We start from the raw sequence: 56,387 nt of genomic DNA, 5'->3' as shown, positions 1-56,387 counted from the left end.
GCGCAGGCCACGCGCGTGCGCCCCAGCGTGAGCAATGCGGCGCCCGCGGTGGCGCCGCCGCTGTGGCCGACGATGACCAGGCGCTGCAGCCGGTGGCGCTGCATGAGCGCGTCGAGCGCGGCGTCCAGCGCATGGAACTCCACCAGCTGCCGGCGCTTGCGGTGGTCGCCCGACGAGCCGTAGGTGCCCGGGCGCGCCACGAACACCCAGGGCACGCCGGCGCGGTCGCGGCTGCGTTGCGCGTCCAGCGTGCGCAGCGCCTCGGTGTTGCCGGGAATGCGCTCGGGCGCCTGGTCCATCACGCCGTCACGGTCGCCCGAGAACTGCACGATGGCCAGGCGCGCGCCGTCGAGGTCGGCGCTCGCGAAGTAGCGGATGCAGGCCGGCCCTTCCACCGGCTGCACCCACAGGAAGCCGGGGCGGTCGGGGCAGCTCGCGCGGTCGGCGGGCTGGTTCCAGTGCAGCACCTGCTCGTTGCCGGCGGCGAGCGCGCGCGGCACGTCGGGGCCGGTGCGCTGCGCGCAGGCGGCCTGCGCCAGCGCCAGCAGCACGAGCGCGCCGCGCGCATGCCGCCGCATCAATGCCACCGCGCTCACAGGCGGGCCCTCATAGCCGCTGCAGCAGGCCGGGAATGTGGCCGAAGTCGGAGCGGTCGCGGTCGCCCTTCACCAGCACCAGGTCGCCGCTGCGCAGGAAGCCGCCGAGGTAGTGCGCAAGCTGCGCAGCGTCGTCGAAGTGCGGGCCCAGCAGCGCGCTGGGCACCTCTTCGCGCAGCCAGCGCATCTCGGGGCCGTGCGTGACCAGGTGCGCGATGCCCGAGGCCAGCAGCGGCGCGGCCAGGCTGCGGTGCATGGCCTCGGCGTCGTCGTCGAGGTTGACGATGCGCCCCAGCACGCCGATCTTGCGCACCACGGGACCGTGCTGCGCGCGCTCGCAGGTGCGCACGAACTCCATGGCGTTGCGCATGGACATGACCTCGGCGTTCCAGCTGTCGTCGATCAGCGTGGCCTCCACGCCGGCCTGCGTGCGCAGCGCGTGCACCTGCATCACCGACGCCGGCAGGCGCACCCGCGGCATGCGCGCGCAGGCGGCCTCGGCGTCGAAGCCCATGGCCACCAGCGCGGCGAAGGCCAGCGTCGAGTTGCGCACCAGACCCGCGCTGTCGACCGGAAACAGGTACGTGTGCGTGTGCCCCGCCACCGCGATGCGCACGCGGCAGCCGCCGCCGGGCTCGCTGGCGGTGTCGACCACGCGCACGTCCGCGCCCGGCCCGGAGCCCACCACCCAGATGGCGCCGGCCGTGCGGGCGGCGGCGCGCAGCACCTGCGGCAGGCAGGCGATGTGCTCGGGCACGATGGCCACGCCGCCGGGCTCCAGCCCCAGGAAGATGCGCGACTTGTACTCGGCCGTGAGTTCCAGCGTGGAGGCCTGCCGGGTCTGCGACAGCCCGATCTCGGTGATGAGCGCCACGTGCGGGCGCGCCACCAGCGAGATGGGCCCGCGGTCCATCCACAGACCGCTTTGCGCCATCTCGAGGATGCACACGTCGGCGTCGGGCGCGAGGTTGGCCAGCATGGCCGGCACGCCCACGCGCGAGTTGTAGTTGTCGATGGTGGTGTGCACGCGCGCACGCTCGGGCAGCAGGTCGCGCAGCATGGCGATGGTGGACGACTTGCCCACCGTGCCCGTCACGCCCACCACGAAGCCCCGGTAGCGCTCGCGCGCGGCGGCGCCCAGCGCCAGCATCGCGGCGATGGGGTCGGCCACCTGCAGCAGCGGAAAGCCCGCGTCCAGCCCCTCGACCGGGTGCGCGACCACCGCGCCGGCCAGCGCGCCCTGCAGCGCGGGCAGTTCCCGGTGGCGGTCCCAGTTGTCGGGGCGCGGCTTGCTGTAGTTCTCGTGCGCGGCCAGCGTGCGGAAGTCCGAGGCGATGAACAGCGCCGGCTTCGGCAGCAGGCCCATGTGCGTCGGCCCACGCACCACGGCGTTGGCGAACCAGCCCGGCGGCGGCGCCACCAGCCATTTGCCACCGGTGACCTGCTGCAGCTGCGCCGCGGTCCACACCGGTTCGGGCGCCGCGCCCGCACCGGGCCGGTCGACGGCCAGCACGGGCGCGCCGCGCTGCGGCAAGGGCGTAGGCAGCGCCGGCACGCGCAGGCCGCACCACAGCGCGAGGCGGCGCGCGGGTGGCTCGGCCGTGTCCGGCGCACCACCGCGCACGCGCACTTCGAGCTGCAGCACGTCGCTGGTCATCAGGCCGGCGCGCGGCGGACGCAGGCCGTAGCGGTCGCGGTAGATGCGGCCCGGCGCCCAGCGCGTGGTGGGCCACATCCAGTCGCAGGGGTCGTGGTCCATGCTCGCGCCCCAGGCCGGCATGCGGGTGCTGCGCATCGGCAGCGCGCGGAACTGCACGCGCAGGTCGTGCGCGACGGGTTCGTCGGCGGTCCAGAACGACTCGACCCACAGCAGCTGGCGCCCGACGATCTGCTGGGGCGCGCAGCGCAGGCCCACCAGCCGCAGCGAGCCCAGTTGCAGCGGCGCGATGCGCGCGTCTTCGGGCACCGCATCGACCATCCACTCCGGCCGGGGCGCCAGCACCGGGCCGATGGCGGCAGCAGCGCGCGCGGCCGGCGCAGCTCGCATGGCACGCGCACCTTGCACGCGAGGCGCGACACGCCCCGTCGGAAGGCCCTGCGGCAGCTCGGGCGGTGAGAGCTTCAGCACGCAGCGCCCGTCCTGCAGCGGCGTCATCTCGGTGCCTAGCGCGCGGCATTGCGCGGCAAAGCGCCCGCTGAGCGCCGTCGCGTCGTCACCTTCGCGCTGCCGAGAAAAGCCGAAGCCCACGCCGATGGGCGTGAACAGCACCTCTTGCACGCCGCGCGCACCCAGCGTGAGCGTGAACACGCCCGAGTCGCCGAGGTCGTCGCGCACCGCGTCGAACAGCAGGTCGCCCGCGTCGTGCAGGATGGGCCGGTCGCGGTAGACCTCGATGCCCTGCAGCACGTGCGCCGAGGTGCCGAGCACCGCATCGGCGCCCGCATCGACGATGGCGTGGCCGACCGCGATTTTGGCCGGCGAGGGTTCCGTTTCCAGGTTGTCGCCCCAGTGCACCGCCACCAGCACCACGTCGGCCTCGCGGCGCGCGGCCTCGATGCGCGGCGCCAGCGTGGCGCGCCATGCGGCCGGGTCGTCCAGCGGCAGCCAGGCCGTGCCCGCGCGCTCGGCGGTGGCCGCGAAGCGCGGCTGCGTGGCGTCGAGCGAGAACAGCGCCACGCGCACGCCGCCTGCGCGAGCGAAGGCCGGGCGCAGCGCGGCCTCCCGCGTGGCGCCGCTGCCAGCGTGCGCGATGCCCGCCGCGTCGAGCAGGCCCTGCTGCTCCATGAGCGCGCCGGGGCCGTAGTCGCCGCTGTGGTTGTTGGCGGTGGCCACCATGCCGATGCCGGCCGCGGTGAGCACGGCCAGCATCTCGGGCCGCGCGCGGTAGTAGTACGGCGCGGTCTCGTCCTTGTCCACGCCCTGCTCGCCGGTGGTGGCGACCACGCATTCGAGGTTGGCGATGCGCAGGTCGGCCTCGCGCAGCGCGGGAATGTCGCAGAGCATCCTGTCGGCGCCGCCCAGCTCGTGCAGCCGGTAGTGCTGGCGGCGCGAGAGGTTGACGTCGCCGCCCCAGGCGACCAGGCCGGTGGTGCGGGCGGGGTCGCTCGCGTGCGCGCTATCGACTCCCTGGGCTTCCCGGGCCGCCTGGGCCTCCCGGCTTTCCTCTTGCTCCTTCAGCATGCGGTGGTACGCCACGTAGCCCGACAGGTAGTGCTCCACGTCGTCGATGCGCACGCGAAACCCGTGGTGCTTGATGAAGAACGAGCCCACGATGCGCGCCGGGTTGCGAAAGAACATCGCCAGCTCGGGCCAGAAGTGGCCGTTGGCGAGGTAGCGCGCACGGAACTCCAGCGCGCGGTCGAACTTGTCGCGGTCCAGCCCGGCCAGCAGCGGCAGCAGCGCCGGGTCGGCCTCCATGCGCAGCACCATCTCGCGCGCGGCCATCATCAGCTCCAGCAGCGTGGGAAAGGTGGTGACGCGCTCGAGCACGAAGTCGAGGTAGCCCGCCACGTTCTGCAGGCCGAACGCGTAGTAGCGCGTTTCGGGCCGGTAGCGCGTGAGCTCGTTCACGCAGTAGCTCAGCCAGTGGTCGTGCGCGCGCCAGTGCTCGGCGGCGATGAAGTGCTCGAAGGCCTTTTCCACCATCGCGAGCCAGCGCGGGTCGCGCGTGAGGCCGTACAGCCGCATCAGCCCGAACGCGGCCTCGCCGTCGTAGTAGATGACGCGAAACGCGTCCTTCACGTCGAGCGCGGGCGCGTTCAGCACGTGCACGAAGCTGCCGGTCTGCGCGTCCTGCATGTGGCGCATGCCCAGCGCCAGCTGCTCCATGAGCGGCAGGTGCTGCCGGTCGCCCGTGAGCTCGGTGTACTTCACCAGCGCCAGCAGGCACACGGCGTTGCCGCCGAGCTTGATCTCGCTGCCCACGTCCAGCAGGTACGCGGCGCGGGTGCCGTCGGGCAGGTTGGCGGGGCGGATGAGGCTGCGCGTGAGCAGCGCCAGCGAGCGGTCGATGGCGGCCTTGAGCGTGTCGCCAGCCTCATCGCCACCACCCTGCGCCGCGTTGCCCCGCATGAGCTCCCACGCTTCCAGCATCGCGTAGGTCGAGCTCGCGTGCCGCAGCGTGTTGTAGGTCGGAATGGCGCGGTCGAAGCAGGGAAACCAGCCGTAGTGGAACTCGCCGTTGGCCTGCACCTGCGCGGCCAGGTAGGCGCTGGCGTGGTCCACCAGCGCATGGATCTGCGGCGCGTGCCAGTCGCGCAGTTCGTGCAGTTCGCGGTATCCCGCGGCCTGCCCTTCGGCGGTGATCGGCCAGGCGCGCCTGGCGTCGACCCCCTCTACATACACGGCGCGCGTGGTGAAGGTCCACACCGGCGTCGCGTCGCTCGTCGGAAAGTCGATCTCGCGGCCGAAGCGGCGCTTGCTGTGCAGGCGCAGGTTGCCGGTGTTGGGCTCGGCGTGGTCGATGTCGCCGTTGTACAGAATCGCGCCGCCATGCATTTCCTGCGCGAGCAGCGCCACCTCGAACGTCGCGTCCAGCGCGATGCCGAGGTTGAAGTAGTTGCGCCGGCAGTCGGCCAGCTGCGCCTTCAGCGCGCCCCATGTCAGCGGCACGACCTGGTCGACCAGCTCCGCGCGCAGCCGCTGCGGGCGCAGCAACGCGCGCTTGACCAGCGCCGCGGCGGCCTCGGCGGCGTTGCGCCAGGCGATGTTGATGTCGGCCCCGCGCCCCGACACCACGCGCGCGCGGCTGCCGTCTTCGCCCAGCGCCAGCAACACCACGCAGCCGGCCGCCTCGGTGGCGCGCGGCATCGCGGGCAGCGCCCCGCCCGGTTCGGCCAGGGCTTGCCTGGCGCGGTTCAACAGGTCGTCGAGAGAGGAAGGGCGAGGGTCGAGGTTCATGCAGCCGCGAATGATGACAGCGCACACAGGGCCCTGTCACCCCGGAAACCCAGGGTTCGCGGGGCTCGGGGCTCGATGTCCGTGATCTGCAACGGGTGTCTTGCGGCGTCTGGACAAGTCAGGACCGGGTCAGTTTTTTGGTTCTTTGCTGAGGCTGCTGTTCGGGGCGTGTGAACAGGCCGCCCTACGCCCAAGCCTCCATCACCGCACTGCGCACAGCCTCCACCGCCACAGGCCGGGCCCTGCCTTCAGCAGGCGCGACCCAGCACAGCCACGTGTGCGAGCGCCAACCCTTCCAGATGGCCAGCTCCCCATTGCGCTCGCCCTGCTCCGCATAGTCGCTGCGCAGCAGGCCCGCGCCCATGCCGCTGGCGACCATGCTGCGGATGGCGCTCTCGCCGTCGGCCGTGCGGCCGGGGCGGTACTCGCGGCCCGCGCCGGCGAACAGCTTTTCCAGGTGCACGCGCAGGATGCACGAAGGCGGCGTGCCGACCCACGGCATGTCGGTGATCTGCGCCAGCGACAGCTCGGGTTGCGCATCGGCCACCGCCTGCGGCACGGTCACCACCAGGTCGACCGCGCCCAGGCGTACCACCTCCAGCCCCTCGATCTGCGGGCTGTCGCTGAGCACGTAGGCGCAATCGAGCTCGCCGCGCTGCACGCCCGCGAGCGTCTCGTACGACAGCCCCTGCTTCAGCTGCAGCGTCACCTGCGGATGGCGTTCGGCCAGCTTCACCAGCACCTCGCCCAGGCGCAGCGCCACCGGGTCGACCACCGTGCCGAAACGCACCACGCCCTGCGCCGCGCCACGCAGCTGCTCGGCCGCCGAGCGCATGCGCATCGCCGAGGCCAGCGTGCGCTCGGCCTCCTCCAGCAGGCTCACGCCGGCCTCGGTGGGCGACATGCCGCGCGGGGTGCGCTCGAACAGCTTCACGCCCAGCTCGTCTTCCAGCGCCTTGAGCTGCGCGCTGACCGCGGGCGCGCTGGTGAACACGCGCTCCGCCGCGCGCGTGAGGCTGCCTTCGCGGGCGATGGCGACGAAGGTCTTGAGTTGGTAGAGCTCCATGGGGCGGATTGTGAGCGCCCTGGCCCGTTCGGTCTGTTCGCTTTTTTGGAGGCCCCCGTCCAAAGATGCGAATGGCATTCGGGGCCTTGCGCGCCGATTCTTGGGGCATCGAATCACCGCAAGAGGTTTTCCCCATGTCAGCCATTTCAGCTGTATCCCATCGCCAACGCCTGCTCGGCATCGCCGCGCTGCTGCTCGCCACCTCCGGGTGGGGTGGCATGTTCCTGGTCAGCAAGGGCGTGCTGCACCACGTCGAGCCGGCGTGGTTCACGCTCATTCGCTACAGCATGTCCGCCGTGCTGTTCGCGCTGCTCATCGTTCCGCGCGGCGCCGCGCCCTGGCGCAAGCTGCGCCAGCATGCCGGGCCGCTGGCGCTGCGCGGGTTCGCGGGCTTCGGCATCTTCAGCATCATGCTGCTGGCCGGGCTGGCGCACTCGGTGCCCTCGCACGGTGCGGTCATCATGGCCACCACGCCCATGACCACGCAGCTGTTGCGCTGGGCGCTCGACGGCGTGCGGCCGACGCGCGCCACGCTGCTGGTCACGGCCCTGTCGCTGCTGGGCGTGGCCATCGTGTCGGGGCTGCTGTTCGGCACGGCGCAGGCCGGCGAGTCGACGCTGGTGGGAGACGCGGTGGCCTTCGTCGGCACGCTGGGCTGGGTCTGGTACACGCGCGGCACCACGAAGTTTCCCGAGCTCGACGTGATCGAATACACCGCGCTCACGGTGCTGGCCTCGTGGCCGCTGCTGCTGGCCGTGGCGGTGGCCGGCACGCTGCTGGGCTGGACGCACGCGCCCAGCCTGGAGGGCCTGCGCCTGTCGTGGCAGGCGCTGCTGTACGTGGGGCTGGTGTCTTCGGCCATCGCGGTGCTGGCTTTCAACTTCGGGGTGCGCACGCTGGGCGCCGTCACGGGCACGGCCTTCATCAACTTCGTGCCGGTGTCGGCGCTGCTGATGAGCGCGGCCATGGGCCGGCTGCCCACGGTGAACGAGGCGGTGGGCATGGCGATGGTGGTGGGCGCGCTGCTCGTTCATACCGCCCTGAGCCGCAAGGCTTCCGCGCCGGCGCCGGCACGGATCGCGCCCAGCCCGCAGAATTCGCGCAACTACAGCACCTGCACAGCCGCATCGTCATGAGCCACAACGACACCACCCCCCAGCCCGGTTCCAGCCCCCTGCTTTTCGAGCCGCTGGTGCTCGGCAACCTGCAGGCCGACAACCGCATCGTCATCGCGCCGATGTGCCAGTACTCCGCCACCGACGGCACGCCGGGCGACTGGCACATGATCCACCTCGGTTCGCTGGCGCTCTCGGGCGCGGGGCTGCTGATCATCGAGGCGACGGCGGTGGAGGCCGAAGGGCGCATCTCGCCCGGCGACCTGGGCCTGTATTCCGACGAGAACGAGCAGGGCCTGGCGCGCGTGCTGCACGCCATGCGCGCGCATTCGCCCATCAAGATCGCCATGCAGCTGGGCCACGCGGGGCGCAAGGCCTCCAGCCGCGCGCCGTGGGACGGCGGCAAGCAGATTCCGCTGACCGAGGCGGGCAGCTGGCAGTCGTTCGCGCCCTCCGCCGTGCCGCACGCGCCCGGCGAAGACCCGCCCACCGCGCTCGACGCGGCCGGCCTCGCCCGCGTGCGCGACGCCTTCGTGGCGGCCGCCAGGCGCGCACAGCGCCTGGGCCTGGACGGCCTGGAGATCCATGCGGCGCACGGCTACCTGCTGCACCAGTTCCTCTCGCCCATCGCCAACAAGCGCACCGACGACTACGGCGGCAGCCTGGAAAACCGCATGCGCTTTCCGCTGGAGGTGTTCGACGCGGTGCGCGCGGTGTTCCCGGCCGACAAGCCGGTGTGGGTGCGCGTGTCGGCCAGCGACTGGGTGCCGGGCGGCTGGGACCTCGACGGCACGGTGGCGTTCGGGCTGGCGCTCAAGGCGCGCGGCTGCGCGGCCATTCATGTGTCCAGCGGCGGCGTGTCGCCGCAGCAGGCCATTCCGCTGGGCGCGGGCTACCAGGTGCCGTTCGCCGAACGCGTGAAGGCCGAGGTGGGGCTGCCGACCATCGCGGTCGGGCTCATCACCGAGGCCGCGCATGCCGAAGCCATTCTTGCCAACGGCCAGGCCGACGCGGTGTCGCTGGCCCGCGCGATGCTGTACGACCCGCGCTGGCCGTGGCACGCCGCGGCCGAACTGGGCGCGCACGTGACGGCCCCGCCGCAGTACTGGCGCTCGCAGCCGCGCGAGTTCAAGGACCTGTTCGCGCACGCGAGCTTCGGGGCGCGCTGACCCTGGCGCATGGCTCGGCCGCCCGGTGGCCCCACGGCCTGGCAGTTCGACGGTTCGACGGTTCAGCCGGCCACGGCCAGCTCGCGATAGAAGTAGGTGGTGGCGCAGGGCGCGCCTTCGGGCAGCAGCGCGAAGCCCGGCACCGTGCCCACGCGCGTCCACCCGCTGCGCTCGTAGAGCCGCTCGGCCTCCGCGCTGGAGGTGTCGAGCACCAGCAGCGTCTTGCCATGGTCACGCGCGGCCGCCTCGGCCGCCTGCATCAGCAGCGCGCCGATGCCCCGGCGCCGCGCGCGGCGGTGCACCAGCATCTTGGACAGGTCGGCGCGGTGCGGCTGGTTCTCGGGTTGCGAGAGCACCAGCTGCACGGTGCCGACGATGCCTTCGTCGTCTTCCGCCACCAGCAGCGCGCGCTCGCCGCGCGCCACGCCCTCGGCCACCTGGCGCCAGAACGCGAGCGCGCGCTCCGGCGCCAGCGGCAGCATGAAGCTCACCGAGGCGCCGCCTTCGACGCAGTCCTTAAGCACATCGGCCAGGCCTTGCAGCTGGGCGTCGGTGACGTCGTGGAGCACACGAATGGAGGGGATGGTGGGGATGGAGGGAATGGCAGAAGTCCGGGCGGATGTCGTCATGGTCATCTCGCTGAAGAAGAAAGCCCGGTCGCGATCACGACGGCGTAGCGCGTGGTCTTGCGGGTGGGGTTGTGGTAGCTCATGGGGCGGTCGAGCACCATCGCGAGGCAGTCGCCGGTCTCCAGGTGGTGGTGCTCGTCGCCCAAGGTGATGTCGATGACGCCGTCGAGCACCCACACCTGCTGGTGCACCACGGGCTCGCGCGCGGCGCTCTCGTAGGCCACGCGGGCCTTGGGCGGAAACAGCACCTCGACCACCTGGATCGGCGACGGAAAACCGCCCGGCGACACGTTGCGCCGCACGTAGCCCGAATGCGGGTCGCGCCATTGCGGCTGGTCGGCCGCGCGGGCGACCGGCTCGGCCACGGGCGCCGGCGCATCGAACAGCGAGGCCAGCGACACGCCCAGGCCGGTGGCGAGCTTTTCGAGCAGCACGGCGGTGGGGCTGCTTTCGCCGCGCTCGATCAGCGAGATCATCGAGCGGCTCACGCCGCAGTGCGTGGCCAGCGCGTCGAGCGACAGGCCGCGCGTGGCGCGCAGCTCGCGCACGCGCTGGGCGATGCGGTCGTTCAGGGAAGGGGCTGCTTCTGTTTCCGTCATATTGGATTAAATATCCAATAAAACAGAAACAAGGTCAACCCCTTCGACCGTCCATCAATTCATCCACCAATCCATCCATCAGCGCCCGAGCAGTGCCGCGCGCGCCGCCTCCGACGGAAACACGCACGCCACGTCGTGCGCGCAGCCCGGCACCACCATGACCTCGCGCCGCTTGTCGGGCGCGAGCAGGGTGCGGTCGTACTGCGCGTAGGCCAGGCCGCGCTGCATGCGGTACGGTCCCTGCGCCATGGCCGCGCACGACTTGTCGAGGATGCCGTAGTACGTGCCCTTGGCATCGCTGCTGTCGAGCGCGCCCTCCAGGTAGCTGATGTCGGCGGCGGCGTAGCGCTGGCGCGCTTGCGCGGCGCTGCGCCCCAGGCTGGCCGGCAGGCCGTCGGTGCCGTACTTCCAGCGGTTCACGCCCGGGCACGCGGCTTCTACCGCGGGCTGCGGGCGCCAGGCGTCGAAGTAGAGCCAGGTGCCGGGGTCGGCCACCACGTAGCGCACCGCGACGGAGGCCGCACCGGCATGCTCGGAGTCCGCGAAGCCGATGTAGTGCTGCACCATCTGCGCCCCCGCGGAGAAGCCCGCGATGGTCACCGTGCGCAGGCTGGGCCAGCGCCGCGCGAGCTCGGCCACCAGCGCGTCCATGGCCGCGAACGAGGTGATGCGCGCGCCGTTCTCCGCGCGGCCGCCTTCGAGCCACGAGCCGCAGGTCCACAGCAGGTCGCCGGCTTGCGCCTGGGGCACGCCGGGCGCGCTGCACCTGGCGGCCTTGTCCGCGGCGACCTGGAACACGGGCGCGACGACCAGCGTGTCGGCAAGCGCGTCGGCATTGCGCACGGCCAGCAGCGCGGCGTTGAAGGTCTTGTCGGCATCGCGCGGATGGCCGTGCATGGCGATGAGCGCTTTCGTCGGCGCCGATGCGGCGGCTGATGTACCTGCCGATGCATCCCCCGGGGCCATCGACGCGTAGTAGTTCAGCGTGCCCTCGGCGCCGGGCGGCTGGAAGGCGCGGTAGCAGCCGGGGCCTGCGGCCGCCGTGCAACCGGCAGGCTGGGCGGCGGCGTTCGCCGTCCACAGCACCGTCATCGCCGCCAGCGCCACGGACGCAGCCGCCAGGCATTGCCATCTTTTCATCAAGTGACTCCGTTGCAGTCCCGCTAGCGCGGTGGAAGCTGGATTCTCCCGCGCCTTGCGCACTGGTTTTTTATTCTGTGATGAGCCGATTCTTCGAACACATATTCATCGACAGGCGCCGGATCATTCAGCATCTCACCAGCATTGAGCCCGTTCATGAACAAATCCAGCGCCGCCCCCCTGCCCTCTTACTCCACCGGGTTCACGGCTTTCGCCGACGGCCTGGCCGAGCCATCGGCATTGCGCGCGGCAGTCACCGCCGCGTACCGGCGCCCCGAGCCCGAGGCGCTGCCTCCGCTGCTCGAAGAGGCCCGCCTGCCCGCCGACCAGGTCAGCCAGGCGCACGCCCTCGCCCACCGCATCGCGCAGCAGCTGCGCCACCGCAAGAACGCGAGCGGCCGCGCCGGCCTCGTGCAGGGGCTGCTGCAGGAGTACGCGCTGTCGTCGCAAGAGGGGGTGGCGCTCATGTGCCTGGCCGAGGCGCTGCTGCGCATTCCCGATGCCGACACGCGCAACGCGCTCATCCGCGACAAGATCGCGCACGGCCAGTGGCAGCAGCACGCGGGGCGCAGCCCTTCGGTGTTCGTCAACGCCGCCACCTGGGGCCTGCTGCTGACCGGCAAGCTGGTGGCCACGCACAGCGAAACGGGGCTGTCGAGCGTGCTCACGCGGCTCATCGGCAAGGGCGGCGAGCCGCTGATCCGCAAGGGTGTGGACATGGCGATGCGCATGATGGGCGAGCAGTTCGTCACCGGGGAAACCATCGCGCAGGCGCTGGTGCATGCGCGCGAACTCGAGGCGCAGGGCTTTCGCTATTCGTACGACATGCTGGGCGAAGCGGCGCTCTCGGCCGACGACGCGCAGCGCTACCGCGCGGCGTACGAAGACGCCATCCACGCCATCGGCAAGGCATCGGCCGGGCGCGGCGTGTACGAGGGGCCGGGCATTTCCATCAAGCTCTCGGCGCTGCACCCGCGCTACAGCCGCGCGCAGCACGCGCGCGTGATGTCCGAGCTGTACCCGGTGCTGCGCGCGCTCACGCTGCTGGCGCGGCAGTACGACATCGGCCTGAACATCGACGCGGAAGAAGCCGACCGGCTCGAGCTCTCGCTCGACCTGCTGGAGCGCCTGTGCTTCGAACCCGCGCTGGCGGGCTGGAACGGCATCGGCTTCGTCATCCAGGCGTACCAGAAGCGCTGCGCGCAGGTGATCGACTTCGTGGTCGACCTGGCGCGGCGCAGCGAACACCGGCTGATGGTGCGGCTGGTGAAGGGCGCCTACTGGGACAGCGAGATCAAGCGCGCGCAAATCGACGGGCTCGACGGCTACCCCGTGTACACGCGCAAGGCCTACACCGACGTGTCGTACCTGGCGTGCGCGCGCCGGCTGCTCGCCGCGCCGGCGCAGGTGTACCCGCAGTTCGCCACGCACAACGCGCACACGCTGGCCGCCATCCACACCCTGGCCGACCCGTCGCGCTACACGCCCGGGCAGTACGAGTTCCAGTGCCTGCACGGCATGGGCGAGCCGCTGTACGAGCAGGTGGTGGGGCCGCTGGGCAGGCCTTGCCGCATCTACGCGCCCGTGGGCACGCACGAGACGCTGCTGGCCTACCTGGTGCGCCGGCTGCTCGAGAACGGCGCCAACACCTCGTTCGTGAACCGCATCGCCGACCCGGGCATTTCGCTCGACGTGCTGGTGGAAGACCCGGTCGCCACCGTGGAGCGCATGGGCGCGCAGGAAGGCACCGTGGGCCTGCCGCACCCGGCCATCGCGTTGCCCGCCGCGCTGTACGGCGCGCAGCGTGCCAACTCGCGCGGGCTCGACCTGGCCAACGACGACAGCCTGCGCGCGCTGGGCCACGCGTTGCAGGACAGCGCGCATGCCGAGTGGCATGCATCGCCCCTGCTCGCCGAGGCGGACACGGGCCCGCACGGCGCACTCGACAGCGTTGACGTGCTGAACCCCGCCGACCATCGCGACGTGGTGGGCCGCGTGCGCGAGGCGACGCTGGCCGAAGTCGAACAGGCCGTCGCGCAGGCGCAAGCCATCGCCGCCCCCTGGGCCGCCACACCGCCGGCAGAGCGCGCCGCCCTGCTCGAACGCGCGGCCGAACTTCTGGAGGAACGCATGCCGCGCCTGCTCGGCCTGCTGGCGCGCGAAGCCGGAAAAACCTGCGCCAACGCCATCGCCGAAGTGCGCGAGGCGGTGGACTTCCTGCGCTTCTACGCGGCGCAGGCGCGCGACGATTTCTCCAACGACACGCACCGCGCGCTCGGGCCGATGGTGTGCATCAGCCCGTGGAACTTTCCGCTCGCGATCTTCATGGGCCAGGTGGCCGCCGCGCTGGCCGCCGGCAACCCGGTGCTGGCCAAGCCCGCCGAGCAGACGCCGCTGGTGGCCGCCGAGGCGGTGCGCGTGCTGTGGCAGGCCGGCGTGCCGCGTGCCGCCGTGCAGCTGCTGCCCGGCCAGGGCGAGACCGTGGGTGCCGCGCTGGTGGCCGACGCGCGCGTGCAGGGCGTGATGTTCACCGGCTCGACCGAGGTGGCGCGGCTGCTGCAGCACACGCTCGCGCAGCGCCTGGGCGCGCACGGCGCGCCGGTGCCGCTCATCGCGGAAACCGGCGGGCAGAACGCGATGATCGTGGACTCTTCCGCGCTGGTGGAGCAGGTGGTGGCCGACGTGATGGCCTCCGCCTTCGACAGCGCGGGCCAGCGCTGCTCGGCGCTGCGCGTGCTGTGCGTGCAGGAAGAAGCGGCCGACCGGCTGGTCCGGATGCTGCAGGGCGCCATGGCCGAGGCCTGCATCGGCAACCCCGCGCGGTTGGCGGTGGACGTGGGGCCGGTCATCGACGCGCAGGCGCGCGACGGCATCGAGCGCCACATCGCCGCGCTGCGCGCCAAGGGCCGCAAGGTCTTTCGCCAGGGCCGCGAGCATGCGAGCGACATGCGCCACGGCACCTTCGTGATGCCCACGCTGATCGAGCTCGACGGCATTGCCGAACTGCAGCGCGAGGTGTTCGGCCCCGTGCTGCACCTGGTGCGCTACCGCCGCCGCGACCTCGGCGCGCTGGTGGCGCAGATCAACGCCACGGGCTACGGGCTCACGCTGGGCGTGCACACGCGCATCGACGAGACCATCGCGCAGGTGGTGGCGCAGGCGAAGGCGGGCAACGTCTACGTGAACCGCAACATCGTCGGCGCGGTGGTGGGCGTCCAGCCCTTCGGCGGCGAAGGGTTGTCGGGCACGGGGCCGAAGGCGGGCGGGCCGCTGTACATGCTGCGCATGCTGTCGAAGCGGCCGGACGATGCGATGGCGCGTGCCATGGCAGGCGCGGTGGCGAACGAAGTGCCTGCACAGCAAGCCGGCCTCGCGGCGCTGTCGCGCTGGGCCCAGGCCAACGGCCGCACCGCGCTGGCCGCGCAATGCGCGCGCTTCGCCGGCGAATCGCGCGCGGGCGTTTCACGCACGCTGGCCGGCCCGACCGGCGAGCGCAACGTCTACACGCTGGTGCCGCGCGAGGCCGTGCTGTGCCTGGCCCCGGACGACGTGGACAACGTGGACGACGCAGACCGTCTGGTGCAGCTGGCGGCCGTGCTGTCGGTGGGCAGCAGCGCCATCTGGCCCGCCGACGCGCGCACGCAGGCGCTGCTGGCCGCGCTGCCGGCCGAGGTGCGCCAGCACGTGGCCATCGCCAACGACTGGACGGCCGCCACGGTGGTGTTCGACGCCGCGCTGCACCACGGCGACGCGCAAGGCCTGTCGGAGGTGATGCGGCGCCTGGCCGCGCGGCCGGGGCCCATCGTCGGGGTGCGCGCCTTCGCACCCGGTGACACCGGCATCCCGCTCGAAAGCCTGGTGGTCGAACGCGCGTTGAGCGTCAACACGGCGGCCGCGGGCGGCAACGCGAGCCTGATGACGATCGGCTGAACACGCTCGACCACCAGGCAACGCCGCCGTGGCGCGCTACTTGTCGAACGCCGGGTCGATGGGCACGCGGTAGCCGTTCACCAGCCGGTTGGTTTCGTTGGCCATGCCGACCACGCCCATCAGCTCGGCGAACATGGCCGGCGTCATGCCGGCCTTCTCGGCGCCTGCGTGGTGGCTGGCGATGCAGTAGCCACAGCTGTTGGTGACGCTCACCGCGAGGTAGACCATTTCCTTCACCACCGGGTCGAGCGCGCCGGGCGCCATCACTTCCTTCAGGCTGGCCCAGGTGCGCTTGAGCGTGGCCGGGTCGTTGGCCAGGTACTTCCAGAAGTTGTTGACGTCGGGCACGTTGCGCGAGGTCTTGATGTCGTCGAAGACGGCCTTGACCTCGTCGGAGGCGTCGGCGTAGTCGATGGGTTGGGGTTTCATTGAAGGTCTCCTGAAAGGGGCTGCGTGTTGCCGTGAAAGTTCGATGCATCGCCGAAGCGCGGGCGGCAGCCATCGTCGCAGGTTTGGGCTGAACGGGCCCCGTGCGCGTGCTGTCCGCGGGTGGGGTCGACACCCTGTTTCCGGCACGATAGAAATTGAATCGCCGATAGTTTCCGAGGGCCCGCGCCCCCCTCCCCATTGGCGGCGACGCCGGCTTCATTTCTATCGTTGCAACGCACTTTCGCGCGGCCTATGGTGGGCCACCGTCGGCCACGCGGTTCCCAGGCAGCGCCAACGGTTTGATCGGCCCCCCATGCGCCATCGGCTGCATCCAGGCAGGTTCGCGCCGCGGCAAGACCCGCAGTGCACGAGCTTGCGAACGTCGGGCCAGCGTGCCGTCGCCACGCTCGCCCTCACCACCTGCGCACTCCTGTCCCCCGCGCTCGCGGGCGCCGCATTGAACGACGTGGGCCAGGCGGCGCCCAGCGTCCATCGAATCAAGCTCTTCGTCGACCCGGCGGTGGTCGGCGACATGGGCACCGCCGAAGCCGGCCGGCGCCTGGCGCAGTACATCGCCGACGTGAACACGGTGTTCCGCCGCGAGACGGTCCGGCGCTTCGTGTTCGATCCGGCCACCGACCTGCAACTGGTCAACCCGGCCGCGGCGCCGCGCTGCGGCTACGACGACCCGGTCGACGGCGAGGTGGTGGTCTGCATCTCGCGCTCGCTCGTCGGCTACAGCCACGGCGGGCTCGCCATGGGCTGGCCGCACCCGCAGAAAGGCGTGGCCTGGAACCTCGACTGGACCGCCATCCACGATCCGCTGCGCCTGTCGCGCACGGTGGCCGCCGGCGCAAAGGAGTCGACCGAAAAAGACTACCTGGGGCGCCAGCTCCATGCGCTGGTGCGCGAGCTGGAGTGCGTGTTCGGCGCCGGCGCGGGCTTCGGCGACTACAGCGACACCGCCCCCGTGCTCGACACCTCCGGCGTGCCGCCCCTGACCGACCTGTCGCTGCAGAACGAGGCCGACCGCTACTGGTGGACGCGCCAGCGCTGGCGGCTCGACCCGCTGTTCAGCTCGGTCTACACCGAGCGCCGCACGCCGTCCGCCAACCGCGTGCTGACGCTGGGGCTCATCCGCTTCACCGCCGGCACGCGCGCCGCCATCAACACCGACTGGAGCGACTGGCCGCGCCTTCGCACCTCGAACTACATGGCGGCCACCTCGGCCACGCAGGTGCGCGTGACCGACCGCGACACCGGCGCGCCGCTGCCCGCGGCGCGCGTCGTGGTGTGGCGCAACCCCGGCGTGCCGCGCAAGCCGCTGGTGCTGCTCGCGCAGGGCGCCGCGGACGGCGCGGGCCGCTTCAGCTTCGACTGGAAATGCGAGCTCTCCTGCTTCAGCAGCGCCCGCTCGACGCTGCTGGTCAAGGCGTCGGCGGCGGGGCGGCCCACGGGCGCCACGTGGTTCACGGTCTACGACGCCTTCGAGCAGAAGGCGGTGCAGCACCTGCCGGCCTTCACCATCGACCTGGCGCTGGCCGCCGGCCCGCCCGACAGCCAGCCGCCGAGCGTGTCGCTCACCGCGCCGGCCGCCGCCGTCGAAGGCCGCCCCACGGCGCTGGCCGCTTCGGTGGCGGACAACATCGGCGTCTGGAGCGCGAAGCTGGTGGAGAAGAACGGCGTGCCGATCTGCACCTTCACCGCGGCGAAGGAAAGCTGCAACTGGACACCGACGGCACCGGGCCTGCAGAAGCTGCAGCTGATCGGCATCGACGCCGCGGGCAACGCATCGACCGCCAGCGCCGAGGTCGTCGTGCGCCCGCCCGACGACACCACGGCGCCCACCGTCGCCGTGCTGGCGCCGGCCCGTGCCAACATCGGCATGCTGGTGACGCTGAGCGGCACCGCGTCGGACAACGTGGGCGTGGTCGAGCTGAGGTTTCTCATCGACGGCCGCACGCTGTGCATCGTGAGCGCGATGCCCTACACCTGCGCCTGGCGGCCCATGGCGGCCGCGTACGCCAACATCGAGATGCGCGCCATGGACGCGGCGGGCAACGTGGGCGCCGCGTCGGCCCAGACCCGCGTGCAACCCGCCAGTTCGGCGAAGGGCACGACCGACGAACCGCCGCGTGCCTCCAGGCGCCAGAAATCAAACGTGTAGCGGCAGGCCGATGAGGAAGGTGGTGCCGGCCTGCGGGGCGCTCCACCCGGTGATCCAGCCTTCGTGCGCGTCCACCGCGCGCCGCACGCCCGGAAAGCCCAGGCCGTGGCGGTGGGCGTCGGGAGCGACGCCGAGCGCGGCGCGCTCGTCCTCATCTTGCTCTTGCTCTTGCTCGTGCTCCTGCTCGTGCTCGTGCTCGGTTTCGGCATGCCATGCAGCGATGGGCGCCGCGTCGAGCAGGCCGGCGAACTGCACCGGCGTCATGCCGTGGCCTTCGTCGCGAATCATCACCACCACCTCGCTGCCCGCGTCGACCGACACGCACAGGTGCACGGTGGACACCGGGTCGGAGTGGCGCGCGGCGTTTTCCAGCAGGTTCACCATGGCGCGCACCAGCATGAGCCGGTCGGTCCAGATCAGCGCGTGGCGCTCCTCGGTGTAGCGCAGCGACAGCACCACGCGGCGCGTGGCCGCGTAGGCGAAGGTCTGCTCGACGGCCTCCGCCAGGATGGTGGAAATGCTCGCCACGCCGAACTCCGACTCGCGCACCCGGCCCTCCGCCGCGTCGATGAAGCCTTCGCTGAGCTGCAGCGTTCTTTGCGCTTCGCGGTTCACGCCCGCCAGCACCTCGCCGATCGACAGCCGGTTCATGCCGTACAGGTCGACCATGCACAGCAGGTTGATCTGCGGACTTCGCAGGTCGTGCGACAAAAAACGAAGCCACGCCGAGCGGTCGCGCTCGGCCTTGCGCTCCTGCGTCAGCTCGTTGAGCACCACGATCCACACCTCGGTGACCAGCGAATCGCCGTCTTCGAGCAAGGTGGCGTCCACCTTGAACAGGCGCCCCTCCGGCGTCAGGTATTCCTGGTCGAGCGCCTGCGCCCAGTGCCGGCCCTTCCGGTGCCGGGCTTCGGGCCTGGGGTGGGCGTCGTCGGGCTGAGGCGACAGCCTTGCAACGATGCGCTGCAGGCGCGCGCCCGTGAGCGCCTGCGCATCGGGCATCGACGGCTGCAGCAGCGAGGCGGCGTGCGAGTTCGCCCGCACGATCACGCCGTCGGCGCGGCACATCAGCACCGCGATGGGCATCTGCTGCAGGCTTTCGCCCAGCAGCGTCTGCAGCCGGGCCATGCGGGAGATGGCCTGATCGAGCGCGCCCACATGCCAGTCGACCGAATGGCGACGTGAAGGCAGGGTCGGCATGTCGACCTCGAACTCGCCCGTGGGCAGGCGGCTCAGCGACACGATGCGCACGCGCAGGAACTCGACCACCGCCTGCAGCCGCAGCCAGCTCCACAGCACGTACGCCCCGAAGATGCCGAGCACCGACAGCGACGGCGGCACCCAGATGCGGAACGCGAGCAGCAGCACCGCGCTGCCGGCCAGCGCGAGCACCGCGCCGCCCAGCCCCACCAGCAGCGCCCATCGCGCAGACATCGAGAAGGCGATGAACGCCACCGACATCACCGCCACCATGCACACATAGGCCGTCAGCGGACCGGCGACGGCGATCACGCGGCCGCTGGCCAGCGAGTCGATGGCGTCGGCGTGCACGTCCGCCTCCGTGACGCGGGCGACGCCGTCGGCCACCGGCACCCAGACTTCTTCGTCGAGCCCCGTGACGGACGACGAACCGACGACGACGATGCGCCCCCTGATCGACTCGGCGGGCACGCCGCCCTGCAGCACGCTCAGGTACGACACGCTCGAATGCACCAGCTCGTCGCCCGCGTTGCGCGCGCCGATCTTCAGGCTCTGCCTGCGCCCGAGCGCGAGAGAGATGTCGCCCGAAGGCGCAATCAACGCACCCACGTACGGCAGCGGCCCCGCGTGCTCGCTGTACAGGCTGATGAAGCGCGCCAGCCCGTCGGTGCTGGGCTCCAGGTCCGCATGGCCCACGCCTTTTGCCGCGTCCACGAACAGGCGCGCGGGCAAGCGGTACGACACGGCGGCGCCCGGCTGCGCGGCGGCGCCGTAGGAGCGCACCGCCAGGAAGGTCGGCACGAGCCGGAGCGCGGCCACCAGCTGCGCGTCGTCGATGCCGTTGGTCGGGGTCTCGAGGTTCACGCCCAGCACCACCGCCTGCGGGGAGGCGGCGGCGAGCTGCCGCAGCAGCCGCGCATGCACGTCCCTGGACCAGGGCCACGGCCCCAGCGTTCGCAGGCTCTGCTCATCGATCGACACGATGAGCGTGCGGTCTTGCGCGGCGGCGGGCCGGTACGCCAGCAGCCTGTCGTAGAGCTTCATGTCCCACAGCAGCGGCGGCAAGGGGCCCAGCCACCACAGCAGCAGCAGCGGCAGCAGGACGGCAAGCGCCGCCTGCAGGCCGATGCGTTGCCGCTTGCGGGAGCGCTCCGCGGCAAGCGCTTCGGGGCCGATGTAGCCGGGAAACTTCGAGTCGTCGCGCGCGTTCATCGCTGCGTGATCGGCGTGATCGGCGTGATCGGCGTGACAGGCGCGACCGACGTGAGCATGGGCGCTTCGCAGGCGAGGCGGTAGCCCTGCCCGTACACCGACTGCAGCACCAGCCCGTTGGCCGCCAGCGCCAGCTTGACCCGGAGCTTGAAGATCTGGTTGTCGAGGATGCGCACGCTGGTCGTTCGCGGATCCTGGTGGGCGGCCTCCAGCAGGTGCGTGCGGGACACCACGCGCCCGAGGTTGCGAAACAGCGCGATGGCCAGGCCGAACTCGCGCTCGCTCAGGGCGAAGTGCTGCGCCGACACACCCTCGCCGAACTCGACCACCGCGCTGTCGTGAAAGAAGGTCCAGCCGTCGATGGCCTCGACCCATCCGTTGCTGGACGCCTGCGGCTGCGCGAAGCGCTTGATTCGCACCGTGAGCTCGGCCGGGCGGAACGGCTTCACGATGTAGTCGTTGGCCCCGGCGCGAAACGCCGCCACCACGTCCGCCTCGGAGCCGCGGGCGCTCAGCATGACCACCGGGACCGTCGAGCGCTTGAAGTTGCGAAGCCACTTCAGCAGGTCGATCCCGTCGAAGCCGGGCACGTTCCAGTCGAGGATCAGCAGGTCGAAGGAGTCGGTGCGCAGCTCGGCGCGAAGGTGCTCACCGTCGGCGAAGCGGGTGCAGCTCACTATGTCGGAGCCCATCATCAGATGCGCCTCGATGGTGGCGACGAGCAGCTCCATCTGAACGGCTTCGTCTTCGAGAAGGGCGATGCGCATGATCGGTTGTTGCCGCCTGGCTCATGCTCTGTCGGTCCCCTGCAATCTTGTGCGGCGTCGGGTCCCGGCAATATTCAAACAGGTGCGAAAGCACTTGCAGATACCCCGTAGCCGTTCAGCGCTGAAGGCATCGTACGCAGGCAGGCGGGCTTGCACAACCGTGTCTTCACCGAAGTCATCTCAAGGCCGCGAGCTGCCGGTCGAGCGAATGGCCGACACGGGTCAGGCGGCTTCCCAAGCCAAGGCCCACGCCGGCACTCGCACTCACACGCCCGCTCCCGCCGCCGTTCATGCGCACGCCACGGGACGGGCCGACCTCCGACAGGCAGCGCGAACACTCGATGCGCTCGCGCAGTTCGGCCTCGGTGGCGGGCATCAACAGGATGTCGCCGCGCTCGTTGCCGAGCACCTCCACGCTCAGCTCGATCTGCGCCATGGTGGCAATCACCAGCATCGAAGCCCTCGGATCGAGATGCCGGCACAGGTCGGCAAGGTCGCGGCGCGCCGTTCTCAGCTCGGAGGCGAACGACACGATCACCATCGAGAAGGTCTCGCCCTCGTTCAGCGCCTGGACCAGGGCCTCGGTGGATTCGAAAAAGATCGATGGAACCTCCAGCCCCGACAGCACATGCCGGATGAGGGTGCGCGAATGCGGCGTCGGGTCGGAGACGGCGACATATTCATTCAGGTTCACGGCGGACTCCATCGGGGGGATGTTCGCCATGATCCTTGGGGTGGCGGCGGGGTGCGGGCGAAAGAAGAGACTTCGAGAGAATTCCGCGCTTTCCGCTTTTCGATTTCCGCTTTCGCTTTCCGCCACGCGTCCCGATCTAGGCCCCGAGCAAATCCTCGAGCAGCACCGGCAAGCGATGCAACCGTTTGCCCGTCGCATGAAACACCGCATTCACGATGGCGGGCGCCACGCCCACCATCGCGACCTCGCCGAGGCCCTTCACGCCCAGCGCATTGAAGCGGGTGTCGGGCTTGCCGACGAAATCGACCTCGATACGCCCGATGTCGGCCGCGACGGGCACCACGTATTCGGCGAGGTCGGCATTGAGGAAGCCGCCATAGCGCGCGTCGACCTCGCTCACTTCGCGCAGGGCCGCGCCAATGCCCCAGACCACGCCGCCTTCCACCTGGCTGCGGGCGGTGCGCGGGCTCGCCACGGCGCCGCAATCGGCCACGCTGACCACGCGCGGCACGCGAATGCGCCGCGTCGTCGGCTCGATGCGCACTTCCACGAAGTGCGCGATGGTGCTGAAGCTGACGAAGTCCGGGTATTCCGGCCCGGCCGCCGCGGGCAGCCCGCCGGTGAGCCGGCCGAAGACCTGCTCGGGCTGGCCGGGCGCGCGCTTGCGGCTTTCAGCCTGCGCGAACGGGCGGCCCGAGGCGCGCAGCATCGACAGCGCCGTCGAGGTATCTCCGTTCTCGGTCGCGGTCGCGCCCGTTGTCGCCGCCGCGTTGCGCTGCAGGTCGTCCATCAGCCGTTGCGCGGCTTCCAGCACCGGCGGCAGCACGGTCGCCGTGCCCCACGATCCCGCGGTGACGTGCTGGGGCGCGGCGTCGGTGTCGCCCACCAGCACCTCGATCGCCGCCACCGGGGCGCCCAGCGCGCGTGCCGCCGTCACCGCGATGGCCGTGCGCATGCCCTGGCCCATTTCATGGCCGCCCACCGCCACGCGCACGGTGCCGTCCGCGTTCAATCGCACCGTGGCAATGGCGGGCGCCATCGCCGCCTTGTAGATGCCCAGCGCCACGCCCCAGCCGACCAGGCTGCCGTCGGAGGCCTTCATGGAGCGCGGCGCGGCCGACCGCCGCGCCCAGCCGAACAGCTCGCTGCCCCTGACCAGGCACTCTGCCACATGGCGCGAAGAGAAAGGCTTGCCGGTCAGCGGGTCGGCCATGGTGTCGTTCGCGAGCCGGAAGGCCACCGGATCGCGGCCCAGTTCATGCGCCATCTGGTCGATGGCGCTCTCGAAGGCGAAGGCCGCCGGGTGCTCGAAGGGCGCGCGCATGTAGCCGGGCGTCTGCACGTCGGTTCGCACCAGCCGTTCGCGCCCGAGAAAGTGGCCCATGCCGTACAGGCGCGACGTCACTTCAGTGCCCAGCGACGGAAACAGGTCATGGCGCGAGGTCTGCTGGTCGATCTCGTGGACGGCGGCAAGCAACTTGCCGTCGCGCCCGGCGCCCAGGCGCACGCGATGGCGGCTGGCCGGGCGAAAGCTGGCGTTGTGAAAGAGCTGCGCGCGCGACATCACGAGCTTCACCGGCTGCCCGAGCGACCGCGACGCCAGCGCCACCAGTGCGGTGTGCGACTGCAACGAGTTCTTCTGGCCGAAGCCGCCGCCCAGCGTGGGCGACAGCACGCGCACCTTGGCGGGCGCGATGCCGAGCTGCTTTGCCAGCCCATGGCGCACGCCCTCCGCGTTTTGCGTGGGCTCGCGCACGGTGAGCATGTCGCCTTGCCATTCGGCCACGGTCGCGATGATCTCCATCGGGTTCTGGTGCTGCGCCGGCAGCTCGAAGCGCATGTCCACCGTGACTTCGGCGGTCTTTAGCGCGGTCTCGGGATCGCCCACGCGGCGGTCCGCGAACATGGGTTGCGGCAGCGCCGCGGACTGCAGCAACGGCTCGGCATCGGGCGCATCCAGCGTAGCCACGAAGGGAATGGCGTTGTACGTCACGGCCACCAGGGAGGCGGCCTCGCGCGCGGCTTCGAGCGTGTCGGCCACCACCATCGCCACGCTCTGGCCGCGGTAGGCGATCTGCGCGGAACGCAGCGGATAGAAGCTCTGGAACCCGAAGCCTCCACCCATCAGGAAGCCACCGGTATCGAAAGCGCCGATGTTCTCGTGCGTGAGCACGGCGCGCACGCCGCGCAGCCGCAGCGCCGCGGTGCTGTCGATGCGCGTGATGGAACCGCGCGCGATGCGCGACGGCACCAGCGCGGCATGCAGCATGCGCGGGCGTGCGTCGTCCGCGGCATAGCGGGTGGCACCGCGCACCTTCTCGCGCGCGTCGACGCGCTCGGCGCCGGCGCGCGGGGTGCTTCGGGTTGTGGTTCGGGTTGTGGTTCGGGTTGCCATGGTGTTCAGCTCCTTTCCTTGGCCAGCATGAGTGCGTCTGTCACGGTCTCGATGCCCAGCGCCACCTTGAAGCCGTTGTGTTCGAGCGGCACGGCGCCCTCGAACGCCAGCTCGGCCGCTTGCCGCGCCGCCGCCCGCGTCAGCGGCTTGCCCAGCAGGCTGCGTTCGGCCTGCAGGGCGCGCCACGGGCGCGTGGCGACGCCGCCGAGCGCGATGCGTGCGTCGGTCACCCGGTGGCCCTGGCCCTGCAGGTGCACCGCGACGGCGGCCGACGTGAGCGCGAAGGCATACGACTCGCGGTCCCGGACCTTGTGGTACGACGACGCGCGCCCCACGCCGCTGCGCGGTACGCGGATGCGCACGATGAGTTCGTCCGACGCCAGCACCGTCTCCAGGTGCGGCGTGGCGCCGGGGGCGCGGTGCAGTTCGCGCACCGGCAGGCTGCGTGCTCCGCGCGGGCTCACCGTGTCGACCATGGCGTCGAACGCCGCCAGCGCGACGGCCATGTCCCCCGGATAGACCGCCACGCAGGCATCGCTGCCGCCCAGCACGGCATGGCCGCGGTTTTGCCCGCCCAGCGCCGCGCAACCGCTGCCGGGCACGCGCTTGTTGCACGCGAACTCGGGGCTGCCGCGAAAGTAGGCGCAGCGCGTGCGCTGCAGCAGGTTGCCGCCCACCGTCGCCATGTTGCGCAGCTGCTGCGAGGCGGCCTTCCACAGCGATTCCGACAGGGCCGGAAACTCGCGCAGCACCACCGGGTCTTCGGCGACGTCGCTCATGAGCGCGAGCGCGCCGATGCGAAGCTCGCCACGCGCGCTGGCGTCGATGTCGCGCAAGCCCTCGATGCGCGTGATGTCGATCACCGTCGACGGCGCCTCCACGCCGAGCTTCATCAGGTCGAACAGCGTGGTGCCGCCAGCGATGTAGCGCGCGCCGGGCTGGTGCTTCGACATCAGTTGCACGGCCTCGTCGATGCCGAAGGGACGCAGGTAGGCGAAGTCACGCATGGCGGCCTCCTCGCGAACGTGGTTCCGCCGCCATCTTCGGTGCGGCGTCGCGAATGGCTTCGAGGATGCCCGCGTAGGCGCCGCAGCGGCAGAGGTTGCCGCTCATGTACTCGCGGATCTGCGCGTCGCTGGTGGCGTGGCCCTCGCGCACGCAGGCAATGGCCGCCATCACCTGGCCCGGCGTGCAGTAGCCGCATTGCAGCGCGTCGTGGTCGATGAAGGACTGCTGCATCGGGTGCAGCGTGCCGTCGGGTGCCTCGACGCCCTCGATGGTCGTGACCGCGCAGCCGTCGGTCTTCACGGCCAGCGTGAGGCACGACGCCACCCGGCGCCCGTCGACGTGCACCGTGCAGGCGCCGCACTGGCCGTGGTCGCAGCCCTTCTTTGCGCCGGTGAGGCCCAGCTGTTCGCGCAGCACGTCGAGCAGGGAGGCACGCGGCTCCAGCTTCAGCGCGTGAAGCGTGCCGTTGACGGTCACGCGCGTGTCGCTGGTGCCTTCGTAGGGGTTGGCGACGGCAGAGGCCGCCGCGGTTGCGTCGGTTGCGGCAGCGGCCGCGGGGGCGGCTGCGACCGTGGCGGTGGCGGCAGTGGCGGCGGTGGCGGCGGCCGTGCTCATCATGAAGGTGCGCCGGTTGAGCGCGGCCCCGGCGTTCGCCGCCGGCCGTGTGGGTGTGTTGTTCATCGTGGAGTCTTTCTGGCGGAAGGTGCGCTTCAGACCTCGCGGCCGCGCCAGGCGTCCAGCGAGCCCCGCCCGCTGCCGTGTGCGCCGAGGAAGAAGGCGACGAAGGCGAGCATCAGCGGGTACTCGAAGCCGCGGTCGATCCAGGGAAACGTCGGCCCCAGGATCCAGCTGATGACCAGCATCTGCACGGTCACCATCGCCGCCACGATGCGCGTGAACAAGCCCAGCGCAATCAGCAGTCCGCCCACGCCTTCGAGCAGTGCGATGAACACGCCGATCAACGGCGCGGCCGGCAGGTGCAGCACGTTGGCGATGAGGTTGACCGAGCCCGCCATCGGATCGGCCATGCTGCCGTGGCTGCGGCCCAGCAGTTTCGGCAGGCCGTGGGTCATGAGCATCAGCCCGAAAGCGACTCGAAGCAGCAGGTAGCCGATGGGTTCGAGGCGGTCGTACAAGCCTCGCAGGCCGGGAAAGATGAGTGACATGGTTGCGTCCTTGGAGTGCAAGGGCGAGTTTGTCTATTCCCCCGCGTTGAATAAAGACGGCAGAACTGCCAACATAATTCAACCGACCTCAACAATCACCGACGGAACGACCCCCATGGACCGCTTCGACGCGATGCGGCTGTTCACCCGCATCGTCGAGCTGGGCAGCTTCACGCAGGCTGCCGCCGCGCTCGACATGCCGCGTGCCACGGCCACCCACGCCATCAAGGAGCTCGAGGCGCGGTTGCACGTGCGCCTGCTGGTCCGCACCACGCGCCAGGTGCGCACCACCGTCGACGGACAGGCTTACTACGAACGTTGCCGCCACCTGCTGCGCGAGCTGGAGGACGCCGAATCGTCGCTGGCCGAGCTGTCCATCAACCCGCGCGGACGGCTGCGCATCGACATCCACGGCGCGCCGGCCAACGAGCTGGTGCTGCCGCGCATCGGTGAGTTCCATGCGCGCTACCCGCACATCGAGCTGGCCGTCGGCAGCGGCGACCGGCTGGTCGACCTCGTGCGCGAGGGAGTGGACTGCGTGGTGCGCGCGGGCGAGCCCAAAGACTCTTCACTGGTCACGCGGCGGCTGGCGCTCATTCCCCAGGTGACGGTGGCGAGCCCCGCGTACCTCGCCGCGAACGGCACCCCGTTGCAGCCGGCGGACCTGGCGCGGCACTGGGCGGTCAATTTCTTCTCGGCATCGCGCACGGACTTCTTTCCGTTCGACTTCGAAGTCGACGGCCGTGCGGAGACGCACATGCTGCGCAGCTGGATCAGCGTGAACAGCGCCGACAGCTACAAGACCTGCGCGGAGCAGGGGTGCGGAATCATCCAGGTGCCGCGCTTCCATGTCGAGCGGCAGCTGCGCGCGGGAACGCTGGTGGAGATCCTCGCCCACACGCCCTGCCCGCCGATGGTGTATTCGGTGCTCTATCCGCACCACCGGCAACTGTCTCCGCGGGTGCGTGTGTTCATCGACTGGGTGACCCAGCTCTACGACGAGTGTTTCGGCCCGCGTTGAGCGAGCCGCCACCCTCACTCCACCGTCACGCTCTTCGCCAAATTGCGCGGCTTGTCCACATCGGTTCCGCGCGCGCACGCCGTGTGATACGCCAGCAGCTGCAGCGGCACCACGTGCAGGATGGGCGACAGCGCACCGTAGTGCTCGGGCATGCGGATCACGTGCAGGCCTTCGCCGCTCTTGATCTGGGTGTCGCCGTCGGCCAGCACGTAGAGCACGCCGCCGCGCGCGCGCACTTCCTGCAGGTTGCTCTTGAGCTTTTCGAGCAGCGTGTCGTTGGGGGCCACGGCCACCACCGGCATTTCGCTGGTCACCAGCGCGAGCGGACCGTGCTTGAGCTCGCCGGCGGCGTAGGCCTCGGCGTGGATGTAGGTCACTTCCTTGAGCTTGAGCGCGCCTTCCAGCGCGATCGGGTAGTGCAGCCCGCGGCCCAGGAAAAGCGCGTTGTCCTTGCGCGCGAAGTCTTCGGCCCAGCCGATGATCTGCGGCTCCAGCGCCAGCACCGACTGCAGCGCGACGGGCAGGTGGCGCATCTCCTTCAGGTAGCGCGCCTCGTCCTCGTCGCTCAGGCGGCCCTTGGCCTGCGCGAGCGCCAGCGTGAGCAGGAACAGGCCCGCCAGCTGCGTGGTGAAGGCCTTGGTCGACGCCACGCCGATCTCCACGCCCGCGCGCGTGATGTACGCCAGCTTGCACTCGCGCACCATCGCGCTGGTGGCCACGTTGCAGATGGTCAGCGTCTGCTCCATGCCGAGCGAGCGCGCGTGCTTCAGGGCGGCCAGCGTGTCGGCCGTTTCGCCCGACTGGCTGATGGTGACGACCAGCGTACGCGGGTCGGGCACGGAGTCGCGGTAGCGGTACTCGCTGGCGATCTCGACCTGCGTGGAAATCTTCGCGATGCCTTCTAGCCAGTACTTGGCCGCGCAGCCGCTGTAGTAGCTGGTGCCGCAGGCGAGGATGAGGACCTTGTCGATCTCCTGGAACACGCGGTGCGCGCTGGCCCCGGTGCCGCCGTTTTGCCCGATGCCGTCGAACAGCTCGGGCACGATGCCTTCCACGCCCTCGAGCGTGTCGCCGATGGCGCGCGGCTGCTCGAAGATTTCCTTCTGCATGTAGTGGCGGTACGGGCCCAGCTCGGCCGCGCCGCTGTGCGCGTGCACGGTGCGCACCGGGCGCTGCTCGGCGGACAGGGGCTTGTGGTTCTTGTCGACGATCCAGTACTTGCCCGGCTGCAGGTCGACCACGTCGCCCTCTTCGAGGTACACGATCTGGTCGGTCACACCGGCCAGGGCCATGGCGTCGCTGGCCAGGAAGTTCTCGGTGCCGTCCTTGCCCGCGCCCAGGATCAGCGGCGAGCCGGCCCGCGCACCGACCACGCGCTGCGGCTCGTCGCGGCAGATCACGGCAATGGCGTAGGCGCCGTGCAGCTGCAGCACGGCGGCCTTCACGGCCTCGAACAGGTCGCCGTCGTAGAGGCTGTCGACCAGGTGGGCGATGACCTCGGTGTCGGTCTGGCTCTCGAACACGTAGCCCTTGGCCTCGAGCGCGGCGCGCAGGGGTTCGTGGTTTTCGATGATGCCGTTGTGCACGAGCGCGATGCGCCCGGGCCGCGCGCCTTGCGCGCCGGCACCGGGGCCGTGGCTGAAGTGCGGGTGCGCGTTGTGCACCACCGGCGCGCCGTGCGTGGCCCAGCGCGTGTGGGCGATGCCGGTGAGGCCTTCGACCTTGTCGTCGTGCACCTGCGTCATCAGGTCCGCCACGCGCGAGGTGGTGCGCGCGCGTGTCAGCCCGCCCGCGTGCACCGCCACGCCGCACGAGTCATAGCCGCGGTATTCGAGCCGCTGAAGGCCCTGGACCAGGACCGGAACGATGTTGCGATGGGACGCTGCCCCGACGATGCCGCACATGGTGAGCTGCCTTTGATGAAGAAGAGGATGGAGGGAAGGCCTCGATGGTAGGGAGACGGGGAAGAAATATGTTTTCCAATTTCTTATGATTTCGGACTTTTATTTCTTCACATCATCCGTTTGGATTTTTATTCCATAATTTCAACCAATATGGAATCAATATCGCTGGATTCAACCGACCTTCGCTTGCTCGACGCCTTGCAACGCGACGCGTCGCAGACCAACCAGCGCCTGGCCGCCGACATCGGCATCTCGCCCCCCACCTGCCTGCGCCGTGTGCAGCGGCTGCGCGAGGTCGGCCTGATCGAGCGGCAGGTGGCGTTGCTGTCCCCCGACCGGCTCGCCGCGGTGCTCGGCCATGGTCTTCAGGCGGTGGTGGAGATTTCGCTGGACCGGCAGGACGCGGCCTCGCTGGACGCCTTCGAGGCGCGCGTGATTGCGGACGACGCGGTGCAGCAGTGCTGGCGCGTCTCCCCGGGGCCGGACTTCGTGCTGGTGGTGGCCGCGCGCGACATGCCGGACTACGGCGCCCTCACGCAGCGGCTGTTCACCGCCGATGCGAACGTGCGCAACGTGAAGGCTTTCTTCAGCCTGAAGCGCGCGAAGTTCGAGCCCGGGATTCCGTTGGGCTGAAGCCTGTACGGCCCCGAACAAGATTCAAGCCTTGGGCGCCTTCTGAGGCCGCTTCCAGTTGGCGAAGCTCACCTGCTTGCCCCGCGCCACCGTCAGCGCGCCCGGCTCCGTCGACTTGTTGAGCGTCGACCCGCCGCCGATGGTCCCCCCCGCCCCGATGGTGATCGGCGCCACCAGCACGCAATTGCTGCCCACGTGCACGTCGTCGCCGATCACCGTGCGGTGCTTGTTGGCGCCGTCGTAGTTGGCCGTGATGCTGCCCGCGCCGTAGTTCACCCGCTCGCCGACCGTCGCGTCGCCCAGGTAGGCCAGGTGGTTGGCCTTGGCGCCCGCGGCCAGCGTCGAATTCTTCACCTCGACGAAATTGCCGATGTGCACCTCCGCCCCCAGTTGCGCCCCCGGGCGCAGCCGCGCGAACGGGCCCACCAGCGCCCCCGCCCCCACGCGCACCCCGGCCTTCTCGCCGTCGATGTGCGTGAACGGGTGAATCACCGCGCCCGCCTCGATGCGCGCGTTGGCAATCACGCAGTTCGCGCCGATGCGCACGCCCTCGCCCAGCCATACCGCGCCCTCGAACACGCAGTTGACGTCGATTTCCACGTCCGCCTCGCATTCCAGCGTGCCCCGCAGGTCGAAGCGCGCCGGGTCGGCCAGGCGCACGCCCTGCGTCATCAGCGCATCGGCCTGGCGCAGCTGCCAGGCCCGCTCCAGCGCCGCCAGCTGCGCCGGGCTGTTGATGCCGGCCACCTGCAGCGCATCGGTGGTGATGTGCGCCACCACCGGCACACCGTCGGCCGCCGCGAACTTCACCACGTCCGTCAGGTAGTACTCGCCCTGCGCGTTCTGGTTGTCCAGCCGCGCCAGCCAGCCCTTGAGCAGGCGCGCCGGCACCGCCATCACGCCGCTGTAGATCTCCTGGACCGCGCGCTGCGCCTCGCTGGCGTCCTTGTGCTCGACGATGGCCGTCACCTCGCCGCCCGCGCTGGAGCGAATCACGCGGCCGTAGCCGCTCGGGTCGTCGAATTCGATGGTCAGCAGCGCCAGGCGCTCGCCGGCGCTGGCCGCGATGAGCGCGCGCAGCGTGTCCTCGCCGATCAGCGGCACGTCGCCCGACAGCACCACCACCGTGCCGTCGTCCGCCAGCAGCGGCGCGGCCTGCTGCACGGCGTGGCCGGTGCCCAGCTGCGGCTCCTGGCGCGCGAAGCGCTGCGTGGCGCCGGGCGTGGTGGCCGACGACGCGGCCATGGCCGTCATCGCAGCCTCGACCTGCGCCGCGCCGTGCCCCGTGACGAACACCACATTGCGCGCGCCGATGCGCGCGGCCGTGCCGGCCACATGGGCCAGCAATGCGCGGCCGCCCAATCGATGCAACACTTTGGGCAGCTTGCTCTTCATGCGCGTGCCCTTGCCGGCCGCCATGATGACGACGTCGATCGGCCCCTGGTTGTGTTGTTGCGGAGTCTGGTTCATGCGTTTTTCTTCCCGAATTCGTTGCGCTGCGGTGGCGCGGATTATCGGCGTGCTGTGCCTCGCGGCCGCCCTGGGGGCTTGCAGCGCGATCAAGCTCGCCTACAACAACCTGCCCACGGTGAGCTACTGGTGGCTGGACGGCTACCTCGACTTCGACAGCGAGCAAAGGCCCAAGGTGCGCGACGAACTGGCGCAGCTGCTGGCCTGGCACCGCCAGAACGAGCTGCCCCGGCTGAGCGCGATGCTGCAGGACGCGCAGGCACTGGCCCCCGCCGAAGTGACGCCCGAGCAGGTCTGCGCCATGGCCGACCGCATCCGCGAGCGCCTGCTGGCCGTGAGCGAGCGCGCCGAGCCCGCCGGCACCGAGCTGGCGCTGAGCCTCACCGACGCGCAGCTGCAGCAGCTGGAGCGCAAGTACGCCAAGAACAACGCCACCTACCGCAAGGACTGGCTGGACCGCACGCTGGCGCAGGTGCAGGAAAAGCGCTACGACCAGTTCCTGGACCGCGCGGAAGATTTCTACGGGCGGCTGGGCACGGAACAGCGCGACCTGCTGAAGCAGCAGGTCGCGCAGTCGGTGTTCGATCCGCGGCTGGCCGACGCCGAGCGCCGCAAGCGCCAGCAAGAGGCGCTGGTGCTGCTGCGCGGCTTCGTCGCCGGCAAGCCTTCGCCGGCCGAGGCGCGCGCGGCGCTGCATGGCTACATCCAGCGCATCGCCGAGCCGCCGCCCGGTCCCTGGCACGACCAGCAGCAGGCGCTTTTGCAGGAAGGGTGCCGCAACACGGCGGCGCTGCACAACAACACCACCGCGAGCCAGCGCGCCCAGGCGGTGCGCCGGTTGCAGGCCTACCAGGACGACCTGCGGCAGCTGGTGGCCGCGCGCTGAGCCGCCGCGGGCAGCGAGCCGGCGGCGCTCAGACCGACGGCACTAGATCAACGGCGTGGGGCGCATCGGGCGCTCGAAGTAGTCGCCCAGCGTTTCCAGCGCGTGCGGCTCCAGGATGCGCAGCCAGCCGGCGTCGATCTTGTAGAGCCCCAGGCGCTGCAGGCGCCGCAAGGTCTTGTTGGTGTGCACCAGCGACAGCCCCAGCGCGTCGGCGATGTGCTGCTGGTTGAACGGAAACTCGACCCAGCCGTCGCGCACCAGGCCCACGCGCTCGGCGCGGCGGTACAGGTGCATCAGCAGCATGGCCACGCGCTCGCTGGCGTTGCGTCGGCCGGCGGTGACGAGGTTGTCGTCGACCATCTTTTCCTCGCGCGCGGCCAGCCAGGTGATGTCGTAGCCCAGCTTGGGCTGGGCATGGAACAGGCCCCAGAGCCGGTCGCGCGAAAAAGCGCACAGCGTGACGTCGGTGACCGCCTCCACGCCGTGGCTCTGGCCGTCCGCAAATTCGTCTTGCAGGCCGACGAAGTCGCCGGGCAGCAGAAAGCTCAGTATTTGCCGGCGGCCGTCGCTCAGCGTCTTGTAGCGAAAGGCCCAGCCCGAGTAGAGGGTGAAAAGCTGCGGGCTGCGGCGGTGCTCCTCGATGATCGCGCCACCCGGGGCGATGCGCCGGGCACCGACGCGAAACGACTGGATGGTCTTGAGTTCTTCCTCGGAAGCCGGAAGAAAAGCCTCCAGCCTGCGCAGCGCGCAGTCGTCACACGGGTTGACGCCTTGGGGGGGAGGCGCGGCGGCGGGGTAGTCCTCGAATTTCACGCTTCACTATAGGCGCTCGGGCTGTGTCTTTTGACATTTCGCGACGTCCGGTGGGTACCTACACTGCGCTCGCCCTTCGCTCCCACGCCCCATGACAGACGCAAGACCAGACGCCAGAACAGACGCCCGACAGCCGCTCTTCGAAGTCCTTTACTGCAGCACGCTCGCACCCGACCTGCCCCCGACCACCGTGGGCTCGATCACTTCAAGGGCCCGCGCGCGCAACCTGGAACGCGGCATCACCGGCCTGCTGGTGTTCGACGGCCAGCGCTTCTGCCAGCACCTGGAAGGTCCTCGCGACGCGGTCGACGAACTGATGGCGCAGATCGAGAAGGACCCGCGCCACACGGACATCCGCGTGGTTCACGCCGCGCCGCTCGCGGTGCGCCGCTACACGGGCTTCGGCATGGGCCTGGCCGAAAGCGAGGGGCCCGACCTGATGGCGGGGGTGCATGTGCTGAATGGGGAGGTGGCGCTGCGGCACTTTCTGGCGCTGCTGCCGAGCTTCGACATCAACGGCTGAAGCCCGGCCAAGGTCCGGGGTCGAAAGACGCTTCAAAAAGAAAAAGGCGGCCGAGGCCGCCTTTCGAGCTCCTGGAGGCCGAACAATCAGGCGTTGTCCCAGCTGTAGGTCGCGCCGTAGCCGTCCCACGCCTCCATCACGATGCGCTGGCCCGCGGCCACCGTCAGCGATTCGCCCGGTGCGAGCACCAGGTCTTCGCTGGGGCTGGCCAGGGTGGCGTCGGGCGTGATCCACACCCGGCCCTGCTTCACCCGCAACACGCTGGCCGTGCGCGCCTTCAGGCTCATTGCCTCGCCAGGGGCGATTTGCCAGGCACCGCGGCGAACGGCCGGCGGAACGGCGGCGGTGGTGCGGGTGGCGGACAGGGGCGAGAGCGATTCGGTGGTGCAGACGGCGGTGGACATGTTGAAACTCCTTGGGGCTTCCGAGGCGCCGGCCGGTCAGACAGAGAAGGGCAATGGCGCAGTTCGGAAGTGAATGATCGTTTCCGGCGCGCGAATGGTCCAATGAAAACGAGGTAGGCTACTGATGCGGGTTTCGCATCAATCGGTTTGGACATCCCCCGCACTCCTGAACTTACATTCATGCAGCATTCGCAAACCCACCTGCGCTCCCGCCCGATTTCCGCCGGCCACCTGCGCGCCTTCGAGGCCGTGGCCCGGCACCTGAACTTTCGCGCCGCCGCCGAGGAAATGGCCCTGACCCAGTCGGCCGTGAGCCGACAGATCCAGTCGCTGGAAGAAGAGGTGGGCGTGGCCCTGTTCCTGCGCCACACGCGGGCCGTGGAGCTCACCAGCGCCGGGGCGCTGTTGCTGCTGGCGGTGCAGCAGTCGCTGCCGCGCATCGACACGGCCGTGCGCCAGATTCGCCAGAGCGCGGGGCGCCAGAGCGTGTCGCTGACCACCTTCGCGTCGTTCGCGTCGATGTGGCTCATTCCGCGGCTGGAGGCCTTCCAGCGCGACAACCCCGAGATCGACATCCGCATCGACGCCAGCGACGTGGCGGTCGACCTCGAGGTGGCCGACGTGGACATCGCCCTGCGCTACGGCCCGCGCGAGACCATGCCGGCCACGGCCGTGCGCCTGTTCGGCGAAACGCTGACGCCGGTGGCCAGCCCCTGGCTGCTGAAGAGCAACCCGCCCATCAAGACGCCGGCCGACATCACGCGCTTCACGCTCATCGAGGCGGGTGACGCGCACCGCACGCACCTGGAATGGCTGACCTGGCGGCGCTGGTTCGAGGTGAACGGGCTGGAGCGCGCGAGCCCCAAGCGCTGGCTCTACTTCAACTACGCCTACCAGATGGTGCAGGCCGCGCTCACGGGCCAGGGCATCACGCTGGCGCGCAGCTCGCTGATTGCCGAGAGCCTGGCCAACGGCGACCTGGTCGAGGTGCTGCCGCAGCACCGCATGGATTCACCGATGGCGTATTGGCTGATCGCCGGTCCGCGCAACGCGCTGCGGCCCGAAATTCGCGCCTTCTGGGACTGGCTGCAGCTGCAGGCCGCGACCACGCGCGAAACGATCGGCGAGGTGCCCGACCCAGACACCGTCGACAACATGGACTGAGCTGAGCCGGTTCAGCTCAGCTCAGCTCAGCTCATCGGCCAGACGACCCCGTTGTCGTTCAGGATGGCGTCCAGCGGCAGGTCGTGCGCCTCGGGCTCGAAGTCTTCGAGAAAGCCGTGCGTGAAACCCAGCCCCACGGTGAACGGCCGGGGCTCCAGCGCCGCCAGCGTGCGGTCGTAGAAACCGCCGCCGTAGCCCAGCCGGTAGCCGCCCGCGCTGTAGCCCACGCAGGGCACGAACAGCAACGTCGGCACGATGAGTTCGGTGTCCTTGGGCTTGGGAATGCCGTAGGCGTCTTCTTCCATCTGGCAGCCCGGGTACCAGGCATGGAAGGTCAGCGTCTTGTGAACTTTGTCGATCACCGGCAGTCCGATGCGGCGGCGCTGGGACTCTTCCATGAGCTCGCCGTCTTCCTTCCAACGATGCAACGCAGGCAACGGATCGAACTCGCCCTTGATCGGCCAGTAAGCGCCGATGACGGTGTCGGGCCGCCCGACCAGCCAGATGCGCATCACGCGCTGCAGCAGGTCCGCGCGTGTCAGCCGGTCCGGCATGGCCAGGCGTTGTTCGATCAATGCCTTGCGCAGTTGATCCTTCAGAAAACTCGCCGTCGCCGAGGTGTCGGCATCCTTTGACTTGTCCATAATCCCCCGATGCAGTTCCCAAGCATTTTGGCACCCCAGCGCTACCGCCCGCGCCCCTCATTGCGCAGCACGGCACCGGCACTGGTCTTTTCCGCTGTCCTGGCCCTCGCGGCGTTGCTTTCCCATCAACCCGCCGCGGCCCAGGTCAACACCAACGACGACGTGCTGGTGCAGATGAAGCAGGCCTTCCAGCGCGGCGACAAGGCCCGCCTGACCGGCCTGCTGCCGCAGGCACGCGGCCATGCCCTGGAACCTTGGGCTGCCTACTGGGAACTCAAGGCGCGGCTGCAGGAAGCCGCCCCCAACGAGGTGCAGGACTTCTTCGCGCGCTACCCCGGCACCTACCAGGAAGACCGCCTGCGCAACGACTGGCTGCTGCTCACGGGCCAGCGCCGCGACTGGGACAACTTCTCCGCCGCCGTCGCCGGCTTCCGCATGGGCGACGACCCGCAGGTGCGCTGCTACGCCGTGCTGGTCGACGCGCTGCGCAGCGGCACCGCCACGCAGGCCCAGGCCGACGAGGTGCGCCGCAACTGGTTCAGCCAGAAGGAAGCCGACGACGGCTGCCTCACCGCGGCCGACCGCATGTTCGCCGCCCGCCTGCTCGCGCCCAACGACGTGTGGAAGAAGGCGCGCCTGGCCATGGAAGCCAACCGGCCCCAGGCCGCGCGCGCCGCCGTCACCATGGCGGCACCCGATGCGCTGCCGCTGTTCGAGGAGCTGAACGCCAGCGCGGCCAAGTTCCTGACCGGCCGCGCCTTCGTGGCCGCCAAGTCGCGCAAGGAGCTGGTGGTGCTGGCGCTCGTCAAGGTCGCCATCGCCGACCCCGAGCAGGCCGCCACGCAGCTCGACAGCAAGTGGGGCCCCATGCTTTCGGCCGAGGAGCGCAACTGGCTCTGGGGCACCATCGGCCGCGCCGCGGCGCTGAAGCTCTGGCCGCAGGCCGGCACCTACTTCGCCAACGTCACGAAAAACGCCGACCTGTCCGACGACATGCTGGGCTGGCGCGTGCGCGCCGCCCTGCGCGCGGGCCAGTGGAAAGAGGTGGCGCCCGCCATCAACGCCATGAGCGAAACCGCCCAGCTCGACCCGACCTGGGTCTACTGGAAGGCCCGCGCACTGGCCACCGAGCGCAGCGAAGAGCGCCGCGCCCAGGCCCGCGAGCTCTACCAGAGCATTGCCGGCTCGCGCGGCTTCTATGAAATGCTGGCGCTCGAGGAGCTGGGCCAGCGCACCGTGGCCGCCACCCGCCCCGCCCCGCTCACGCCCGAAGAAAAAGCCGCCGCGCGCGCCAACCCGGCGCTGGCCCGCGGCCTCTACGCCATCGCCATCGGCCTGCGCCCCGAAGGCACGCGCGAATGGAACTACGCCACCAACCTGCACGACAAGGGCGGCATGGACGACCGCGCGCTGCTGGCCGCGGCCGACTTCGCCTGCCAGCGCGAGGTGTGGGACCGCTGCATCAACACCAGCGAGCGCACCAAGGGCGTGGTCGACGTCGAGCAGCGCTTTCCCATGCCCTTCCACGACACGGTGCTGCGCAAGGCGCAGGACATCGGCCTGGACCCGGCCTACGTGTACGGCCTGATCCGCCAGGAAAGCCGCTTCATCATGGACGCCCGCTCCGGCGTGGGTGCCTCGGGCCTGATGCAGGTCATGCCCGCCACCGCGCGCTGGACGGCCCGCAAGATCGGCCTGACCGACTTCTCGCCCGGCCAGATCAACGACCGCGAGACCAACATCACCATCGGCACCAACTACCTGAAGCTGGCGCTGGACGACTTCGACGGCTCCATGGCGCTGGCCGCCGCCGCGTACAACGCCGGTCCGGGCCGCCCGCGCAGCTGGCGCAACGGCCCGGTCGTCGAGGCCGCCATCTGGGCCGAGAACGTGCCCTTCAACGAGACGCGCGACTACGTGAAGAAGGTGCTGGCCAACACCACCAACTACGCCGCCATCATCAGCGGCCGCCCGCAGTCGCTCAAGGAGCGCCTGGGCCGCGTGGGGCCGCGCGACGCGGCCGAGCCCGAACCGAACAAGGACCTGCCCTGAGGTCGCGACATGAGGTCCGCGACATGAGGTCCGCGCCATGAGCTGGCACGACGAAGTGCTGGCCACCATCGCGTCCGAGTTCTCGGACGTGACCGATGTGGCGCAGCTCACGCGCATCGTGCTGCGCCTGACGCTGGCGGCGGTGCTGGGCTTCGTGCTCGGCTTCGAGCGCGAGCAGCAGGGCAAGGCGGCCGGCGTGCGCACGCACATGCTGGTGGCCATCGGCTCGGCGATGTTCGTGCTGATTCCGCAGCAGACCGGCATCGTGCCGGCCGACATGAGCCGCGTGATCCAGGGGCTGGTGGCGGGCGTGGGCTTCCTGTGCGCGGGCACCATCCTGAAGCAGGGCAAGGACGAATCGCATGTGCAGGGCCTGACCACCGCCGCCGGCCTGTGGATGACCGCAGCCATCGGCATGGCCTGCGGGCTGGGGCGCGAGGCCACCGCCGTGCTGAGCGCGCTGCTGGCGCTGGCCGTGCTGTCGCTGGTGCCGCGCCTGGTGGGCCTGCTGGAGCGCGCCTTCGGCAACGCGAACGAAGCCGGCGCGCAGGCGCGGGTGATCGCCTCGCCGGAAGACACGCCGCGCCGCTGAGCGCTGGCGCACGCCGAGGCCCGGGCCCGGGCCCGGGCATCAATTCGCGCCGCGTTCGGCATCAATGCCGCGGCGGCGCGCCGCTAGCATCGAAGGCTTTGTTCTCGCATCGCAACATACCGGAGGCCCCTCATGCGCAAGCTCTATATCGGCAACAAGAACTACTCGTCGTGGTCCATGCGTCCCTGGGTGCTGATGAAGCAGGCCGGCATCGCGTTCGACGAGGTCATGGTGCGCTTCGACTCCTTCGACGCCGACTCGGCCTTCAAGAACGCCATGGCCGCCCTCAACCCCGTGGCCAAGGTGCCGGTGCTGGTCGACGGTGACCTGGTGGTGTGGGACACGCTGGCCATCGCCGAGTACCTGGCCGAGACCTTCCCCGAGAAGCAGCTGTGGCCCGCCGCCGCGGCCGACCGCGCACGCGCGCGCAGCGTGTGCGCCGAGATGCATTCGGGCTTCGGCGGCCTGCGCGGCCACTGCGGCATGAACATCGAGGCCTCGCTGCCCGAGGTGGGCGCGCGGCTGCTGAAGGAACAGCCCGAGGTCGCCAGCGACCTTGCGCGCATCGTGCAGATGTGGAGCGGCCTGCTCGACGCGCACGGCGGGCCGATGCTGTTCGGCGGCTTCGGCATTGCCGACGCCTACTTCGCGCCCATCGGCACGCGCATCAAGACCTACGGGCTGCCGGTGCCGGCGCAGATCTCTGACTACATCGAGCGCGTGCAGGCGTTGCCGGGCATCAAGGCCTGGATCGACGACGCACTGGCGGAAAAGGATTTCCTGCAGTTCGAAGAGCCCTACCGCACGGGGCGGTAAGGCTTTCGAACAGAGAGAGGGAACGAGGCGGTCAGAACCTGTAGGTGGCCGCCACGTACGTGACGATCGGGTTCAGCTTCAGGCTGGCTTCGCTCGTGGCCACGGGCGTGCCGTAGATCGAGGTGGTCGTCAGCTTGGCCTTGGTCTTCAGCGGAATGTAGGACACCGAGAACGACACGCCCCAGTGCTTGTCGAACTGGTAGGCCGCGCCCACGTTGATGACCGGTGCGAACGAGCTGTCGAGCTTGGCCGTGGTGTTCACCGCCAGCGGCGACTGGCGGAACTGGCTGGCCAGCGCGCCCTGCAGGTTGGAGGTCAGCTTGACGTCGCTGTACCAGACATAGGTCGCGCCCAGCCCGACGAAGGGACGGAAGGCGTCGGTGCCCTCGTTGAAGAAATACTTGCCCAGGATGGTCGGGCTCCACTGGCGCGCCTGGCCCAGCTCGCCCACGCGGCCCAGCGTGCCGGTGCCGTTGAGCTTGAACTTGGGCGGCACGCCGAACACGCCTTCCACGGCCCAGTGGCTGTCCAGGAAGTACGTGGCGTTCAGGCCCAGGGTGTCGGAGTCGCTCACGCTCGCGCCGGAGCCGGCCAGCACCGCCGGGAACGGCGAGGTCACGGTCAGCGGCTTGCTGGAATCCTGCGGTGACAGATGGAACCAGCCTGCGCCCACGACCCAGTCGCCGGCCTGTTGCGCCATGGCGCTCCCGGACGCGAGCGCGCCCAGAGCCGCCAGCGCAATCATTGTTTTCTTCATGATGTGAATTGCTCCTTTGGTTGAAAGATCCCTCTGCGGATTCGGGCGACGGCTTGTGATTGCCGCTTGAAACCGCTCGTTCGACGAATGATTGCCCGGTCCGCGGGGCGATTATCGAACGACCGTTCTTTTTTACGAGTGAGGAGAATCCCTACACTGCGCCGATGCATATTTTTCTCGTCGGCGGCGCCCTGCGCGACCGCCTGCTCGGGCGCCCCGTGTCCGACCACGACTGGCTGGTGGTGGGCGCCACGCCCGAAGAAATGACGGCCCGCGGCTACCTGCCGGTGGGGCGCGACTTTCCGGTGTTCCTGCATCCGCGCACGCGCGAGGAGTACGCGCTGGCCCGCACCGAGCGCAAGAGCGCGCCCGGCTACCGCGGCTTCACGGTGCACGCCGCGCCCGACGTCACGCTCGAGCAGGACCTGGCCCGCCGCGACCTCACCGTCAACGCCATCGCGCTGCCGGCCGGACACGTGAGCGCCGACGGCCGCTTCGACCCCACGCCCGATCACCTGGCCGACCCCTTCCACGGCCAGCGCGACCTGCGCGACAAGGTGCTGCGCCACGTGACCGACGCGTTTCGCGAAGACCCGGTGCGCATCCTGCGCGTGGCGCGTTTCGCGGCGCGCTTCGACGACTTTTCCGTCGCGCCCGAGACGATGGCGCTGATGCGCGAGATGGTCGCCGCCGGCGAGGCCGACGCGCTGGTGGCCGAGCGCGTGTGGCAGGAGCTGTCGCGCGGGCTGATGGAGGAGCGCCCCTCGCGCATGTTCGAGGTGCTGCGCGACTGCGGCGCGCTGGCCGTGCTGCTGCCCGAGGTCGATCTGGCGGGCCGGTTGATGAACGTCGTGGACACCAGCGCACGGCTGCGCGCGTCGCTGGCCGTGCGCTTCGCGTGCCTGGTGAACGACTTCGGCAAGGCCACCGCACCCGCCACGCCCGACCTTGCGCCGCTGCACGCGCTCTGCGACCGCTGGCGCGTGCCCGTGGACATCCGCGAGCTGGCCGAGGTGGTGGCGCGCGAACGGGGCCACCTGCACGACAGCGACGCACTGGACGCCACGGGCCTGATGCGCCTGCTGGAGCGCTGCGACGCCTTCCGCAAGCCCGCGCGCTTCACCGAGGCGCTGCTGGCCTGCGAATGCGACGCGCGCGGCCGACTGGGGCTGGCGGAAGAAGCCGCGTACACGCCAGGGCAGCGGCTGCTCGCGGTGCTGGCGACGGCCGCCGCCGTGCCCACCGACGTGGTGGCGCGCGCCGCGCAGCAGGCCGGCGCGACCGGGCCGAAGATCGGCGAGGCGATCCACCGGGCACGCGTCGAGGCGGTGGCCGCGTCGCTGGCCTGATCCGCAGGAGTTCCGGGTCTTGCTCCTTCCCCCTCTGGGGGAAGGCTGGGATGGGGGCAGGACTTCGATGAGGCGCAGCGCTTACTCGAAAGCCGTCGTGCCCCCACCCCAACCCTCCCCCAGAGGGGGAGGAGCCAATACCGCCCGCCACTCACCTTCCGGCTTTGGCCGACACGCGCCGCCGAACTCGCGTGTTATGGTTTTTCCCAATGCCAAAGTCCTCCAGCAGCAACGAACAGTTGCCTCCTCCGTTGGGCCGTGATGCAGCCCTTTTTCTCGACTTCGACGGAACGCTCGTCGGCCTTGCGCCCACGCCCGAAGCCATCGAGATTCCCCCTGCACTCGTCTCCCTGCTCGGCGACCTGAGCGACCAGCTCGGCGGCGCGCTCGCCGTCGTGTCGGGCCGCCAGATCGATTCCATCGACCGCTTCCTGGCACCGCTTCGCCTGCCCGCCGCCGGCGAGCACGGCGTGCAGCGGCGCGACGCCAAGGGCCACATGCAAGAGCAGCGCGCGCCCGACCTCGTGCCCATCCTCGAGGTGGCCAACGAACTCGCGCGCGTGCACGAAGGCCTGCTGGTGGAGCGCAAGCACGCCGCCATCGCCCTGCACTACCGGCTCGCGCCGCAGCTGGAAGCCGTGTGCCGCGACGCCATGTCGCGCGCCATCGCCCACGACCCGCAGTTCGAGCTGATGCACGGCAAGTTCGTGTTCGAGGTGAAGCCCGCGGGCATCAACAAGGGCATCGCCATCGACGCCTTCATGACCGAGGCCCCGTTCGCGGGCCGCACACCGGTCTTCCTGGGCGACGACACCACCGACGAGAGCGGCTTTGCCGTGGTGCAGCCGCGCGGCGGCATCGCCGTGAAGGTGGGCTCGGGCCCCAGCCTGGCGCTGCACCGCCTCGAATCGCCGCGCGCCGTCTATGAATGGCTGGTGCAGGCGCGCGACCAGCTCGCGGGGCCGAAGAAGGCGCCGACCCCGGAGGCCACGGATAGCCCGGAGACCCAGGAATCACCGAGGAGCCCCGAATGAGCGAACCCCAACTGGCAACGCCCCCCGAGGAGCGCGCCGGCCAGGCGCTGGCGGGCGCCGCCGGCCCCGACGATCGCGCCCCCGTCGACGCACACGCCGCCGCGGCCCCGGGGCCGCGCGGCTTCGGGCCGCCGGCCGAGCCCTCGCTCAATGTCGGCGTGATCGGCAACTGCGCCTACAGCGCGCTCATCGATTCGCGCGGCCGCGCCGTGTGGTGCTGCCTGCCGCGCTTCGACGGCGACCCGGTCTTCAACGCGCTGCTGCACCCCGGCACGCCCGATGAAGGCGCCGGCGCCTGGGCCATCGAGATCGAAGACTTCGCGCAGGCCAGGCAGTGGTACGAGCCGAACACGGCCGTGCTGCGCACGCAGCTGTTCGACAGCGCGGGCCAGGGCATCGAGATCACCGACTTCGCGCCACGCTTCTACAGCCGCTCGCGCTACTTTCGCCCGCTGATGATGGTGCGCCGCGTGCGCCCCATTGCCGGCGCGCCGCGCATCCGCGTGTCGCTGGACCCGCGCTTCCAGTGGGGCGCCACCGCGCCGGTGGAGGTCACGCGCGGCAGCAATCACATTCGCTACGTGGGCCCCGACGTGACGCTGCGGCTGAACACCGACGCATCGATCTCGCACATCCTCTCGCGCCAGCCCTTCGTGCTCTCGCGCGAGTACAACTTCATGTTCGGCGTGGACGAGACGCTGACCGACGGCATTGCCGACACCGCGCGCAAGTTCGAGCAGGAAACCATCGCCTACTGGCGCACCTGGACCAAGCGGCTGGCCATTCCCTTCGAGTACCAGGAGGCGGTGATCCGCGCGGCCATCACGCTGAAGCTCTCGCTGTACGAAGACACCGGCGCCATCGTCGCGGCCATGACCACCAGCATTCCCGAGGCGCCGGGCAGCCAGCGCAACTGGGACTACCGCTACTGCTGGCTGCGCGACGCCTTCTTCGTGGTGCGCGCGCTCAACTCGCTGAGCGAGGTGGGCACCATGGAAGACTATCTGCGCTGGCTCGGCAACGTGGTGATCGGCTCGCACGGCGAGCACATCCAGCCGCTGTACGGCATCGGGCTGGAGCGCGAGCTGCCCGAGTCTTTTGTCGACGGGCTGCCGGGCTACCGCGGCATGGGGCCGGTGCGCGTGGGCAACCAGGCGCAGGAGCATTTCCAGCACGACGTGTACGGCAACATCGTGCTCGGCGCGGCGCAGGCCTTTCACGACCACCGGCTCCTGAGCCGCGCGGGCCTGGCGGAGTTTCCGCACCTGGAGGCCGTGGGCGAGCAGGCGGTGCGCGTCTACGGCACGCCCGACGCCGGCATGTGGGAGCTGCGCACGCGCGCACGCGTGCACACCAGCTCGGCGCTGATGAGCTGGGCCGCCTGCGACCGGCTCGCCAAGATCGCGCACGCGCTGGCGCTGCCCGAGCGCGCCGCGTACTGGGGCGACCACGCCGCGCGCATGAAGGAAGAAATTCTCGAGAAGTCGTGGTGCGAGGAGCGACAGGCCTTCGCGGAAAGCTTCGGCGGGCATGAGCTCGACGCGAGCATCCTGCTGATGGTGGAGGTGGGCCTGATCGACGCGCGCGACCCGCGCTTCATCTCCACGGTCGACGCCATGGAAAAGTCGCTCTGCGACGGCCCCTACATGCGCCGCTATGAAGCGGCCGACGATTTCGGCAAGCCCGAGACCGCCTTCAACATCTGCACCTTCTGGCGCATCGACGCGCTCGCCAAGATCGGTCGCAAGGCCGAGGCGCGCCAGATCTTCGAGACCATGCTCGCGGCGCGCAACCCGCTGGGCCTGCTGTCCGAAGACACCCACCCGGTCACGGGCGAGATGTGGGGCAACTTTCCGCAGACCTATTCGATGGTCGGCATCATCAACGCGGCCGTGCGCCTGTCCGCTCCCTGGGATTCGTGCATATGAGCCGTCTCGTCGTCATTTCCAACCGCGTGGCCGATCCACGCAAGCCCGCGGCCGGCGGCCTGGCCGTGGCCCTGGGCGAGAGCCTGCAGCAAAGCGGCGGCCTGTGGTTCGGCTGGAGCGGCCAGATCGTCGAGGGCGGCCCGACCGGCGAAGGCGAGCTGCACAAGCACCAGGCCGGCAAGGTCACGCTGGCCACCATCGACCTGAGCCGCGAGGACCACGACAGCTACTACCTGGGCTACAGCAACGACGTGCTGTGGCCGGTGTTCCACAACCGGCTCGACCTGGCGCACTTCGACGCCGGCTTCATCGGCGGCTACCGGCGCGTGAACCAGCTGTTCGCGCGCAAGGTGCTGCCGATGCTGCAGGACGACGACATCATCTGGATCCACGACTACCACCTGATTCCGCTGGCGGCCGAGCTTCGCGCGATGGGCTGCAAGCAGCGCATCGGCTTCTTCCTGCACATTCCGCTGCCGCCGCAGATCATCACCGCGGCCATTCCGCAGCACGAGTGGCTGATGCGCTCGTTGTTCTCCTACGACCTGATCGGCTTCCAGGCACAGCAGGACGTGCAGCACTTCGAGCACTACGTGCGCAACGAGGCGCGCGGCGAATACCTGGGCAACGACATGTACCGCGCCTACGGGCAGACGGTGCGCTGCAGCGCGTTTCCCATCGGCATCGACGTGGACGAGTTCCTGGCGCTCACGCACGCCAAGGAAGCGCGCGACATGTACGAGACCATGAAGCGCGAATACTCCAGCCGCAGGCTGCTGCTGGGCATCGACCGGCTCGACTACTCCAAGGGCATTCCGCAGCGGGTGCGCGCCTTTCGCGAGCTGCTGGCCAACTACCCGGAGAACCGGCGCAGCGCCACGCTGATACAGATCGCCTCGCCCACGCGCGAGACGGTGGACGCCTACGGCGACATCCGGCGCGAGCTCGAGTCGCTGTGCGGCGCCATCAACGGCGACTACGGCGAGCTCGACTGGATGCCGGTGCGCTACATCCACCGCATGGTCGCCCGCAAGCGCGTGCCGGGGCTGTGCCGCGCGGCGGCCGTGGGGTTGGTGACGCCACTGCGCGACGGCATGAACCTGGTGGCCAAGGAATACATCGCGGCCCAGGACCCGGCCGACCCGGGCGTGCTGGTGCTGTCGCGCTTCGCGGGTGCGGCCGAGCAGTTGAAGGAAGCGCTGCTGGTGAACCCGTACGACACCCACGGCACCGCCGAAACCGTTCAGCAAGCGCTGCACATGCCACTGGAAGAGCGGCGCGAGCGTCACCAGAAGCTGCTGTCACGCATTCGCGAGCAGGACATTCATTGGTGGCGGACCAGCTTCCTGGATGCCTTGCGCGAGGCTGCGAGCGAGCGCTGAGCTGTTGTCGGGTGGGGGCTGTTGTTCCGGGCGCGATCACGCCGGCGGGGCATCCCTTTTCTCTGTCCCCTTGAACAGACAAGCTCACCATCCAGTGAGCAACCGCACGAACCGCATCACAGGCCGCGTCTCTTCGGCAACCACGGCCCGGGACGGCAAAGCCACCGGCGCATGCACCCGCAGGTGCACGGCTGTGAGCGCCGTCACCTCGATCCAGCCCCCCTGCGGCATCCGGTGCACATCGCCCTCGGCGAGCAGCGTCTCGGTCATGAACACCGTTTCGCCGAACCAGCCCGGCGGCGACACCACGCGGGCGCGGCCTTCGGCCAGCTGAAGCCAGGCGCCCGCGTCGACCGACGTGCGCAGGGACTGGCCGGGTGCGAGAACGATGGAATCTGGCGCTTGGGAAAGGGTGGTGATCATGGCGGACCTCGGGTGAATCGAGGCTCCATCGTAGGAATTGCACCGCTGTAAAAACAGGCACACGCCATGGCTATTGCGACCGGAACAGCCGCCGTCAAAAGCCATCTGTTATGGTCTTTTTCCCGGGCAACTGCATCTGTTTTCCGACGCCCGATGCGGGGAACATCGAACCCATGGACTCGCTACCGCTCTACCGCCAGCTCTCCGCGCACTACGTGGATGCGATCCACACCGGCTCGCTCAAGCAGGGCGACAAGATGCCTTCGCTGCGCAGCCTCATGCGGCTGCACGACATCAGCCTGTCGACCGCGCTGCAGGTCTGCCGCGCGATGGAAAGCGACGGCTGGGTCGAGGCGCGCGACCGCTCAGGCTACTTCGTGCGCCGCCCCCAGCGCATGGCCATCGCGCCCATGGAAGAACCCGTGGCCGACGTGCCGCCCGACCCGGCGCAGTTCGTCAGCATGCGCGCGCGCATGGCCAACTTCATGGCGCGCGGCCGGCACACGGGCGTGAAGCTCAACTTTGCGATTGCCCGCGCCGCGCCCGAGCTGTACCCCGCCGAGGCGCTGCGCAATTCGATGACCCGCGCGCTGCGCCAGCGGCCCGAGCTGCTGACCACCTCGTCGTCGCAACGCGGCCACGAGCAGTTTCGCGAGGCCCTGGCGCAGCGCAACCTGCGCATCGGCATGACGGTCGCGCCCGACGAGGTGCTGGTGACCAACGGCTGCATCGAGGCGCTCAACCTCGCGCTGCGCGCCATCGCCAAGCCCGGCGACACCGTGGCCGTGGAGTCGCCCACCTTCTACGGGCTGCTGCAGGTGCTCGAGAGCCTGGGGCTGCGCGCGCTGGAGATTCCCACCAGCCCGCAGACCGGCATCTCGCTGGAGGCGCTGGACCTGGCCATCCACACCTACGACGACATCAAGGCCGTGGTGGTGGTGCCGCACCTGCAGAACCCCATCGGCAGCGTGATGCCCGACAGCCACAAGCAGCGGCTGGTGCACCTGTGCGAAAGCCACGGCATCGCGCTCGTCGAGGACGACACCTACAGCGACCTGGTGGAAAGCGACACGCCGCTGCGCGCCATGAAGTCGTGGGACCGCACGGGCAACGTGATCTATTGCGCGTCGCTGCACAAGGTGCTCGCACCCGGGCTGCGGCTGGGCTGGATCACGGCCGGGCGCTGGCACGCGCAGGTGGAAATGCTCAAGTACGCGCAGACCCGCAACAACGAGGCGCTGGCGCAGATCGCCGCCGGCGAGTTCATTGCCAGCGGCGCCTACGACCGCCACCTGCGACGGCTGCGCGAGCGGCTGCACGTGCAGCGCGACCAGACGGCGGACGCCATCGCGAAGTACTTTCCGCCGGGCACGCGGCTCAACCTGCCGCGCGGCGGGCTGCAGCTGTGGGTGGAGCTGCCGGAGCAGCGCTCGTCGGTGACCGTGTTCGAGACGGCGCTGCGCGAGCACATGCTGGTGGCGCCGGGCGCGCAGTTCTCGAACTCGGGGCGCTTCGACAACTACCTGCGGCTGAACTGCGGCTGGCCGTATTCGAAGGCGGTGGACGCGGGGCTGCAGCGGCTGGGGCAGATCGTCGCGGCGGTGCGGCCGCCGGGCTGAAGCTGTCGGCCTGTCGGCCTGTCGGCTTGCTGCGTGCCGCGTGCTCGCCGGCTACGCGATGTAGAACACGACCGCGTCGCGCCGCCCGGCCGCCTCGGCGAAGAAGCGCTTCACGCCTTCCAGGAACGCCGCGAGCTCGGTCGTCGCGCCCTGCCACAACGTCGCCCGGTAGAGCTCGGCGAACTTCGCCGGCTCGCCGGTGAACTTCGCCACCAGCCCGCGCACCTCGCAGGCGGCGAGCCGCGCCGCGGCGCGCTCCACGTGCGCGGCCGTGAAGTAGATGCAGCCCAGCCCGTCGGTGCCTTCCAGCATCTCGCCGTCCACGGCCTCCGGCAGCAGCGCGCGCACCACGTCCCAGGCCTGCTCCACCGTCTGGCTGTCGTGCGGCCCGCCCAGTTCGGCGGGCGAGTGCAGGAAGCCCGACACCGTCGACGGGTCGATCACCAGCGCGCGCAGCCGGTACCGGTCGAGCGCGTAGAAGCCCGCGCCGATGCTCATGTGCTGGGCTCCATGCGCGCGGCATGCGCGACGGCGGCCAGCACCATGCTCACGCTGTCGATGTTGCGCTGCGCGCTGTCGATGTTCTTGAAGTGGTCGGGCGTGCAGATCTGGTTGAGCAGCAGCGTGCGCTTGAAGTGCATCAGCGCCTGGCGCAGGTCGCCCTCGTCCTGCGCGATCAGGCCCAGGTCGTTGTGGGCGTTGGCGGCGGCGATGGAAATGCCGCGGCAGCTGCGCTGCTGGATGGCCAGCGAGCGCTCGTACAGCGGCCGGGCGCGCGCGAAGTCGCGGCGGCCCATGAGCAGGCTGGCGAAGTTGTTCAGCATGTGCGAGTGCAGCTCGGCGTCGCCGTCGCCCGATGCCGCGCCGGCCTCGGCTGCTTCATTCGCCGTGCTTGCCGCACCGTCCAGCTTGTCGAGGTGCACCAGCGCGCGCGCGTAGCAAAGCTCGGCCTTGTCCTCCTGGCCCGACTCGGCATACAGGAAGGCCAGGTTGTTGAAGGCCCGCAGCACGCTGTCGCTGGAGCCACCCTTGGCTTCCGCGATGGCCATGGCGATGGTCTTCTTGTAGAGCGCCTCCGCCTCGTCGGCGCGACCGGCCGCGGCGTGCAGCAGGGCCAGCGTGTTGGTCGGCCCGCGGCGCCAGCCGTCGTCCAGGCCGAGCTGGCCGATCATCGCGAGCGCCTCGTGGGCCGAGGCCTCGGCCTTGTCGTTCCACTGCAGCCGGCGGCACAGCTCCGCATAGCCGGCCAGCTGCCGCACCACGGCCTTGCCCGGCCCGCCGCACAGTTCGCGGCTGGCGGCCACGGCCTCGGCGCCGAAGCGCTCGGCGCGCAGCAGGTCGCCCTGGGTCAGCGCCTCGTGGCAGCGCATTTCGCGGTCTTCGAGCAGGTTGGTCAGCTGGGCGGCCTGGTCTGACGCGGCACCGCGCGCAAGGCGTGCGCTCTCACGCTCGTCGATGCCGGCCTGCGTGAGGGACAGCGCCTTGCGCGCGATGTCCATGTCTTCGGCGGACATGCCGACCTTGCGGCCGATGGCCAGGCTTTCCTCGATGGCGGCCTTGGCCTTGTCGAAGGCCTTGAGCTGGCAGCAGGCCTGCCCGAGCATGCACAGCGACATCGCGAGGTTGGGGTGCGGCCCCTTGAAGACGCGGCGCGCGGTGGCCACGATCTGCTCGCCGATGGCCACGGCACGGGCCCAGTCCTGCGCCTCGGCGGCGGCGACGAACTGCGCCTGCAGCCGGTTGGCCTCGGCAAGATCGGCGAGGTCGGCGGGGCCGTAGCGCCGGGGTTCGGCGCCGCTCGCACGCAGGCCGCCGCCCTGGCGCACGCGCCGGTGCACCCAGTAGATGTCGAACAGCAGCCACGCCAGCAGCACGGCCAGGGCGAGCCGGGGGATGCGCACATCGACCGCCCCGACGACCTTGCCGATGCCGCCCACGCCGAACAGCAGCAGCGCCAGTTGCGCCGCGCCGCCCACGTAGCTGCGCAGGTAGAAGCGGTGCGCGCCCAGGAAGCCGCCCACGGCCAGCAGCAGGTAGGCAAGACCGGGGCGGCGAGGCGACGCGGTCATGGTGCGCCGGTTCGGGTGAGCCGCTCAGTCGAGCAGCGCAAGCGCCGCGTAGTCGCCGACCTTGTCGCCAAGGCCGGCGGGCACCAGCCGCACGCCGCGCGTGAGCGGCACCAGCTTGCCGTCGATCTGCGCCTGCAGGCGCGGCAGCACGAAGTCGCGGTGGTGCCAGAACACGCTGCCGCCCAGGCTGATGCATTGCAGGTCGAGCGTGATGACCAGGTTGTAGAGCATGCGGCCCATCACGCGGCACAGCGCGTCGACGGTTTCGAGCGCCTTCGGCTCGCCGGCCGCCGCCGCGGTGAAAAGTTCGGCCGCGTCCTGGTCGAAGCGCCGCGCAATCGAGTTGCCGGCGATGAGCCCTTCGACGTCGCCCACGTTGCCGCAGCCGCACAGCGCGTGGCTGTCGTCGTCCACCACGAAGCTGTGGCCCGCATGGCCGGCGTTGCCGTTCTTGCCGCGCAACGCCCGGCCGCCCACGCACAGGCCCACGCCCACGCCGGTGCTCCAGGTGACGTAGGCGCAATCGTCGATGCCCTTGAGCGCGCCCCAGTGGCGCTCGGCCTCCAGCGCGGCCACGGCGTCGTTCTCGACGCGCACGCTGCCGAAGCGCTCGGCCAGCGGGGCTTCGATGATGGCGGTCATCCATGTGTTGGGCAGGCCGCGCGAGGGGCCGGCGATGCCGCCGCAGATGTTGGGCGTGGCCAGCTCGACCTTGCCGTCGCGCAGCTCGAACGGGCCGGTGGACGACACGCCCACGCGGTCGATGGTGGCCGGGTCGACGCCCTGCTCCGCGCAGACCTCGTCGATCATGCGGATGATCTGCACCGCCACGGCGTCGTTGTCGCCGGTCTTGGCGGTCGGCTCGCTGCGGCGGCCGATGAGCGGCGCGTCGCTCGAGGCGGAAAGGCTCACGGCCACCTTGGTGCCACCGATGTCTACGCAGGCTCTCATTGCGGTTTGTCTCTTCTCTTCAAAGCAGGCGCGCGACCAGCGCCGCGATCATGCTCAGCACCACGGTGCTGGCGATCGGCAGCTGCCACTCGCGGCCGAAGGCGCGGAACTCGAAATCGCCGGGCAGCCGTCCGAAGCCGAAGCGGCGCAGCCAGGCGGTCAGGCCGCTCATGAGCACCAGGGCAAGGACAACGACGATCAGCCAGCGGAACATGAACGACAGTCTAGGCCGACAGAATACCCATCGCTTGTCGGTGAAGTTCGGGCGTTGCGGCCGCGATGACCCTGCCGTCGGATTTCAGGCCCAGCGGCCGGCCCTGCCAGTCGGTGACCACGCCGCCGGCCGCCTCGATCAGCCCGGCCGGGCCCAGGTAGTCGTAGGGCTGCAGGCCGGTTTCCACCACCAGGTCGATGGTGCCGCCGGCGAGCTGCGCGTAGCCGTAGCAGTCGCCGCCGAAGCGGCGCATGGCGCACTGGCGGCTCAGCGTGTCGAAGGCCTGCCAGTCGGCGGGCGAGAAGATGTCGGGCGAGGTGGTGACGATGCGGGCCTTGGCCACCTCGGTGCAGTTGCTCACGCGCACGGGCTGGCCGTCGCGGGTGGCGCCGTGGCCGGCCAGGCCGATCCAGCGCTCCTTGAGCACCGGCATGTCGACCATGCCCAGCACCACGCGCCCGCCCTGCAGCACGCCGATGAGCGTGCCCCACAGCGGCGAGCCGGTGATGAAGCTGCGCGTGCCGTCGATGGGGTCGAGCACCCACACGCGCTCGGCTTCCAGCCGCTCGGGGCCGTGCTCTTCGCCGTAGATGCCGTCGGTGGGCACGCGGGCGCCCAGGATCTCGCGCATGGCGGTCTCGGCGGCGCGGTCGGCCAGCGTGACCGGGCTTTCGTCGGCCTTGGTGATGATGTCCAGCGGCGTGCGGAAGTAGTGCATCGACTGCGCGGCGGCGGCGTCGGCGAGGGCCTGGGCAATCGAGGAGAGGTCGGGGGTCGCTGGAGTCACTGGATTCACTGGGTTCGCGGAAGTGGAAGAGCTCATGAGACGGGGGAGAACGCGTGCCAAAACCTGCGATTAGACCCGAGCCGGCGCGCGTTTGACACGGGGGCCGCCCCGGGCCTAGCATGGCCCGGAAATTGCCGGCGAACACGACCCATGGCCCATTCCGAACCTTTCGCGCACTTCAAACGCCTGCGCGCCGTGCTGCTCACGCTGCTGCTCGGTGCATCGGCCCTGATGGCGCACGCCACGCCTTCCGCCACAGAGGAGCAGCTGATCGACTCGCTGATCCAGCGCGTTGGGAAGATGTCTTCGATGATCTTCCTGCGCAACGGCAGCGAGTACCGGGCCGCCGACGCCGCCAAGCACATGCAGGCGAAGTACGACTACTTCAAAAAGGAACTGGTCACGGCCGAAGACTTCATCCAGCGCTGCGCGTCGCGCTCGGAAATGACGGGGCAGGCCTACAAGGTGAAGCTGCAGGACGGCGCGGTGCACGACGCCGGCGAGTTCCTCAACGGCGAGCTGCGCGCCCTGCGCCAGGGCGCGAAGAAATCCAGCGGGTGAATACGAACACGCTGTAGCCCCGGCGTTCGTCGCTTCAGCGCTGCTGGCCCCAGCGGCGCACCGTGAGCCGCTCCAGCGTCTTGAAGCCCAGGCTCTCGACCAGCAGGCCGATGAGCACCACCATGGCCAGCCCCGCGAACACGCGGTCGGTGTAGAGCTCGTTGCGGTTCTGGAAGATGTACCAGCCCAGCCCGCCCTTGCCCGACGAGGCACCGAACACCAGCTCGGCCGCGATCAGCGTGCGCCACGCGAAGGCCCAGCCGATCTTCAACCCCGACAGGATCGACGGCAGCGCGGCCGGCACCAGGATCTGCAACACGTAGCGCAGGCCCTTGAGCCCATAGTTGCGCCCCGCCATGCGCAGCGTTTCGGGCACGCCCTGGAAGCCCGCGTAGGTGTTGAGCGCCAGCGGCCACAACACCGAGTGGATCAGCACGAACACCAGGCTGCCGCGGCCCAGGCCGAACCACAGCAGCGCCAGCGGCAGCAGCGCAATGGCGGGCAGCGGGTTGAACATGGAAGTAAGCGTGTCCAGCAGGTCGCGCCCGATCTGCGTGGACACCGCGAGCGTGGTGAGCGCAAAGGCCAGCAGCACGCCCGCCAGGTAGCCCTGCAGCAGCACGGCCAGCGAGATGCGCACCTTCTCGATCAGCTCGCCGCTGGCCAGTCCCTCGACCAGCGCGCGGGCGGTGGCAGTGAAGGTGGGCAGCAGCAGGTCGTTGTCCTGCCAGCGCGCGGCCAGCTCCCACAGCACGGCGATGACGACCAGGATCAGGCCCTTGCGCAGCCAGGCCTGCGACCAGATGCGCGTGCCCAGCGGCAAGGTGCGTTCGACGGGCAGCTCGGTGAAGGGCTGGAGCGTGCGTTCGTATTCGGGGCGGATGGGTGGGGTGAGAGTGCTCATCGTGTGTTGCTCCTTCCCCCTTTGGGGGAAGGTTGGGATGGGGGCGGCCCTTCGATCAGGCGTGGCGTTGGAATGAAGGCCGCGTGCCCCCACCCCTGCCCTCCCCCGGCGGGGGAGGGAGAAAGACCGGGGTCATGCGGCCGGCTCGTGCTCTTCCTCGAACAGCATGTCGTGGATGCGCTGCGCCGTGCCCTGGAACTCGACGCCGCCGATGCTCGCCATCGAGAAGCCGTGGCTGTTGATCTCCGCGCGCATGCGCCCCGGGTGCGGCGACAGCAGCGCGATGCGGTTGCCCACCACCAGCGCCTCTTCGATGGAGTGCGTAACGAACAGCAGCGTGAAGCGAACCTCGTCCCACAGCTCGAGCAGCTCCTGCTGCATCTTGCGGCGCGTGAGCGCGTCGAGCGCGGCGAAGGGCTCGTCCATCAGCAGCACGCGCGGCTGCATGGCGAGGGCACGCGCGATGGCCACGCGCTGCTTCATGCCGCCCGAGAGCTGGTGCGGGTGCACGTCGGCGAACTTGGCCAGGCCGACCTTGTCGAGGTAGTGCAGCGCACGTTCGTCGGCCTCTTTCCTTCCCAGCGTGCGCGAGGCCAGCAGCGGGAACATGACGTTCTGCTTGACCGTCTTCCACGGCGGCAACTGGTCGAACTCCTGGAACACGACGATGCGGTCGGGGCCGGGCTGCGTCACGCGCCGGCCGTCGAGGCGGATCTCGCCTTCGACCGGGGGAATGAAGCCGGCCACCGCCTTCAGCAACGTCGACTTGCCGCAGCCCGAAGGGCCGAGCAGCACGAAGCGGTCGGCGGCGTGCACGTCGAAGCTCACGCGGTGCGTGGCGCGCACGACGCGCTCGGGGGTGCGGTATTCGAGGCTGACGCCTTCCACTTGCAGCAGCGGCGCGGTGTGTTGCCCCTGTGCTTGCCCCCTCTCCCGCTCGCGGGAGAGGGTTGGGGTGAGGGCTGGTGACGATGCCGAAGGCTCCCCCCTCACCCCCGCCCTCTCCCGATGGGAGAGGGAGTCACCCCGGGATGGCAAGGCCGCTGCGGTGCCCATCAGTTCCCCGAAACGTTCTGCGCGTCGTCGAAGAAGTAGTCCTTCACCGAAGCCGGCTTGTTCTTGATCGCGCCCACCCGGTGCATGAACTCGGCCAGCGGGTAGGTGTTCTGCGGCGTGGTCTTGAACTGCACCTCGGGGTTCTTGATGATCTTCAGCAGCAGCTCGCGGTCGAGCTTGGCGTTGCTCACCTTCAGGTAGATGTCCGCGGCCTTCTCGGGGTTGGCCGTGACGAACTTGGCTGCTTCGTCGAGCGCGTCGACGAAGGCCTTGTACGTCTTCGGGTTCTCGCTGCGGAATTTCTCGGTGGCGTAGAGCACCGTGGCCGACGACGGTCCGCCCAGCACTTGGTACGAGTTGAGCACGATGTGCGCGTTCGGATTGCCCGCGAGCTCCTGCTCCTGGAACGGCGGGTTGCCAAAGTGGCCGGTGATCTCTGTGCCGCCCTTGATGATGGCCGCCGCCGCGTCGGGGTGCGGCACCGCCACACTGATCTTGTCGAGGCGGTTGAACTCCTTGTCGCCCCACAGCTTGGCCGAGGCGAACTGCAGCACGCGCGACTGCACCGACACGCCCACCGCGGGCAGCGCGATGCGGTCCTTGTCGGTGAAGTCCGCAATGGTCTTCACGTTCGGATTGTTGCTCACCAGGTAGTACGGAAAGTTGCCCAGCGAGGCCACGCCCTTCACGTTCTGCTTGCCCTTGGTGCGGTCCCACAGCGTGAGCAGCGGGCCCACGCCGGCGCCCGCGATCTCGATGTTGCCGGACAGCAGCGCGTCGTTCACCGCCGAGCCGCCCGAGAGCTTGACCCACTCGACCTTGGCGTCCACGCCCGCGGCCTTCGCGTGCTTCTCGATGAGCTTCTGCTCCTGCGCCACGTTGAGCAGCAGGTAGACGATGCCGAACTGCTCGGCGATGCGGATCTGGCCTTCGGCATGCGCGGAAGCCGAGAAGGAAAGGCTGCCGGCGAGAAGGCCGAGGCCGGTGACGAGGGCGGCGGCTTTGCGGGTGAAACGGTTCATGAGGGGTCCGGAAGAAAGATCAGAAAGGCGTGTCGCCGACGATGGTGGTGCGGTTGAGCCGGCGGCGCAGGTGGTCGGGCGTGCCGGCCGCCAGGTGCATGAGCGAGCGGTTGTCCCAGAACACCAGGTCGTGCGGTGCCCACGTGTGGCGGTACACGAACTCGGGCTTCACGCTGTGCGCGAACAGCTCGGCCAGCAGCGCATCGCTTTCGTCCTGCGGCAGGCCGACGATGCGGGTGGTGAAGTGCTCGCTGACGAACAGCGCCTTGCGGCCCGTTTCGGGGTGCGTGCGCACCACGGGCTGCACCGCGGGCGCGACCTGGTCGATCTGCGCCTGCGAGAGCTTGGGTCGCCACGGGTTCTTCGCGCGCAGCTCCTCGTACTTGGCCAGGTAGCTGTGCTCGGCCTTCAACGGCAGCACGCGCTGCTGCAGCTCCGGGCTCAGCGCGTCCCAGGCCAGGTGCTGGTCGGCGAACAGCGTGTCGCCGCCTTCGCTGGGCAGCTCTTGCGCATGCAGCAGCGAGCCGAGGCTGGGCTTGGGCTTGTACGAGATGTCGGAGTGCCAGTAGACGCCCGCGTCGCCCAGGCCGATGGGTTCGCCGTTCTCCTTGATGTTGGAGACGATCAGGATCTCGGGGTGGTTCTTCAGCTGGAACTGGTGCAGCACGTGGATCTCGAGCGGGCCGAAGCGGCGGCTGAAATCGATGTGGGCCTGGGGGCTGACCTGCTGGTTGCGGAAGACGACGACGTGGTGGTCGAGGTGCGCCTTGTGGATGCGCTGGAAGTCTTCGGCGTTGATGGGTTTCGAAATGTCGAGGCCGACGATTTCGGCGCCAACGGGGGCGTCGAAGGGGCGCACTTCGAAGTGCTGGGATGCGGCTTTGGCCTCTGGCTCGTGGGGAAGAACGGCTGTCATGCCGGGAATGTAGGGGCGGGACTGCGGTTCCCCAACGAACTCTTAGTTGCTAGCTTATGACTTTGGCTTTTTGGGTTTGTTGGCCGTTTTTACTGCCGGGGCCGGGTCTCGCCCCAGCGGGCGACTTACTTTCTTTGCTTCGCCAAAGAAAGTAAGCAAAGAAAGGCGACCCCTGCTGGCTGCGTCCCTGCGCTTCGCTCCGGGCAACCTGCGGTGCTCACGTTTCGCGGGGTCTCGCCCAAACTCGCTTCGCTCAAACAAGGGCGAGCCCTGATCCGCGAAACGCTCCGCTCCTCGGCGCATCCAGAAGG

Annotated in this window: 48 protein-coding genes (1 of these 48 running past the window's edge); 18 read left to right on the top strand and 30 right to left on the bottom strand. The window is 70.0% G+C overall.

What is annotated here, in order from left to right:
* From QTI51_RS00240 to QTI51_RS00230, 3 genes are all read right to left on the bottom strand, one after another.
* On the bottom strand, window positions 1-596 hold the 5' portion of the coding sequence (locus tag QTI51_RS00240; protein ID WP_286513576.1) for an alpha/beta hydrolase family protein. Its footprint begins 346 nt before the window's first position; 596 of the gene's 942 nt are visible here — the first part of the coding sequence; it begins with the start codon at window positions 594-596; its stop codon lies beyond the left edge, outside the window.
* Between the two features lie 10 nt (window positions 597-606).
* A complete protein-coding gene (locus QTI51_RS00235) occupies window positions 607-5,496 on the bottom strand; it encodes a CapA family protein (RefSeq protein WP_286513577.1) in 4,890 nt (1,629 codons plus the stop codon).
* Window positions 5,497-5,680: 184 nt separating this feature from the next.
* On the bottom strand, window positions 5,681-6,562 hold the full coding sequence (locus QTI51_RS00230) for a LysR family transcriptional regulator (RefSeq protein ID WP_286513578.1): 882 nt from the start codon (window positions 6,560-6,562) through the stop codon (window positions 5,681-5,683).
* A gap of 134 nt (window positions 6,563-6,696) precedes the next feature.
* On the opposite strand from QTI51_RS00230, the gene QTI51_RS00225 reads away from it, so the two are divergent.
* Window positions 6,697-7,698, top strand: a complete 1,002-nt coding sequence (locus QTI51_RS00225) for a DMT family transporter (protein ID WP_116912337.1) — start codon at window positions 6,697-6,699, stop codon at window positions 7,696-7,698.
* Window positions 7,695-8,846 (top strand): NADH:flavin oxidoreductase/NADH oxidase, encoded by a 1,152-nt coding sequence (locus QTI51_RS00220; protein WP_286513579.1) that lies wholly within the window; start codon window positions 7,695-7,697, stop codon window positions 8,844-8,846. The genes QTI51_RS00225 and QTI51_RS00220 overlap by 4 nt, the downstream gene beginning before the upstream one ends.
* 62 nt (window positions 8,847-8,908) lie before the next feature.
* Here QTI51_RS00220 and QTI51_RS00215 read toward each other — a convergent pair whose 3' ends face one another.
* From QTI51_RS00215 to QTI51_RS00205, 3 genes are all read right to left on the bottom strand, one after another.
* On the bottom strand, window positions 8,909-9,475 hold the full coding sequence (locus QTI51_RS00215; protein ID WP_286513580.1) for a GNAT family N-acetyltransferase: 567 nt from the start codon (window positions 9,473-9,475) through the stop codon (window positions 8,909-8,911).
* Between the two features lie 2 nt (window positions 9,476-9,477).
* Complete coding sequence (locus QTI51_RS00210) at window positions 9,478-10,074, bottom strand: helix-turn-helix domain-containing protein (RefSeq protein WP_286513581.1); 597 nt, start codon at window positions 10,072-10,074, stop codon at window positions 9,478-9,480.
* Window positions 10,075-10,152: 78 nt separating this feature from the next.
* Window positions 10,153-11,214 (bottom strand): hypothetical protein, encoded by a 1,062-nt coding sequence (locus tag QTI51_RS00205; protein WP_286513582.1) that lies wholly within the window; start codon window positions 11,212-11,214, stop codon window positions 10,153-10,155.
* 156 nt (window positions 11,215-11,370) lie between these two features.
* Here QTI51_RS00205 and putA point away from each other — a divergent pair, with 156 nt between their 5' ends.
* A complete protein-coding gene (gene putA, locus QTI51_RS00200; protein ID WP_286513583.1) occupies window positions 11,371-15,144 on the top strand; it encodes a trifunctional transcriptional regulator/proline dehydrogenase/L-glutamate gamma-semialdehyde dehydrogenase in 3,774 nt (1,257 codons plus the stop codon).
* A gap of 36 nt (window positions 15,145-15,180) precedes the next feature.
* On the opposite strand, the gene QTI51_RS00195 is transcribed toward putA, so the two are convergent.
* Window positions 15,181-15,573: a carboxymuconolactone decarboxylase family protein gene (locus tag QTI51_RS00195; RefSeq protein WP_116912341.1), complete on the bottom strand. Its 393-nt coding sequence runs from the start codon at window positions 15,571-15,573 to the stop codon at window positions 15,181-15,183.
* A gap of 313 nt (window positions 15,574-15,886) precedes the next feature.
* Between QTI51_RS00195 and QTI51_RS00190 the strand changes: the two genes are divergently transcribed.
* Window positions 15,887-17,740, top strand: coding sequence for an Ig-like domain-containing protein (locus tag QTI51_RS00190; protein ID WP_286547583.1), 1,854 nt, complete (start codon window positions 15,887-15,889; stop codon window positions 17,738-17,740).
* Here QTI51_RS00190 and QTI51_RS00185 read toward each other — a convergent pair.
* The 7 genes from QTI51_RS00185 to QTI51_RS00155 form a co-directional block, all read right to left on the bottom strand.
* Window positions 17,729-20,152, bottom strand: coding sequence for a CHASE2 domain-containing protein (locus tag QTI51_RS00185; protein WP_286513587.1), 2,424 nt, complete (start codon window positions 20,150-20,152; stop codon window positions 17,729-17,731). The two genes, QTI51_RS00190 and QTI51_RS00185, sit on opposite strands and share 12 nt — an antisense overlap.
* On the bottom strand, window positions 20,149-20,919 hold the full coding sequence (locus QTI51_RS00180; protein ID WP_286513589.1) for a response regulator transcription factor: 771 nt from the start codon (window positions 20,917-20,919) through the stop codon (window positions 20,149-20,151). Before QTI51_RS00180 ends, QTI51_RS00185 begins: the two co-directional genes overlap by 4 nt.
* A gap of 175 nt (window positions 20,920-21,094) precedes the next feature.
* Window positions 21,095-21,613: a hypothetical protein gene (locus tag QTI51_RS00175; protein WP_286513591.1), complete on the bottom strand. Its 519-nt coding sequence runs from the start codon at window positions 21,611-21,613 to the stop codon at window positions 21,095-21,097.
* A gap of 136 nt (window positions 21,614-21,749) precedes the next feature.
* Window positions 21,750-24,008, bottom strand: a complete 2,259-nt coding sequence (locus QTI51_RS00170) for a xanthine dehydrogenase family protein molybdopterin-binding subunit (protein WP_286513593.1) — start codon at window positions 24,006-24,008, stop codon at window positions 21,750-21,752.
* Between the two features lie 5 nt (window positions 24,009-24,013).
* A complete protein-coding gene (locus QTI51_RS00165; RefSeq protein ID WP_286513595.1) occupies window positions 24,014-25,015 on the bottom strand; it encodes an FAD binding domain-containing protein in 1,002 nt (333 codons plus the stop codon).
* Window positions 25,008-25,697: a (2Fe-2S)-binding protein gene (locus QTI51_RS00160; protein WP_286513597.1), complete on the bottom strand. Its 690-nt coding sequence runs from the start codon at window positions 25,695-25,697 to the stop codon at window positions 25,008-25,010. The genes QTI51_RS00165 and QTI51_RS00160 overlap by 8 nt, the downstream gene beginning before the upstream one ends.
* Before the next feature lie 29 nt (window positions 25,698-25,726).
* The gene (locus tag QTI51_RS00155) at window positions 25,727-26,182 is read right to left on the bottom strand and encodes a DoxX family protein (RefSeq protein ID WP_286513599.1); all 456 of its coding nucleotides are present in this window, start codon (window positions 26,180-26,182) and stop codon (window positions 25,727-25,729) included.
* A 115-nt stretch (window positions 26,183-26,297) separates the two neighbouring features.
* On the opposite strand from QTI51_RS00155, the gene QTI51_RS00150 reads away from it, so the two are divergent.
* The gene (locus tag QTI51_RS00150) at window positions 26,298-27,203 is read left to right on the top strand and encodes a LysR family transcriptional regulator (protein ID WP_286513601.1); all 906 of its coding nucleotides are present in this window, start codon (window positions 26,298-26,300) and stop codon (window positions 27,201-27,203) included.
* 14 nt (window positions 27,204-27,217) lie between these two features.
* Here QTI51_RS00150 and glmS read toward each other — a convergent pair whose 3' ends face one another.
* Window positions 27,218-29,107: a glutamine--fructose-6-phosphate transaminase (isomerizing) gene (gene glmS, locus QTI51_RS00145; RefSeq protein WP_116914192.1), complete on the bottom strand. Its 1,890-nt coding sequence runs from the start codon at window positions 29,105-29,107 to the stop codon at window positions 27,218-27,220.
* 150 nt (window positions 29,108-29,257) lie between these two features.
* On the opposite strand from glmS, the gene QTI51_RS00140 reads away from it, so the two are divergent.
* Complete coding sequence (locus QTI51_RS00140) at window positions 29,258-29,740, top strand: Lrp/AsnC family transcriptional regulator (protein ID WP_286513610.1); 483 nt, start codon at window positions 29,258-29,260, stop codon at window positions 29,738-29,740.
* Between the two features lie 24 nt (window positions 29,741-29,764).
* Here QTI51_RS00140 and glmU read toward each other — a convergent pair whose 3' ends face one another.
* On the bottom strand, window positions 29,765-31,210 hold the full coding sequence (glmU, locus tag QTI51_RS00135) for a bifunctional UDP-N-acetylglucosamine diphosphorylase/glucosamine-1-phosphate N-acetyltransferase GlmU (RefSeq protein ID WP_286513611.1): 1,446 nt from the start codon (window positions 31,208-31,210) through the stop codon (window positions 29,765-29,767).
* A gap of 31 nt (window positions 31,211-31,241) precedes the next feature.
* Here glmU and QTI51_RS00130 point away from each other — a divergent pair, with 31 nt between their 5' ends.
* A complete protein-coding gene (locus QTI51_RS00130; protein WP_286513614.1) occupies window positions 31,242-32,096 on the top strand; it encodes a DUF6279 family lipoprotein in 855 nt (284 codons plus the stop codon).
* A gap of 42 nt (window positions 32,097-32,138) precedes the next feature.
* Here QTI51_RS00130 and QTI51_RS00125 read toward each other — a convergent pair whose 3' ends face one another.
* Window positions 32,139-32,909 (bottom strand): Crp/Fnr family transcriptional regulator, encoded by a 771-nt coding sequence (locus QTI51_RS00125; RefSeq protein WP_286513617.1) that lies wholly within the window; start codon window positions 32,907-32,909, stop codon window positions 32,139-32,141.
* Between the two features lie 91 nt (window positions 32,910-33,000).
* Here QTI51_RS00125 and QTI51_RS00120 point away from each other — a divergent pair, with 91 nt between their 5' ends.
* Window positions 33,001-33,432 carry a BLUF domain-containing protein gene (locus tag QTI51_RS00120; protein WP_286513619.1) on the top strand — a complete coding sequence of 144 codons (432 nt, stop codon included), beginning with the start codon at window positions 33,001-33,003 and terminating at the stop codon, window positions 33,430-33,432.
* Window positions 33,433-33,518: 86 nt separating this feature from the next.
* Here QTI51_RS00120 and QTI51_RS00115 read toward each other — a convergent pair whose 3' ends face one another.
* Window positions 33,519-33,836, bottom strand: a complete 318-nt coding sequence (locus tag QTI51_RS00115; RefSeq protein WP_116914188.1) for a DUF2917 domain-containing protein — start codon at window positions 33,834-33,836, stop codon at window positions 33,519-33,521.
* 180 nt (window positions 33,837-34,016) lie between these two features.
* Between QTI51_RS00115 and QTI51_RS00110 the strand changes: the two genes are divergently transcribed.
* The gene (locus tag QTI51_RS00110) at window positions 34,017-35,000 is read left to right on the top strand and encodes a LysR substrate-binding domain-containing protein (protein ID WP_286513623.1); all 984 of its coding nucleotides are present in this window, start codon (window positions 34,017-34,019) and stop codon (window positions 34,998-35,000) included.
* A gap of 26 nt (window positions 35,001-35,026) precedes the next feature.
* On the opposite strand, the gene QTI51_RS00105 is transcribed toward QTI51_RS00110, so the two are convergent.
* A complete protein-coding gene (locus tag QTI51_RS00105; RefSeq protein WP_116914186.1) occupies window positions 35,027-35,644 on the bottom strand; it encodes a 5-formyltetrahydrofolate cyclo-ligase in 618 nt (205 codons plus the stop codon).
* Between the two features lie 9 nt (window positions 35,645-35,653).
* Between QTI51_RS00105 and QTI51_RS00100 the strand changes: the two genes are divergently transcribed.
* The 3 genes from QTI51_RS00100 (at window position 35,654) to QTI51_RS00090 (ending at window position 39,104) form a co-directional block, all read left to right on the top strand.
* Entirely contained in the window at window positions 35,654-37,696 is a 2,043-nt protein-coding gene (locus QTI51_RS00100) for a lytic transglycosylase domain-containing protein (RefSeq protein ID WP_286513626.1), read from the top strand.
* 37 nt (window positions 37,697-37,733) lie between these two features.
* Complete coding sequence (locus QTI51_RS00095) at window positions 37,734-38,288, top strand: MgtC/SapB family protein (RefSeq protein WP_286513628.1); 555 nt, start codon at window positions 37,734-37,736, stop codon at window positions 38,286-38,288.
* A 132-nt stretch (window positions 38,289-38,420) separates the two neighbouring features.
* Window positions 38,421-39,104 carry a glutathione S-transferase family protein gene (locus QTI51_RS00090; RefSeq protein ID WP_286513631.1) on the top strand — a complete coding sequence of 228 codons (684 nt, stop codon included), beginning with the start codon at window positions 38,421-38,423 and terminating at the stop codon, window positions 39,102-39,104.
* Between the two features lie 31 nt (window positions 39,105-39,135).
* On the opposite strand, the gene QTI51_RS00085 is transcribed toward QTI51_RS00090, so the two are convergent.
* Window positions 39,136-39,861, bottom strand: coding sequence for an OmpW/AlkL family protein (locus tag QTI51_RS00085; protein WP_116914182.1), 726 nt, complete (start codon window positions 39,859-39,861; stop codon window positions 39,136-39,138).
* A gap of 164 nt (window positions 39,862-40,025) precedes the next feature.
* On the opposite strand from QTI51_RS00085, the gene QTI51_RS00080 reads away from it, so the two are divergent.
* The 4 genes from QTI51_RS00080 to otsA all read left to right on the top strand — a co-directional run bounded on the left by QTI51_RS00080 (window position 40,026) and on the right by otsA (window position 45,554).
* Entirely contained in the window at window positions 40,026-41,210 is a 1,185-nt protein-coding gene (locus tag QTI51_RS00080) for a multifunctional CCA addition/repair protein (protein WP_286513634.1), read from the top strand.
* Window positions 41,211-41,419: 209 nt separating this feature from the next.
* Window positions 41,420-42,244, top strand: a complete 825-nt coding sequence (gene otsB / locus QTI51_RS00075; RefSeq protein WP_286513637.1) for a trehalose-phosphatase — start codon at window positions 41,420-41,422, stop codon at window positions 42,242-42,244.
* A complete protein-coding gene (locus QTI51_RS00070) occupies window positions 42,241-44,172 on the top strand; it encodes a glycoside hydrolase family 15 protein (RefSeq protein ID WP_286513640.1) in 1,932 nt (643 codons plus the stop codon). The genes otsB and QTI51_RS00070 overlap by 4 nt, the downstream gene beginning before the upstream one ends.
* On the top strand, window positions 44,169-45,554 hold the full coding sequence (gene otsA, locus QTI51_RS00065; protein WP_286513643.1) for an alpha,alpha-trehalose-phosphate synthase (UDP-forming): 1,386 nt from the start codon (window positions 44,169-44,171) through the stop codon (window positions 45,552-45,554). The genes QTI51_RS00070 and otsA overlap by 4 nt, the downstream gene beginning before the upstream one ends.
* An 84-nt stretch (window positions 45,555-45,638) precedes the next feature.
* Here otsA and QTI51_RS00060 read toward each other — a convergent pair whose 3' ends face one another.
* Window positions 45,639-45,977: a hypothetical protein gene (locus QTI51_RS00060; RefSeq protein WP_116914178.1), complete on the bottom strand. Its 339-nt coding sequence runs from the start codon at window positions 45,975-45,977 to the stop codon at window positions 45,639-45,641.
* Between the two features lie 173 nt (window positions 45,978-46,150).
* Here QTI51_RS00060 and QTI51_RS00055 point away from each other — a divergent pair, with 173 nt between their 5' ends.
* On the top strand, window positions 46,151-47,596 hold the full coding sequence (locus tag QTI51_RS00055; protein ID WP_116914215.1) for an aminotransferase-like domain-containing protein: 1,446 nt from the start codon (window positions 46,151-46,153) through the stop codon (window positions 47,594-47,596).
* A gap of 51 nt (window positions 47,597-47,647) precedes the next feature.
* Here QTI51_RS00055 and QTI51_RS00050 read toward each other — a convergent pair whose 3' ends face one another.
* Genes QTI51_RS00050 through hisN form a run of 5 tightly spaced genes read right to left on the bottom strand, consistent with a single transcriptional unit; the run spans window position 47,648 to window position 51,617 of the window.
* Window positions 47,648-48,094, bottom strand: coding sequence for a DUF1877 family protein (locus QTI51_RS00050; protein WP_116914177.1), 447 nt, complete (start codon window positions 48,092-48,094; stop codon window positions 47,648-47,650).
* Entirely contained in the window at window positions 48,091-49,665 is a 1,575-nt protein-coding gene (locus QTI51_RS00045; protein WP_286513645.1) for a tetratricopeptide repeat protein, read from the bottom strand. The genes QTI51_RS00050 and QTI51_RS00045 overlap by 4 nt, the downstream gene beginning before the upstream one ends.
* Before the next feature lie 24 nt (window positions 49,666-49,689).
* Window positions 49,690-50,616, bottom strand: coding sequence for an ROK family protein (locus QTI51_RS00040; RefSeq protein ID WP_116914175.1), 927 nt, complete (start codon window positions 50,614-50,616; stop codon window positions 49,690-49,692).
* Window positions 50,617-50,635: 19 nt separating this feature from the next.
* Window positions 50,636-50,830, bottom strand: a complete 195-nt coding sequence (locus tag QTI51_RS00035; protein WP_056509065.1) for a DUF2905 domain-containing protein — start codon at window positions 50,828-50,830, stop codon at window positions 50,636-50,638.
* Between the two features lie 10 nt (window positions 50,831-50,840).
* Entirely contained in the window at window positions 50,841-51,617 is a 777-nt protein-coding gene (gene hisN, locus QTI51_RS00030) for a histidinol-phosphatase (RefSeq protein WP_286513664.1), read from the bottom strand.
* Window positions 51,618-51,767: 150 nt separating this feature from the next.
* Here hisN and QTI51_RS00025 point away from each other — a divergent pair, with 150 nt between their 5' ends.
* The gene (locus QTI51_RS00025; RefSeq protein WP_286513667.1) at window positions 51,768-52,178 is read left to right on the top strand and encodes a DUF5329 family protein; all 411 of its coding nucleotides are present in this window, start codon (window positions 51,768-51,770) and stop codon (window positions 52,176-52,178) included.
* A 34-nt stretch (window positions 52,179-52,212) separates the two neighbouring features.
* Here the strand turns inward: QTI51_RS00025 and QTI51_RS00020 are convergent, their stop codons facing one another.
* The 4 genes from QTI51_RS00020 to QTI51_RS00005 form a co-directional block, all read right to left on the bottom strand.
* Complete coding sequence (locus QTI51_RS00020; RefSeq protein ID WP_116914172.1) at window positions 52,213-53,082, bottom strand: ABC transporter permease; 870 nt, start codon at window positions 53,080-53,082, stop codon at window positions 52,213-52,215.
* A gap of 132 nt (window positions 53,083-53,214) precedes the next feature.
* A complete protein-coding gene (locus QTI51_RS00015; RefSeq protein WP_503011467.1) occupies window positions 53,215-54,138 on the bottom strand; it encodes an ABC transporter ATP-binding protein in 924 nt (307 codons plus the stop codon).
* Window positions 54,138-55,160 carry an ABC transporter substrate-binding protein gene (locus tag QTI51_RS00010; protein ID WP_116914171.1) on the bottom strand — a complete coding sequence of 341 codons (1,023 nt, stop codon included), beginning with the start codon at window positions 55,158-55,160 and terminating at the stop codon, window positions 54,138-54,140. Before QTI51_RS00010 ends, QTI51_RS00015 begins: the two co-directional genes overlap by 1 nt.
* Before the next feature lie 19 nt (window positions 55,161-55,179).
* On the bottom strand, window positions 55,180-56,076 hold the full coding sequence (locus tag QTI51_RS00005; protein ID WP_116914170.1) for a TauD/TfdA dioxygenase family protein: 897 nt from the start codon (window positions 56,074-56,076) through the stop codon (window positions 55,180-55,182).
* Window positions 56,077-56,387 lie beyond the last annotated feature (311 nt).

This window comes from Variovorax sp. J22G73 (genome assembly GCF_030317035.1).
In the GTDB taxonomy this organism is placed as follows: domain Bacteria; phylum Pseudomonadota; class Gammaproteobacteria; order Burkholderiales; family Burkholderiaceae_C; genus Variovorax.
This window is presented reverse-complemented; position numbering and strand designations above follow the sequence as displayed.

Bases quoted from the DNA above. Each gene is read 5' to 3' on its own strand.
- QTI51_RS00235 (WP_286513577.1), bottom strand. From the start codon at position 5,496: ATGAACCTCGACCCTCGCCCTTCCTCTCTCGACGACCTGTTGAACCGC.
- QTI51_RS00230 (WP_286513578.1), bottom strand. From the start codon at position 6,562: ATGGAGCTCTACCAACTCAAGACCTTCGTCGCCATCGCCCGCGAAGGC.
- QTI51_RS00225 (WP_116912337.1), top strand. From the start codon at position 6,697: ATGTCAGCCATTTCAGCTGTATCCCATCGCCAACGCCTGCTCGGCATC.
- QTI51_RS00220 (WP_286513579.1), top strand. From the start codon at position 7,695: ATGAGCCACAACGACACCACCCCCCAGCCCGGTTCCAGCCCCCTGCTT.
- QTI51_RS00215 (WP_286513580.1), bottom strand. From the start codon at position 9,475: ATGACGACATCCGCCCGGACTTCTGCCATTCCCTCCATCCCCACCATC.
- QTI51_RS00210 (WP_286513581.1), bottom strand. From the start codon at position 10,074: ATGACGGAAACAGAAGCAGCCCCTTCCCTGAACGACCGCATCGCCCAG.
- QTI51_RS00205 (WP_286513582.1), bottom strand. From the start codon at position 11,214: ATGAAAAGATGGCAATGCCTGGCGGCTGCGTCCGTGGCGCTGGCGGCG.
- putA (WP_286513583.1), top strand. From the start codon at position 11,371: ATGAACAAATCCAGCGCCGCCCCCCTGCCCTCTTACTCCACCGGGTTC.
- QTI51_RS00195 (WP_116912341.1), bottom strand. From the start codon at position 15,573: ATGAAACCCCAACCCATCGACTACGCCGACGCCTCCGACGAGGTCAAG.
- QTI51_RS00190 (WP_286547583.1), top strand. From the start codon at position 15,887: ATGCGCCATCGGCTGCATCCAGGCAGGTTCGCGCCGCGGCAAGACCCG.
- QTI51_RS00185 (WP_286513587.1), bottom strand. From the start codon at position 20,152: ATGAACGCGCGCGACGACTCGAAGTTTCCCGGCTACATCGGCCCCGAA.
- QTI51_RS00180 (WP_286513589.1), bottom strand. From the start codon at position 20,919: ATGCGCATCGCCCTTCTCGAAGACGAAGCCGTTCAGATGGAGCTGCTC.
- QTI51_RS00170 (WP_286513593.1), bottom strand. From the start codon at position 24,008: ATGGCAACCCGAACCACAACCCGAACCACAACCCGAAGCACCCCGCGC.
- QTI51_RS00165 (WP_286513595.1), bottom strand. From the start codon at position 25,015: ATGCGTGACTTCGCCTACCTGCGTCCCTTCGGCATCGACGAGGCCGTG.
- QTI51_RS00160 (WP_286513597.1), bottom strand. From the start codon at position 25,697: ATGAACAACACACCCACACGGCCGGCGGCGAACGCCGGGGCCGCGCTC.
- QTI51_RS00155 (WP_286513599.1), bottom strand. From the start codon at position 26,182: ATGTCACTCATCTTTCCCGGCCTGCGAGGCTTGTACGACCGCCTCGAA.
- QTI51_RS00150 (WP_286513601.1), top strand. From the start codon at position 26,298: ATGGACCGCTTCGACGCGATGCGGCTGTTCACCCGCATCGTCGAGCTG.
- glmS (WP_116914192.1), bottom strand. From the start codon at position 29,107: ATGTGCGGCATCGTCGGGGCAGCGTCCCATCGCAACATCGTTCCGGTC.
- QTI51_RS00140 (WP_286513610.1), top strand. From the start codon at position 29,258: ATGGAATCAATATCGCTGGATTCAACCGACCTTCGCTTGCTCGACGCC.
- glmU (WP_286513611.1), bottom strand. From the start codon at position 31,210: ATGAACCAGACTCCGCAACAACACAACCAGGGGCCGATCGACGTCGTC.
- QTI51_RS00120 (WP_286513619.1), top strand. From the start codon at position 33,001: ATGACAGACGCAAGACCAGACGCCAGAACAGACGCCCGACAGCCGCTC.
- QTI51_RS00115 (WP_116914188.1), bottom strand. From the start codon at position 33,836: ATGTCCACCGCCGTCTGCACCACCGAATCGCTCTCGCCCCTGTCCGCC.
- QTI51_RS00110 (WP_286513623.1), top strand. From the start codon at position 34,017: ATGCAGCATTCGCAAACCCACCTGCGCTCCCGCCCGATTTCCGCCGGC.
- QTI51_RS00105 (WP_116914186.1), bottom strand. From the start codon at position 35,644: ATGGACAAGTCAAAGGATGCCGACACCTCGGCGACGGCGAGTTTTCTG.
- QTI51_RS00100 (WP_286513626.1), top strand. From the start codon at position 35,654: ATGCAGTTCCCAAGCATTTTGGCACCCCAGCGCTACCGCCCGCGCCCC.
- QTI51_RS00095 (WP_286513628.1), top strand. From the start codon at position 37,734: ATGAGCTGGCACGACGAAGTGCTGGCCACCATCGCGTCCGAGTTCTCG.
- QTI51_RS00090 (WP_286513631.1), top strand. From the start codon at position 38,421: ATGCGCAAGCTCTATATCGGCAACAAGAACTACTCGTCGTGGTCCATG.
- QTI51_RS00085 (WP_116914182.1), bottom strand. From the start codon at position 39,861: ATGAAGAAAACAATGATTGCGCTGGCGGCTCTGGGCGCGCTCGCGTCC.
- QTI51_RS00080 (WP_286513634.1), top strand. From the start codon at position 40,026: ATGCATATTTTTCTCGTCGGCGGCGCCCTGCGCGACCGCCTGCTCGGG.
- otsB (WP_286513637.1), top strand. From the start codon at position 41,420: ATGCCAAAGTCCTCCAGCAGCAACGAACAGTTGCCTCCTCCGTTGGGC.
- QTI51_RS00070 (WP_286513640.1), top strand. From the start codon at position 42,241: ATGAGCGAACCCCAACTGGCAACGCCCCCCGAGGAGCGCGCCGGCCAG.
- otsA (WP_286513643.1), top strand. From the start codon at position 44,169: ATGAGCCGTCTCGTCGTCATTTCCAACCGCGTGGCCGATCCACGCAAG.
- QTI51_RS00060 (WP_116914178.1), bottom strand. From the start codon at position 45,977: ATGATCACCACCCTTTCCCAAGCGCCAGATTCCATCGTTCTCGCACCC.
- QTI51_RS00055 (WP_116914215.1), top strand. From the start codon at position 46,151: ATGGACTCGCTACCGCTCTACCGCCAGCTCTCCGCGCACTACGTGGAT.
- QTI51_RS00050 (WP_116914177.1), bottom strand. From the start codon at position 48,094: ATGAGCATCGGCGCGGGCTTCTACGCGCTCGACCGGTACCGGCTGCGC.
- QTI51_RS00045 (WP_286513645.1), bottom strand. From the start codon at position 49,665: ATGACCGCGTCGCCTCGCCGCCCCGGTCTTGCCTACCTGCTGCTGGCC.
- QTI51_RS00040 (WP_116914175.1), bottom strand. From the start codon at position 50,616: ATGAGAGCCTGCGTAGACATCGGTGGCACCAAGGTGGCCGTGAGCCTT.
- QTI51_RS00035 (WP_056509065.1), bottom strand. From the start codon at position 50,830: ATGTTCCGCTGGCTGATCGTCGTTGTCCTTGCCCTGGTGCTCATGAGC.
- QTI51_RS00025 (WP_286513667.1), top strand. From the start codon at position 51,768: ATGGCCCATTCCGAACCTTTCGCGCACTTCAAACGCCTGCGCGCCGTG.
- QTI51_RS00020 (WP_116914172.1), bottom strand. From the start codon at position 53,082: ATGAGCACTCTCACCCCACCCATCCGCCCCGAATACGAACGCACGCTC.
- QTI51_RS00015 (WP_503011467.1), bottom strand. From the start codon at position 54,138: ATGGGCACCGCAGCGGCCTTGCCATCCCGGGGTGACTCCCTCTCCCAT.
- QTI51_RS00010 (WP_116914171.1), bottom strand. From the start codon at position 55,160: ATGAACCGTTTCACCCGCAAAGCCGCCGCCCTCGTCACCGGCCTCGGC.
- QTI51_RS00005 (WP_116914170.1), bottom strand. From the start codon at position 56,076: ATGACAGCCGTTCTTCCCCACGAGCCAGAGGCCAAAGCCGCATCCCAG.